The organism is Synechococcus sp. 1G10 (assembly GCF_002252625.1).
Classification (GTDB): Bacteria; Cyanobacteriota; Cyanobacteriia; order PCC-6307; family Cyanobiaceae; genus Regnicoccus_A.
In genome coordinates, this window is record NZ_NQKW01000006.1 from 52,989 (window position 1) to 105,178 (window position 52,190).

Below are 52,190 nucleotides of genomic sequence, written 5' to 3' on the forward strand. Positions count from 1 at the left end.
ATTAGTGGTGGAGTCCCTGAAGAAAAATCACGACCCCGAAAACTTACAGGAAGTTTCAGGAAGCTGGATGAGGGGCTTGGGCGCAGGAATTGATCAGAAATAGTCATTGACGCCGAAATCCCTGTCAGCAACAGAGCACAGAAGCGAATGAAGCATCGATATTGATCAGCGAAGCCAATCAGAGCTATCAGCAGGGCTGATCAATACTTGTGACAATCAGGCAGGCGGCCCAGGCCGGGCTGCTGGCATCGGAGGATCAACGGCGACGAGGATCTGCCCAGCAGGAGCAACGCCATGGATTACCGCACGGCCGGAGTGGATGTGGCCGCCGGCAGGGCCTTTGTTGAGCGGATTCGCTCCAGTGTCGAGAGCACCCGCCGGCCTGAGGTGCTCGGTGGTCTGGGGGGATTCGGTGGGCTGTGCCGTCTGCCCGAGGGGTTGCGGCGCCCCCTGCTCGTTGCCGGCAGCGACGGAGTGGGAACCAAACTGGAGCTGGCCCAGGCCTACGGGCGTCACCACGCCGTGGGCATTGATCTGGTGGCGATGTGCGTCAACGACGTGATCACCAGTGGAGCCGAGCCCCTTTTCTTCCTGGATTACATCGCCACCGGCAAGCTCGCGCCCGAGGCCATGGCCCTTGTGGTGGAGGGGATCGCCGATGGCTGCCGCCAGAGCTGCTGTGCACTGCTGGGGGGCGAGACGGCGGAAATGCCGGGCTTCTATGGCCCGGGCCGCTACGACTTGGCCGGCTTCTGCGTGGCCGTGGTGGAGGAGGACGAGCTGGTCGACGGCAGGCAGGTCCAACCTGGCGACCGGATCCTGGCTGTGGCCAGCAGTGGGGTCCACAGCAATGGCTTCAGCCTGGTGAGGCGGATTCTCGCGGGTAGCGCCACCACAGAGAGCACCCGAATGGGGGGCGAGGACCGGCCAGTGATCGAGGCACTGCTGGAGCCCACACGCCTCTACGGCTCCCTGGTGAAGGCCCTGCGCCAGCATGCGGTTCCCCTCCATGCGATGGCCCATATCACCGGCGGTGGGTTGCCGGAAAACCTGCCCCGCTGCCTGCCAGTCGGAACCCACGGCCGGATCGAGGCCAACAGCTGGGAGCGCCCAGCACTGTTCCGCTGGCTGCAAGACGAAGGCGAGGTGCCGGAAGCCGATCTGTGGAACACGTTCAACCTGGGGGTCGGCTTCTGCCTGGTGGTGCCGGTGCCTGCCGTCTCACGGGCCCTGGAGGTGTGCACGCTGCTGGGACATCAGGCCTGGCCACTTGGTGTGGTGGAGGCCGGAGCCTCAGGCGCGGAGTCCCTGGGGGGTTTGCCGTACTGATCGCCCCATCCCTGCTCCTGGCAGATTGCTGATGGTTTCGCTGACCTTGATCGCTGGCGGCGCATCCGGTAATTCATACGTCCTTAACCATGCACAGCTCCAGCACTCGCATCACCCGGCGGCGCAGCTCCGCGGGTCCTGAGCCGGCGGCACCACCGCGGCGGCTGAGCACTCCTCCCCAGGGACGAAGCGAGAGTCGGCCCACATATCTCACCCTGCGCGACCACGGCAAGGTGTTTGTGGCCGACCTGCCCCGTCTCTCCGAGGGACAGCTCTCGCGTGTGGCCTCGGAAGCTCAGGAGGTGCTGGAGAGCCTGAACCGGCGCCTGGACGAGCTGGATCAGCTGCCCAGTCTCCAGCCAGCTGAGCAGGAGACCCAGATCAGGGCCAGTACAAAAAGGGGCGTCACCGAGCGCTTCCTGCATGCCATCGAGGACGAGCAGAGCGAGCGCCGCAACAACCCGGCCCTGCGCGCTGCGGCAGGGGAGTCGCTGGCGAGAGCCTTCCTGGAAATCTCCCGCCACCGCCTGCCGGGAGCCACGTTCGACTCCCTGCTGCAGGAGGCACTCAGCGCCTGCGACGAGCACAGCTCTGAAGTGGACAGCGGCGACACGACTTCCGGTGCAAGCCCCAGAAACGGCTCCAGTCAAGGAGTTGCCACCAGGACCACCACAGCCCTGAGTGGTGCAACCGCGGAAGTGGTGAGAATCCCCAGGCCTGGCGCCCTTCCCGTGGTGCTCTCTCCCGACCCCACCAGCACGTCTGCAGCGACGTAATCCTGCCGATCCTTCATCAGGTCTGATTATTCAGTTGCTGTTCAATCGCTGAGGAAGGGGTTGGCAGGCATCCGCACCGGCAGGGCCAGGGCCTGCCGGTCAAGGGCGAGGCGCTCCTGCTCGTCCAGCTGCCAGGCCAGTGCCGCCGCAGCTCCTTCAGCCTGCTCGGGGGTCCGCAGGCCGGGGATCGGCATGGCCCCGTGGGCCCTGCACCAGTTCAGGGCCACCTCGGACGTCTTGGCGCCGTGGTCAGCCGCGATGGCCCGCATCAGGGCCAACAGCGGCTCGATCCTCGGCCGAAGCCGCCGGAACAGCAGTCCCCTTGGGCCCTTGGGTGCTCCCGTGCCGTCGCCGGGCCGGTCACACAGCAGACCCAGGGCCAGGGGGCTGTAGGCGATCAGATCCACCCCCAGCTCCCGGCAACAGGCCACCAGCTCCCCGCCCGTCACCGCTTCAGGGGCCAGGAGTGACGCCTGAATCTGAAGGCTGACCAGGCGCACCCCCCGCTCGCCCAGCTTCCGCTGCACCTCCCTCAGACGCCGGGGACCCATGTTCGAGACCCCCAGGCTCTCCACCTCACCCGCGATCACGCGATCCGCCAGCCCCTCCAGCAGGGGCCATTCCTGCCAGGGGGCATAGCGGGCGGTGCTCCAGTGCAGCTGCACCCGATCGAGTCGGCCGCCCAGCCGCTGGCGGGAGGCCTGGAGGGCGCGATCGTAGCCACGCCGGCCCAGGCGCCAGGGGAAGGGGGCCAGCTTGGTGGCCACACACAGATCGTTGCGCAGCTGGGGGGGCAGGGCCTGAAGGAACCCACCCAGCAACTGCTCACTGCGACCGGTGAAGCGGCCGGTGCCATAGGAGTCGGCCGTGTCGAAGAAGTGAAGCCCCAGGGCCACCGCCCGTTTGAACGTGGCCTCCAGGGCGACGTCATGGAGATCGGGCCGATAGCCCCAGAGGAACTGGTTACCCCAGGCCCAGGTGCCCACGCCGATCGAAACGGACTGCGCCATGAGGTCTCCGGGCTGCGAGCGACCTCGCCATGATCAGAGCATGACGTTTCCACTGACCCAGAGCCCGACTGCACCGCCAGTGCCACGGTCAGCAGCGGTGGCGCAGCAGACCCAACAGCTGCAGCCCAGCGAACCGGTGCTGTGCAACCACTGCGGCCGCACTGCCACGAATGGCATCAGCTGCCAGGGCTACTGCGTGGCTGATTCGGAGTACTGAGGTTCACTCCCTCCGCCCGTGCGCTCATGGAGCCAGGCGGTTCCACAATGGAGGCCCTGTGCGTGGGTTCCCCTTGGCCATCGGCACCACTCCCAACCCATCCCGAAGCCCTTTCTTTGTGGGGCCAGGCATTCGCCACGCAGGCCTGCTGCTGGCCGGGGCTCTGGTCAGCCTGCTGATCCCCGTACCAGGCCTGCGGGCGGGTGAACAACAGTCCACCGACTTCGGGCGGGTGCAACGTGCCACCCGCAGCTGCGAGCGCAACCTCGCCGCGGCCAGCCCTGGCCCGTGCTCGGAGTTGCGCTTCGAGCAGAACCAGCAGGGACTGCTGAACATCCGCTTCGTTGGCAGCGGCAGCGGCGAGATCGCCACCAACCTCGTCACCTTCGTGGGGGTGGTCAAGCAGGGCGGCGCGGGGCTGAGCTGCCGCGAAGGACGCTGCCGCCTGGAGGGCCCCCTCAGCACCGAGATCACCAGCGTGAGTGAACTGGGCTTCGACCAGCGGGGGCTGCCCACCAGCCTGCCCAGCGCCTGGCCCGCCGATGGCACCTGCACGGTTGAGAAGCACGACGTGCGCTGCGAAGCCAGAGCCCTCTCAGGCGAGCGTTGGACGGCCACAGCCAAACTGTGAACGAGCCCTCCGGCAGCCCACCGGCAGTAGGGAAATCAGAGGCGGCACCCAGATTCGAACTGGGGGTAAAGGATTTGCAATCCTCTGCCTTACCACTTGGCCATGCCGCCATTTCGGGGGCGAACCCCCTTGCTGCGGATCGTATCAGCCGTCAACGGCAGCCCTGGCTGCTGCTGCTCAGCAATGGCCATGGGGAAGATCTGATCGGTCTGCGCATCCTGCGGGCACTGCACCAACGGCGCCCGGAGTTGCAGCTGCGTGTCCTGCCGCTGGTGGGAGAGGGGGAGACCTACCGGGAGGCGGAGCAGGACGGCTGGCTGCAGCGGGTAGGGCCCCGCCAGCGGCTGCCCAGCGGAGGCTTCAGTAACCAGAGCCTCTCTGCGCTTTGGCGCGATCTGGGCGCTGGTCTACCAGGCCTCAGCTGGCGGCAGTGGCAGCTGGTGCGCCGCTGGGGTGCCAGCGGCGCGCCGATCCTGGCGGTGGGGGATCTGCTGCCCCTGCTGCTGGCCTGGGCCAGCGGCGCGCCCTACGGCTTCCTGGGCACTCCCAAAAGCGATTACACCTGGAGGAGCGGACCCGGCCGCAACCCCTTTGCCGACCGTTACCACCGCTGCAAAGGCAGCGAATGGGATCCGTGGGAGTGGGCCCTGATGGCGGATCACCGCGCCCGGCTGGTGGCGGTGCGCGATGGCCTGACCGCCCGGGGGCTGAGGCGCCGGGGGGTGGCGGCGCTGGCGCCAGGTAACCCGATGATGGATCAGCTCGATCGGTTGCCCCTTCCCGAGCCACTCAGGCAGCGGAGACGAATCGTGCTGCTCTGCGGTAGCCGTCTGCCGGAGGCCCTTGCCAACGCCCGGCTGCTGCTGGCAAGCCTGGCCTGCCTTCCTGCACGAGAGCCGCAGGTGGTGCTCTGCCCCACCGGCTCCCGGCCCAGCCGCCAGGATCTGGAGCCGATCCTGGCCGCCCATGGCTACCGCGAGGTTGCCCTGCCGCAGGGTTGCGGCGGCGCGGCGGCCTGGCAACTCCAGCAGCGGCTGCTGCTGCTGGGGCCGAGCTGCTTCGAGCGCTGGGCCGGCTGGGGGGAGGTGGGCCTGGCCACCGCCGGCACCGCCACCGAACAACTGGTGGGGCTTGGGGTGCCAGTGCTCTCGCTACCAGGGCCGGGACCTCAGTTCAAGCTCGGTTTCGCGCGGCGGCAGAGCCGGCTGCTGGGGGGAGCGGTGCGGCCCTGCGCATCTGCGCAGGAGCTGGCCGTCGAACTGGAGCGACTGCTTGGTGATGCCCAGCTGCGCCAGCACCTCGGCGCCATCGGCCGGCGGCGAATGGGGGACACGGGAGGCAGCGAGCGGCTGGCAGCCCTGGTGGACCGGCAGCTGCTGGCCCAGCCACAGGGATGATGGGGTCTCACCTCACTAAGACGCGCACCCGATGCCAGCACCGATCGACCGGGCCTACGCCACCGTCACCGGTCAGCTGGCCACCCTGCTGGGTGTGAGCATCGCCGCGGCCAGGCGCCGGGTCGACCAGCAGGCTGCCCGGGAAGGAACACGCTCGCCAGACGAGCGCATCACGATCGCCGAGCGGATGATCCAGGAGGCCCAGGGAGGTGCCAGGGCCCAGGGTCAGCTGCTGGATGCGCTTCTGGTCGCCGAAGACGACGAAAGCGGCTTCATGGTCGAGGACTGATCTCCGGATCCCTCAGCGGGACTGGGTGGAATGCTCGAACACCGAGCCGAAGCGGCTGCGGTCGAGCTCAGCGAAAACCGGCAGGCAGGCGAAGCAACGGCGGGCCAGATCGAAGCGCTCCTCCCGCTCAAGGATGGCGGCCAAGGCGTGGCGGGCGGCCAGCAGGTAACGCACGTCATTGGCGGCATACACCAGCTGGGCTTCGCCCAGGTCCTCGACCCGGCCCCAGTCGCTGCTCTGCGACTGCTTGTCGAGTTCGATCCCCACCAACTCCTGCACCACCTCCTTGAGCCCGTGGCGGGAGCTGTAGGTGCGGGCCAGGCGGCTGGCCACCTTGGTGCAGAACACCGGCGCCACGGAGATGCCGAGGCCTTCCCCCAGGGCTGCAAGATCGAAGCGGGCGAAGTGGAACACCTTCTCGATCGCCTGACTCTCCATCAGCTCGCGCAGACGCGGCGCCTCCTGCTGGCCCCGGGCGATGCGGATGCAGCAGACGTTGTCGAGGTGGTCGGCGATCTGCACCAGGCAGAGGCGGTCGCGGCCATGGACCAGCCCCATCGCCTCGGTATCGACCGCAAGGGCCGGAGCCTGGGTCAGCAGGCTGAGCCATTCGGCGTCGAGATCCCCCTCGAAGACCGCGAAGCGATGGGGGTTTGAGACAAGGGCCGAGGGCATGAGCGCGGGAGCAACCAACGCCATCGTGCCGAAAGGGGGAGAATGAATCGCTTCCGCCCTGAATCGCCCGCGTGCCGTTGACTCTGTCCCCCGCCCTGGGCTCCACCCTCCTGCTCACACTGCTGCTGGCCATCGGCCTGGTGTTCTTCCTGCGCGCCGCCAGCAAGGACCGCACCACGGTGGTGGATGTGCAGTCGCCGCGGCCGGCCCTGGAAGTGCTGGATGGCCTCAGCCAGTGGCTGAGGCAGCGGGGCTGGCAGGCGGAAGCAGGGGATCCCGAACGACGGGTGCTGCGCTTCCGCGGCCAGGTGGGAGCCAGCGGCACCCTGGCTCTGCTGCTCTCCCTGCTGGGAACCGTCGGGGCGGCCTGCCTGGGCCTGGTGCTGCGCCAGTTGCTACCGGTGCTGGGGTGGTGGCCGCTGCTGCTCGCCCTGCTCGGCCCACTTGCGGGGCTGATCTACCGGCGGAGAGCCGCCCGCCAGGAACTGGTGGAACTGCGCCTGATCAGCGACGATGACGCTCCCCTAAGCCAGCTGCGACTGCGGGCACACCGCGACGAGCTGATCGCCCTGGAACTTGAGTTGGGGCCCCTGCTGCAACTGGCCAGTGACGGCACCCTGCTGAGTTCCCCCATCTGAACAACCCCAGAAAGATGCGTCAGCTTCACCCGACCCCTACCTCACGCCGCCGCTGGGCACGACCAAGCCCCCCCAGATGGGCCCTGTTCGCCCTGGCCCTGGTGCTGGTGCTGGGCAGCGCCGCCAAAGCCCCGGCCATGTTCTCCATCGATCCGCTCACAGGCCCGCGCACACCACTCAACAAAGACTGGATCGGCCGTAGGTCGCTGGCGGCCGGAACCCCGATTCTGGTGATGGCCGGTCACGCCGATTCCCAGGGCATGGCCGGCGCCGGCACCAGCGGTGAAGCGGTGGATCGCTTCGGAGCCCAGCCGATGGTGGCCGGCATCCGGGATGAGCTCTACTGGAATTGGCTCACCGCCGAGAGGGTGGTGTCGCTGGGACGCAAGCGCGGCCTGCCGATCAGGCTCTACATACCTCCGGAGCGCAGCATCGCCGATGGAGAAGATCCCCGCACCAACTGGAGCGTGGGCAAGGAGCACGTGCGCCGGGGGGGCTACGCCATGGAGATTCACTACGACGCCTACGGACCCGACGGCTTTGGCTCAGGACTGATCCCACCGCTGCACCAGGTCCCCAGCCTGCTCGACGAAAGCCTGGCTGCCGCCTTCGGGGCCTTCCCCTTTCAGTTCCGGGGGGGGCTGGGCGCGCCGCGCCGGGGTATCGCCATCCTTGAGATCGGCAAGCTGGAGAGTCCGCTGGAGACGGCGCTGAGGGATCCCAGCAGCCGGGATGCAGCGCTCAACGCCATCGCCGAGCGGGTGGTGCTGGCCCTGGAGCAAGGTCTCAGCCTCCGCTCCAGAAACCTGCCGACCACTTCCTTGGCCAATCCGGCAAGCCGCCCCTGATCAACGAAGGCCCCAGAGTGAGGGGGCAGGGTTCAGTCGTAAGCACCCCGGGCCCGGCAGAGCTCTTCTAGCGCAGCATCACCGAACCAGTTCTGGGGCTTGGTAAACACCTCGGTGACCAGGGCTTCACGACTGCCAGGCTCGGGGCCGTAGCCGTATTCCCAGCGCACCAGCGGTGGCAGCGACATCAGGATCGATTCCGTGCGTCCGTTGGTCTGCAGGCCGAAAATCGTGCCGCGATCGAACACCAGGTTGAACTCCACATAGCGGCCACGGCGGTAGAGCTGAAATTGCCGCTCCCGCTCCCCGTAGGCGGTGCCATGGCGCTTCTCCACGATCGGCACGTAGCTGGGCAGGAAGGCGTTACCGCAGGCGCTCGCCAGCTGGAACAGCTGCTCCCAGCTGCGGGGCACCGCTCCTGTGGCAGCCGCCACGGCCGCGGCCGGACCGCTGGGATCCTGACCCTTGTACAGCTCTCCGGAGGGATCCTGGTAGTCGTAGAAGATGCCGCCCACCCCCCGGGTTTCGCCGCGATGCTTCAGAAAGAAGTATTCATCGCACCAGGGCTTGAACACCGGATACAGCGTCGGATCGACGCCGTCACAGGCTGCCTTGAGGGTGCGGTGGAAGTGACGGGCATCCGCCAGGAAGGGGTAGTAGGGGGTGAGGTCGGCGCCACCGCCGAACCACCAGACCGGACCCGCCTCGAAGTAGCGGTAGTTGAGGTGCACCGTGGGCACATAGGGATTGCGGGGGTGGAGCACCATCGATGTGCCGGTGGCGAACCAGCGCTGGCCGGCGGCCTCTGGCCGCTGACTGAGAATTGAAGGGGGCAGCTGATCGCCCTCGACCTCGGAAAAATTCACCCCGCCCTGCTCGAAGATCCGGCCGGCCTTCATCACCCGCGAGCGGCCGCCGCCGCCCTCCGGCCGCTCCCAGCTCTCCTCCTGGAACACCCCTTCGCCATCGAGGGCCTGCAGACCGGCACAGATGCTGTCCTGGAGGCCCATCAGCAGGGCGCGAGCGCGGGCACGGGAGTCGGCAGGCGGACGCTCAAGGGGCTGAGGCCCTCCCTGGCCCTTCTCCCCATCGGCCACGCCCGTCTGTCCCTGCTCCACCACTGACGATCACGCCCCGCCGGACGTCCGAAACCCCTCTACCATTCCAGCCCGTCGAGCCGCTGCACAACCCTTCGAGAGCCTCTGTCATGGGGGCGGCCCCTAGGATCGACCCCAATGACGGCTCCTCTGGATGGCCACCGCTGAACAGGCTCTCGCCGCCCTTGAGCCCCTCTGCGACGCGGGCACCGGCCGCAGTCTGCTCGAAATGGGCTGGATTCAGCAGGTGCGTCCTCAGGGCAGCCGCGTGGTCTTCAGCCTGGCCTTGCCGGGTTACGCCACCAGCCAGCGGGAGCGAATCGCCGCCGAAGCCCGCGCGGCGCTGATGGCCCTTGAAAGCATCGATGATGTACAGATCGAGCTGGCTCAGCCCAGCGGTGGAGGGCGGCCCGAGGGATCACCGATCGGCGGAGCGGGTCACGGCCCCGGTGGTGGCGGCAACCTGCCCGAGCGCCAGGGCATCCCAGGCGTGGGCAGGATCATCGCCGTCAGCAGCGGCAAGGGCGGCGTGGGCAAGAGCACCGTGGCGGTGAACCTGGCCTGTGCCCTGGCCCAGAGCGGCCTGCGGGTCGGCCTGCTGGATGCCGACATCTACGGCCCGAACGCCCCGACCATGCTGGGTGTGGCCGACCGCACCCCGGAGGTGCGCGGCAACGGCAACGAGCAGGTACTGGTGCCGATCGAGACCTGCGGCATCGGCATGGTTTCGATGGGGCTGCTCATCCAGGAGAACCAACCGGTGGTGTGGCGGGGACCGATGCTCAATGGCATCATCCGCCAGTTCCTGTACCAGGCCGACTGGGGTGAACGCGACGTGCTGGTGGTGGACCTGCCGCCCGGCACCGGCGATGCCCAGCTCACCCTGGCCCAGGCGGTGCCGATGGCCGGCGTGGTGATCGTGACCACACCCCAGCGGGTCTCGCTGCAGGACGCCCGCCGCGGCCTGGCGATGTTCCTGCAGATGGGGGTCCCCGTGCTCGGCGTTGTCGAAAACATGAGCGTCTTCATCCCCCCCGACCGGCCCGAAGCCAGTTACGCCATCTTCGGCAGTGGCGGCGGGGCCACCCTGGCCGCCGAAGCTGACGTGCCCCTGCTGGCCGAGCTGCCTCTGGAGATGGCGGTGGTGGATGGGGGAGACAGGGGTCAGCCGGTGGTGATCGCCAGACCCGAGTCGGCCACAGCCCGCGCTTTCCAGGCCCTGGCACAGCGGATCGCAAGCCTCAGTCTTGCCGCCGCCTGATCAAGATGGCCTTGCTGGGCACCCGGCGCAGCATGTTCTCGGCGGCGCGGCCAGCCCGTCGGCGGCCCCTTGAGGGGGTGGATCTGGTGCTGTGGGGCATTCCCCTGGCCATGGTGGCTGTGGCCGGCATCCTGATCGCCAGCACCCAGCGCCAGGCCCCCTATGCCGTCTGGTATCAGCACTGGATCACCGCCGCTGTGGGGATGGGCCTCGCCCTGGTGCTGGCACGGATCCCGCTGGAGCGGTACCAGCCGTTCCGTTGGCTGATCTACGGGGTCATGGTGGCCAGCCTGGTGGCGGTAAGGGTGGTGGGGGTCAGCGCACTCGGCGCCCAGAGCTGGATCAACATCGCCGGCTTCAACGTGCAACCCTCCGAGTTCGCCAAGGTGGCAGCCATCCTGCTGCTGGCGGGTGTGCTCGCCCGCCATCCTGTGGAGCGGCCGGTGGACCTGATCCGGCCCGTGGCGATGATCAGCGTGCCCTGGCTGCTGGTGTTCGTGCAGCCCGATCTGGGCACCTCCCTCGTGTTCGGGGCCGTCCTGCTGGTGATGATGTTCTGGTCGGGCATGCCTGGAGCCTGGCTGCTGCTGCTGCTCTCGCCACTGTTCACCGCCATCCTGGCGGGCACCATCCCCTGGGCCCTGGTGGCCTGGGTTCCCGCCATGGGACTGGTCGCCTGGCGCTCCCTGCCCTGGAAGGCCCTGGCCACATCCTTGACCCTGGCCATTCAGGGCATCTTCGCCCTGGGCACTCCCTGGCTCTGGTCCCACGGCCTCAAGGACCACCAGCGGGCCCGCCTAACCATGTTTCTCGACCCCTCCCAGGATCCTCTCGGCGGGGGGTACCACCTGCTGCAGAGCACGGTGGGGATCGGCTCGGGGGGGCTCTGGGGCACCGGCCTGATGCAGGGTCACCTCACCCTGCTGCGCTTCATTCCCGAGCAGCACACGGATTTCATCTTCAGCGCCCTGGGAGAGGAAACCGGCTTCCTCGGCACCACCCTGGTGGTGGTCGGCTTCGTGGTGCTGATGTGGCGCCTGCTCCAGATCGCCGGACGGGCACGCACGGATTACGAGTCGCTCGTGGTGGTGGGCATCGGCGCGATGCTGATGTTTCAGGTGGTGGTGAACATCAACATGACCATCGGGCTGGGCCCGATCACCGGCATTCCCCTGCCCTGGCTGAGCTACGGCCGCTCGGCGATGCTCGTGAATTTCATCGCCCTGGGGCTGTGTGCCTCGGTGTCGCGCCACGGCCGGCCGCCCCAGCGGCGATGGTGAGCCTGGCCGATCTGCGAGCAAGGCTGGCCCAGGGGGTCCCAGCGGGCCGCAGCGACGAAGACTCCGTGAGACGGCAGTGGTGGGGGGCGCTGGCCACCCTTCAGGACGATTTCCTGCCGCCACTGCAACCGCTGCGGGGAATCTGGCTGGCCTCGCCGCTGCCGGCGCTCTACGAGCCGGAGCTTCTGAAACCATTGCAGGGCTGGGTCTGGTCTCCGCCGCAGATCACCGGCGACTTCAGCCCCTCAGCTCCCCTGCTGCCCGGAGTGGGCTCAGCCGGGACCAGCGATGCCCCTGGAGGCGCCAGCCCCTACGAACGCCTGGCCCTGGAGTCCGAAGACGGCACCGACCCGCTGCTGATCCTGATCACGCCCAAGCTGCAGCTGGCCATGGCCCTGGAGGGCAGTCCGCAGCAGCGGCAGCTGGTGCTGCGCTTCGATCCCACCACCCTCTCGGAAACCCTGGCTCTGGTGGACGAGCGACTGCGGACCACGGCCCCCCAGGCCGCCCTGCGCTTGCGCAAGGCATTGCATGCGCTCGGTCCGCTGCGCAGCGAGGAGAACCTGGCCTTGCGATTCTGGCCGAAGCTTGCGGAACGGCTTGCGGCGATGGCGCCGAGCCTGACCCTGCAGCCCCTGGTCCACGGCCGTGAGAACGACCGGGAGAAGAGCAGCGGCGAACTGGCTCTGCTCGAGGCCCTCACCCACGAGGTGCGCACTCCCCTGGCCACGATCCGCACCCTGATCCGCTCGTTACTGCGACGCGTTGACCTCCCAGCGGTGGTGCGTCAGCGGCTGGAGCAGATTGATGGGGAGTGCAGCGAACAGATCGACCGTTTCGGTCTGATCTTCCATGCGGCCGAACTGCAGCGGCAGCCGCGGCCCCGCCAGACCCTGGCCCGCACCGACCTGGCCAAGCTGCTGCAGGGCTTTGAGGAGCTCTGGCAACGGCAGCTGGAACGCCGTGGTCTGAAGCTGAAGCTGGAGATCAGCTCTCAACTGCCGCCGGTGCTGAGCGACCCGAACAGGCTGGAGACGATGCTGGGTGGCCTGGTGGATCGCTTCATCCGCAGCCTGCCATCGGGCAGCACGGTGCTGATCCGGCTGCTGCCGGCAGGTTCACGCCTGAAGCTGCAACTGCGCTGCGCCGAGCCGCCCGGAGGGGAAGCAGCGCCTCCCAGCACCCCTGATGAAGACGCTGCCGCAGATGTGGGCCCCGTGCTGCGCTGGAATCCGCTCACGGGCAGCCTGCAGTTGAGCCGTCAGGCCACCCAGCGCCTGTTCCACAGCCTGGGGGGACGTTTCACGGAACGGGCCGGCCAGGGACTGACCGTCTTCTTTCCCGTGGCAGGTCATGCAACCGACGCTGACGGCGACGTTTGTTGACGGGTGTGAAGAGAGCTTCTCCCCTGGGAAGACGCCCCAGATTGCAGTGCTAGCTTCCAGCCGACATGGTCCGCCGACTCACTGATGGGTCCGCCGACTCACCATCCCCAACAGCCATGACAGCAACGGCGCTGAGCGGTCAACTTCCCAAGTCCATCGGCAGCACGGGCGGTCTGCTCAACTCCGCCGAAACCGAGGAGAAGTACGCCATCACCTGGACCAGTGCCAAGGATCAGGTGTTCGAGCTTCCCACCGGTGGAGCTGCAGAGATGAATGAGGGTGAGAACATCATGTACTTCTCCCGCAAGGAGCAGTGCCTGGCCCTCGGCACCCAGCTGCGCACCAAGTTCAAGCCTCGTATCGAGGATTACAAGATTTACCGCATCTTCCCCGGTGGCGACACTGAATACCTCCACCCGAAAGATGGTGTTTTCCCCGAGAAAGTGAACGAAGGCCGCCCGATGGTGGGCCACAACCCCCGCAGCATCGGCCAGAACCCCGATCCTTCAACCCTCAAGTTCTCCGGACGCAACACCTTCGATTCCTGAGTTCAGCTCCTGGGTTCCACCCGGATCAAGCCTGGAGTCTTTCGCGGGAATCGGCTCCAGGGCGTGATTCCTCCAACCTTTAGAAAGGCGGGGCAGGGTGCCCCGTTTTTTTTGCCTGCCGGTTGCCGTGATGCCCTTCCCCGATCGCGACGCATTCCTCGCCCAGGTGGAGGAGGGCAGCACCTTCATTCCGCTCTGGAAGCGCTGGCCCGCTGATCTGGAGACCCCGCTCACCACCTGGCTGAAGGTGGGCGCCGCCAGCAGCCATGGCGTCTTGCTGGAGTCGGTGGAGGGGGGCGAGCGGCTGGGGCGCTGGAGCTTCGTGGTGGCCGATCCTGCCTGGACCCTCACGGTGCGCGGCGAGGACGGCGTGCAGTGCTGGCGTGATGGCCGTCGGGCCCAGTTGCAGGGCAACCCCTTCGAGCTCCTGGCCAGATGCCTGGCCTCACTGCAGCCCAGCACCATTCCAGACCTGCCACCTCTGGGGCAACTCTTCGGCTTCTGGGGCTACGAACTGATCCGCTGGATCGAGCCGAGCGTGCCCATCCACCCCAGCGACCCCGGGGGTCCGCCCGACGGTTGCTGGATGTTGGCTGACAGCCTGCTGGTTTTCGATCAGGTGAAGCGGCAGATCACGGCTGTGGCCTATGCCGACCTCAGCGGCGGGGGAGATCCCCTCAGCGCCTACGCCGAGGCCGAGGCCCGGATCCAGTCGTTGGAGCAGCGCATGCACGGCCCGCTGCCGGTTGGGGTCACCCCCCTGCGCTGGGACCCTGAACCCAGCGTGGAGCTGGAGACCCGCAGCAACCGCAGCCAGGCTGATTTCGAAGCGGCGGTCGTGGCGGCCCGGGAGCACATCGCCGCCGGCGACGTCTTTCAGCTGGTGCTCAGCCAGCGGCTGGAGACCCGCATCCAACGGGATCCCTTTGAGCTGTACCGCAGCCTGCGGATGGTGAATCCATCGCCTTACATGGCCTTCTTCAACTTCGGCGGCTGGTATCTGATCGGCTCCAGTCCCGAGGTGATGGTGAAGGCCGAGCCCGTAGCCGGTGGCATCCGGGCCTCCCTGCGACCGATCGCCGGCACCCGCCCACGTGGGGCTGATGAAGCCCACGACCTGGCCCTGGAGCAGGAGCTGCTGGCCGATCCCAAGGAACGCGCCGAACACGTGATGCTGGTGGATCTGGGCCGCAACGACCTGGGCCGGGTCTGCCAGCCGGGCACGGTCGAGGTGACCGAGCTGATGGTGGTCGAGCGCTACTCCCACGTGATGCACATCGTCAGTCAGGTGGAGGGCATGCTTGATGACTCCCACGACGTCTGGGATCTGCTCAAGGCCTCCTTCCCGGCCGGCACGGTCAGCGGCGCCCCCAAGATCCGGGCGATGCAGCTGATCCACGAATACGAGCCCGATGCCCGTGGCCCCTATTCTGGCGTTTATGGGGCTGTGGATCTGGCCGGCGCCCTGAACACCGCCATCACGATCCGCACCATGGTGGTGCTCCCCGATGGCGAGGGGGGCTGGCGGGTACAGGTGCAGGCCGGTGCGGGCCTGGTGGCCGACTCCCAGCCAGCCGCCGAATACCAGGAAACTCTCAACAAAGCCCGCGGTCTGCTCAAGGCCCTGGCCTGCCTGCAGGGGAACGAGCCATGACCGATCGCCTCCTGCTCAAGGGTTTCGAGGTGGAGCTGTTCACCGGCCGGGCCGATGGCACCGTGGTGGGGGTGGCGGAGCAGGCCGCGGCCCAGCTCCAGGATTTCGTCACCGAACCAGACCATCGCAACCTGGAGTACATCACTCCTCCTGATGCCGACTACTCCCACCAGCTGGAGATGCTGCTGGAGCCGAGACGGCGCCTTCGCCGCTGGCTGGGTGAGCGGAGCCTGACCCTGCTCCCAGGCAGCACCCTGAGTCTTGGAGACAGTCGCCGCTTCGAGCGCTCCGACCCCTCGAATCCATACCACGGCTACATCGAGGCCACTTACGGCACAAAGGTGGTGACCGCCAGCGTGCACATCAACCTCGGGGTCACTGATATGGAGGCCCTGTTCGCCGGCTGCCGGCTGTTGCGCTGCGAGGGCGCCCTGCTGCTGGCCCTGAGCGCCAGTTCTCCCTTCCTCGATGGGGTCGCCACGGGCGCCCACTCCCAGCGCTGGCTGCAGTTCCCGCTCACCCCGTCCAGGGTGCCGTTGTTTCTCGATCATCAGCACTACATCCAGTGGATGGAGGCCCAGCTGGCGGCCGGAGCCATGCGCAACGTGCGCCATCTCTGGACCTCCGTGCGGCCCAACGGGGAGAACCGGCCCCACGACCTGAACCGGCTTGAAATCCGGATCTGCGACCTGATCAGCAATCCACGCCAGCTTCTGGCCGTCACGGTGTTCGCGGAACTGCGCCTGCTGCAGCTCCTGGAAGACCCGCAGAGTCATGATCCCCTGCGCGCCAGCCGGCTCAGGCCGGATCAGCTCGCCGAGCTGGCCGACCACAACGACCGCTCCGCCGCCCGCCAGAGCCTGCGGGCCATGCTCAGCGACTGGCGTACGGGGGAGGAGATCGAGGCTGGTGCCTGGATTCAGCGCGAGCTGGAGCAGGTGGCGCCTCTAGCCGCCAGGCTCGGCCTGAGCTCCTGGCTGGAGCCGCTCCACGACATCCTGAGCCAGGGCAATGAAGCGATGCGCTGGCTGGAGCGGCACGCCGCCGGAGTGCCGCTGCGCGAGATCCTCGCCGAAGGAGCCACGGCCATGCAGCTGGCTGAAGTGGAACCAGCACCACTCAACACAGCGGCTTCGCACCCTTTGGGATGATCATGGAGCCTTCCTCGCCTGCGCCGGACCCCATGCGGCAGCCCCTGTCCGCCCCATCCGCCGTACTGGCCCAGGCCGCCCAGGCAGTTCCCACGGCTCCAGCTCCCCGTGTCACCCGGCTGCTCGGAGAGCGGCTGGAACTGGTGGAGGATCTCTGGAAAACGGTCCTGCTCAGCGAGTGTCCGCCCGATCAGGCCGAACGGCTGCTGCGACTCAAGCAGCTGAGCGACCCCTCCGAAGCTGCCGACGGCACGGTCGACACCACGGCCTCCATCGTGCAGCTGATCCGGGAAATGGACCTCTCGGAGGCGATCGCTGCGGCCCGCGCCTTTTCGCTCTACTTCCAGCTGGTGAACATCCTCGAGCAGCACATCGAGGAAGACAGCTACCTGGCCAGCCTGCAGGAGGCTTCCACTCCCTCCAGACCCGACCCCTTCGCCCCACCGCTGGCCAGCCAGACCGATCCGGCCACCTTCCGGGAGCTGTTCACCCGCCTGCGCGGACTGAACGTTCCCCCTGCCCAGATCGAGAACCTGCTGCGGGAACTCGACATCCGGCTGGTGTTCACAGCCCACCCCACGGAGATCGTGCGCCACACCGTGCGCCACAAACAGCGGCGGGTGGCGGCCCTGATCCATCGCCTGCAGCAGGACAGTCCCTCAGAACTGCACGACGAACGCAGCCTCAGGCTGCAGCTGGAAGAGGAGATCCGGCTGTGGTGGCGCACCGACGAGCTGCACCAGTTCAAGCCCTCTGTGCTCGATGAGGTCGATTACGCCCTCCACTACTTCCAGCAGGTTCTGTTTGACGCGATGCCACTGCTGCGCCAGCGCATCCTCAATGCACTCGCCGCCAGTTACCCGGATGTGGAGGCCCCACGTGACGCCTTCTGCACCTTCGGTTCCTGGGTGGGCTCCGACCGCGATGGCAACCCTTCCGTCACTCCCGACATCACCTGGCGCACCGCCTGCTATCAGCGCCAGCTGATGATCGAGCGCTACATCACGGCGGTGCAGGGCCTGCGAGACCAGCTCAGCATCTCGATGCAGTGGTCCCAGGTGAGCGCTCCCCTGCTCGAGTCCCTGGAGATGGACCGGCTGCGCTTCCCGGAGATCTACGAGGAGCGGGCAGCCCGGTACCGGCTCGAGCCCTACCGGCTCAAGCTCAGCTACATCGTCGAAAGGTTGCGCCTCACCCACCAGCGCAACAAGCAGCTGGCCGAAGCCGGCTGGGAATCCCCCTGCGACAGCGCCGGGCCGGCGGTGCTGAGCACGGGCACCGGGCCGATGGCAGCTGCCCCGCCCGAACTGCACTACGGCTCGGTGAACGAGCTTCGCCAAGACCTGGAGCTGCTGCGCGACAGCCTCGAATCCACAGGCCTCAGCTGTGAACCGCTGCAGACCCTGCTCAGCCAGGTCCACATCTTCGCCTTCAGTCTGGCCAGCCTCGACATCCGCCAGGAGAGCACCCGACACAGCGATGCCCTCGACGAACTGACCCGCTACCTGCAACTGCCCATTCCCTATGGGGAGATGGAGGAGGAACAGCGGGTTGAGTGGCTGCTGCAGGAATTGCAGACCCGCCGCCCCCTGCTCCCGCCCGCGACCCGATGGAGCCCGGCCACCGACGAAACCTTCGCGGTGTTCCGCATGCTGCAGCGGCTGCAGCAGGAATTCGGCCCTCGCATCTGCCGCACCTACGTCATCTCGATGGCCCACACGGTCTCCGACCTGCTGGAGGTGATGCTGCTTGCCAAGGAGGCCGGTCTGGTGGACCCCAAGGCGGTGCAGACCCAGTTACTGGTGGTGCCCCTGTTCGAAACGGTGGAGGATCTGCAGCGGGCTCCGGCGGTGATGCAGCGCGTCTTCTCGGAGCCCTTCTACAGGGCCCTTCTGGCCAGCAGCGCCGAATCCGACAAGCCCCTGCAGGAGGTGATGCTCGGCTATTCCGACAGCAACAAGGATTCGGGCTTCCTCTCCAGCAACTGGGAAATTCACAAGGCCCAGATCGCTCTGCAGCGACTCGCCTCAGAGCACGAGGTGGCCCTGTGCATCTTCCACGGCCGGGGCGGCTCGGTGGGAAGGGGCGGAGGCCCGGCTTACCAGGCGATCCTGGCCCAGCCCAGTGGCACCCTCAACGGCCGCATCAAGATCACCGAGCAGGGTGAGGTCCTGGCCTCGAAGTACTCCTTGCCGGAGCTGGCGCTCTACAACCTCGAAACGGTGACCACCGCAGTGCTGCAGAACAGCCTGGTGAGCACCAACGTCGATGACACCCCCACCACGAACGAACTGATGGGCCGCCTAGCAGCCCGCTCCCGGGTGCACTACCGGCGCCTGGTGCATGAAAACCCCGATCTGGTGGCCTTCTTCCAGCAGGTCACACCGATCGAGGAGATCAGCAAACTGCAGATCTCCAGCCGCCCAGCCCGCCGCAAGAGTGGAGCCAAGGATCTCTCCAGCCTGCGGGCGATCCCCTGGGTGTTCGGCTGGACCCAGAGCCGCTTCCTTCTGCCCAGCTGGTTCGGTGTGGGGGCAGCCCTGCAGGAGGAACTCGACGATGATCCAGGCCAGCTGGAGTTGCTGCGTCTGCTCTACCAGCGCTGGCCCTTCTTCCGCATGCTGATCTCCAAGGTGGAGATGACCCTCTCGAAGGTGGATCTCGAGCTGGCTCATCACTATGTGCAGGCCCTGGGTCGCCCCAGCCACCGCGAAGCCTTCGAGGAGATCTTCCAGGTGATCGCGGCCGAGTTCGAACTCACCCGGGATCTGGTGCTGATGATCTCCGGTCACGGCCGCCTGCTGGATGGCGATCCAGCCCTGCAGCTCTCGGTCGACCTGCGCAACCAGACGATCGTGCCCCTCGGCTATCTGCAGGTGGCCCTGTTGCGGCGACTGCGCGACCAGAACCGGCAGCCGCCGATGAGCGAAGCCAGCAGCGGCGATGGCAATGACGGCCGCACCTACAGCCGCAGCGAACTGCTGCGCGGCGCCCTGCTCACCATCAACGGCATCGCCGCGGGCATGCGCAACACCGGTTGAACCGCGCTTGATTCCCTTCCGCAGCCAACCGCCCGCCCCACGACTGCCCGAGGGCTACCGAACGGAGGCCGAGCCCCCCCAGCCCGGGGAGTTGAACATCTTGCTGATGGCCTGCGGCGAATCGCAGCGTGATGAGCAGCGCCTGGTCCTGGTGCTGGAGCGCAGCGCCTGGCAACTCTGTGTGCGGGATCCGCAGGGGCGGTTGGTGGGCTTCGTGCGGGCCACCAGCGATCAGGCCCTCAATGCCAACCTCTGGGATCTCTCGGCCTGGCCGGCGGATCCCCATCGGTCCACCGTGCTGGCGGTGCTGGTGCACGGCGCCCTCAGCCGCCTGCGCCGCGAACTGAGTGGTTGCAGCATTTCAGTGGCAGCTCCACCGGAGGCTCTTTCAGCCCTTCAACAGCACGGCTTCATGGTCGACCCAGGTGGCATCCGCGCCATGGGTCTGGTGCTCACCACAGCTGAGAGAGAAACCCAGGGAGCCGAATGAAACGAGCATGGAGGGACTCGAACCCCCGACATTCAGAACCGGAATCTGACGCTCTATCCAACTGAGCTACATGCCCGAGCGGGGAGGTCATCCCTGGCCCGTGGTCGTAGCTTACCCGCACGCCGCTCCTGACCCATTCGGCTGCATCGCCTGGAGCTGCTCGATTTTCGTAACTACGCCCAGCTCTCCCTCGAGCTCCGCCAGCCACGTCTGCTGGTCATCGGCGCCAACGGAGAGGGCAAGTCGAACCTGCTTGAGGCGGTGGAGCTGCTCGGCAGCCTGCGCTCCCACCGCAGCGGCCACGACCGCGACCTGATCCGCCATGGCCAGAGCCGGGCGCTGGTGCGCGGCTGGTGCGGCGATGGCGACACCCCTGGAGCACCAGTGCCAGCTCCTGGGCTGAATCAGCTTGAGCTCGAACTGGAGGTAAGGCGCCAGGGCGGGCGCCAGGCCCGCCGCAATGGCAAGGTCCTGGAGCGCCAGCTCGATCTGGTGGGCCCCCTGCGCTGCGTGGGCTTCAGTGCCCTCGACCTGGAGCTGGTGCGGGGGGAGCCCGCCCAGCGGCGCCAGTGGCTCGATCGGGTGGTGCTGCAACTGGAGCCGGTCTACGGGGAGCTGCTGGCTCGCTATGGCCGATTGCTGCGCCAGCGCAGCCAGTTGCTGCGCCGCGGCCTGAGCCAGGGGGAGCAGCAGCTGCACTCTCTCCTCGACGCCTTCGATCAGCAGATGGCCTTGATCGGCACACGCCTGCACCGCCGCCGTCGCCGCGCCCTGGCTCGCCTGCAACCACTGGCCGCTGCCTGGCAGGCCCAGCTCAGTGGCGGTCGCGAACGTCTTGAGTTGCTTTATCAGGCTGGCAGCCAGCTGGAGGGGGAGGAAGCGGAGGGCCCCTGGCGGGAGGCCCTGCTGGAGCAACTGCGGCGGCAGCGTCCGGAGGAACGCCGACTGGGAGCCTGCCAGGTGGGTCCCCACCGCGATGAGGTGGCGATGCTGCTGGGGGAAGAGCCTGCCCGGCGGTTCGGATCCGCCGGGCAGCAGCGCACCCTGGTGCTGGCACTGAAACTGGCGGAACTGGAGCTGGTACAGCAGCTCTGGAGTGAACCGCCCCTGCTGCTGCTCGACGACGTGCTGGCAGAACTCGACCCAAGACGCCAGGAGTTGCTTCTGGAGGTGGTGGGCACAGGACACCAGTGCCTGGTGAGCGCCACCCACCTGACGTCGTTCAGCGCCAGCTGGCAGGGGGGCGACTCCCAGGTGGTGCAGATCTGCCGTGGGGAAATTGTCGAATCGGCCTGGCAACCGTAAGAAACCTGAAGGGATGCGTAGGATGGTCTCTTGTTTGCGCGCATTCGATGACCCAGAGCCTGCCCTGCCTCCACCCCAACCCGGGATGGAGTGGAGCCCAAAGCACCCAGAGCTTTCAGAGCCAACCCCCCACGACCAGCGACATGGTGGGGAAACATTGCATCCTTGAGCTTTACAACTGCGATTCAAAAAAGCTCAACGACGAAGCTTTTCTCAGAGACGCCATCACGACTGCAGCGAAACGTGCTGGCGCCACTTTGCTCAATCTGATAACCCACCGTTTCGAACCGCAGGGGGTTACGGGTCTTGCCCTGCTGGCTGAATCTCACATCTCGATCCACACCTGGCCTGAGTCGGGCTACGCAGCAGTGGATGTGTTCACCTGCGGCGATCACACCATGCCCGAGCGGGCCTGCCAGGTGCTTGGCGATGAGCTTGAGGCGGCCAGCCGCAACCTCAAGAGCTTCCGCCGGGAAACTCCCGACTCGATCAGCGAGCAGATCAGGGAACCACTGGATCTGGCTGCCTGAGGCCGGTTGAAGCCAGTGGCCCCGTGGCTGCTGGCTTCAGGCTCGCCTCACGGTTGAGCTTGCCGCTGATCAAACCCTCAAGATCCAGGCTGACAGCGGCGAAACCAAGCTCTCTGAACGCCTCCACCAGCTCCTGGCGCGGCAACCAGCTGAGCAGACCGTCAAGCTGGTCGGCGGGTACCTCCACACGGGCAGTCGCTCCCTGGCAGCGCACCCGCAGCTGCTGAACTCCGCGCTGGCGCAGCCAGTCTTCGGCAGCGGCAACTCGCTCAAGGCGCGAGGCCGTGACCGGCTCGCCGTAGGGAAAACGCGAAGCCAGGCAGGGCTGGGCCGGCTTGTCCCACCAGGGGAAGCCCAGGGCTCTGGAAATCTGACGCACGGCCGCCTTGTCGAGGCCGTGCTCGGCCAGGGGCGAGCACACACCCCGCTCGCGGGCAGCCCGGATGCCTGGCCGGTGATCGCCGAGATCGTCTCGGTTCACCCCATCCAGCACCTGGACGGCACCGCCAGAGAGAGCGGCAAGCAGGCCATGCAGCTCGCGCTTGCAGGCGTAGCAGCGGTCGGTGGGATTGCTGCTGTAGGCGGGATCCTCCAGTTCAGCGGTGGCCACTTCCCGGTGCCGGATTCCCATCCAGGCCGCCTGGGAGCGGGCTTCCCGCAACAGATGGGGAGCCAGGGCCGGCGAGACCCCCGTAGCCGCCTCGGCGGCAGCGCCCAGTTGCTCGGCGGCGATCGCCGCCACCAGGGCACTGTCGACACCACCGGAGTAGGCCACCAACACGGCGCCCAGCTCCCTGATGCTCTGACGCAGCTGGCCGAGGGCGTTCTCCAGCGGCAGTGGCAGAAATTCCACCAGCGGATGGAGGGCCGGGGAGGTCATGGCCTCGGTCGGGGGTCGTTAAGATCCAAACGTAGAAGGCCAGGCCATGGCACCGACCTCCAGCGCGGCCTCCGGTGCGTCGTCCCGCGCAATTGGAATCCGCACGGCCTCAGGCAGCCACGAGCGCAGCCACGGCCAGTTGCACGTCTACGACGGCGACGGCAAGGGCAAGAGCCAGGCGGCCCTTGGGGTGGTCTTGCGGACCATCGGACTTGGGATCTGCGAGCGCAAGCGCACCAGGGTCCTGCTGCTGCGCTTCCTCAAGGGGCCCGGTCGCGCCTACGACGAGGACGCGGCGATCGAGGCCCTGCAGCAGGGCTTCCCCCACCTGATCGATCAGGTGCGCACCGGTCGTGGCGACTATTTCAGCGCCCAGGAGGCCACCCGCTTCGATCACCAGGAGGCCCAGCGCGGCTGGGATATCGCCCGGGGTGCCATCGCCAGCGCCCTCTATTCGGTGGTGGTGCTGGATGAGCTCAGCCCGGTGCTCGACCTCGGACTCCTGGATGTGGACGAGGTGGTGCGCACCCTCGCGGCCAAGCCGGCGGGCATGGAGGTGATCGTCACCGGCCGGGGCGCGCCGCGGTCACTGGTTCAGCTCGCCGACTTGCATTCCGAGATGCGGGCTCACCGGCGCGAGGCCAACGACAGTGCCGGCATCGCCGGCATCGAGATCTATACCGGCGAAGGCAAGGGGAAATCCACCAGTGCCCTGGGCAAGGCCCTGCAGGCGATCGGGCGGGGCATCAGCCAGGACAAGAGCCATCGTGTGCTGATCCTGCAGTGGCTCAAGGGCGGCAGCGGTTACACAGAAGACGCGGCAATTGCGGCCCTCCGCGAAAGCTACCCCCACCTGGTGGATCATCTCCGCTCCGGCCGCGATGCCATCGTCTGGAGAGGCCAACAGCAGCCCATTGATTATGTGGAGGCGGAGCGGGCCTGGGAAATCGCCAGGGCGGCCATCTCCAGCGGGCTCTACAAGACAGTGATTCTCGATGAGCTCAATCCCACCGTTGATCTGGAGCTGCTGCCTGTTGAACCGATCATGCAGACCCTGCTGCGCAAACCAGCGGAAACGGAGGTGATCATCACGGGACGCTGCAAAAATCCCCCCGCCTATTTCGATCTGGCCAGCATCCACTCCGAGATGGTCTGCCACAAGCACTACGCCGAGCGAGGCGTCGACCTCAAGCGCGGGGTGGACTACTGAGCGGGCTGAGGATTCAGCCCGCAGGTTGGGATGGTTTCCCAGACACTCAGTAGATCGGGAGACATTCAGTAAATAGGCACGGCAGGGTCCACCTGCTCACTCCACGCCTGAATGCCACCACTCACGTTCACCCCTTCGATGCCATGGCGACCCAGGGCGAGCAGGGCCTTGGCACTGCGGCCACCCAGCTTGCAGTGCACGTAGAGACGCTTGCCCTGGGCCAGCCGGCGCACATCCTCGATCGCCTCACCGCTCTCGATCCGATCAAGGGGTATCAGCACCGATCCAGGGATCACGGCGATGTCGGCTTCAGGGGCGTTGCGCACATCCAGCAGCAGGATGTCCTCCAGCTGGCCGTCGATCACGGTCTTGAGTTCGGCCACGGTGATGCTGGGCACACTGCCGGCCTCCTCCTGGCCCGGTGCCGTGCCGCCCACGCCGCAGAACTCCTGATAGTCGATGAGCTTGTCGATCACCGGCCGCTCGGGGTTGGGCCGCAGCTTCAGTTCCCTGAACTTCATGGCCAGCGCATCGAAGAGCAGCAGGCGGCCACTGAGGGTGGTGCCGATGCCGGTGATGATCTTCACGGCCTCGGTGGCCTGGATCACGCCGATGATGCCGGGCAGCACGCCCACCACACCGCCCTCGGCGCAGGAGGGCACCATGCCCGGTGGCGGCGGCTCAGGGAAGAGATCGCGGTAGTTGGGACTTTCGGCATCCAGGTTGAACACCGTGGCCTGGCCCTCGAAGCGGAAGATCGAGCCGTACACATTGGGCTTGCCCAGCAACACGCAGGCGTCGTTGACGAGGTAGCGCGTAGGGAAGTTGTCGGTGCCGTCGCAGACCAGGTCGTAGGGCTCGATGATCTCGAGCGCGTTCTCGCTGGTGAGCGCCGTCTCGTAGAGATCCACCTGGCAGTGGGGGTTGATCTCGAGGATGCGCGCCTTCGCCGATTCGATCTTGGGCTTGCCCACCCAGCTGGTGCCGTGGATCACCTGGCGCTGCAGGTTGGAGTGATCCACCACGTCGAAGTCGACGATGCCCAGGCGGCCCACGCCGGCGGCAGCCAGATACAGAAGAAGTGGGGAGCCAAGCCCACCGGTGCCCACGCAGAGCACGGAGGCGGCCTTGAGGCGCTTCTGCCCCGCCATGCCCACTTCCGGCAGGATCAGATGGCGGGAGAAACGCGCCACCTCGTCGGGACTGAGCTGGACGCCGCTGATGTCGGGGGGAAGCATGGGCAAGAAGGCCGTGGGCCGCAGAAGGGACCGCGTGCGGCGGCCCTCTCCCTACTCTCCCAAATCCTCGCCCCCCGCTGATGGCCTGAGCGCCGGCGGGACCAGCGCCACTTCCCGCGCAGCCGGCAGGGCTGAGGAATCACCGGGCAACTCCGCGATCCACCAGGCGCGCAGTTCCCCTGATGCGCCGAGGATCAGCATCAAGACCGGAGTGAAGGCCCAGGCGCAATCAGTGGGGGAGGGAATCGCCGGCGAGCTGGGATGGCTATGGGCCGTGCCCAGCACTTGCCAGCCGCGCTGACGTCCCCACTTCTGGGCCATCAACTGCTCGCGGGGGTCGATGGCGAAACGCTCACAGCGCTGCTCGCTCTGAGGCCAGACGTTCAGGCAAGGCCAGATGAGCTGAAGACGGGCAGCCGCCTGGTCTCCCGCTCCCGCGCCAGCGGGGTGACCCAGCAGCAAGGCGCAGCCCTCCTGGGGGGCCACGGCAGCCAGCACGGCACGCAGAACGGTCAGCTGATGCGAATCAACCACGAGCCGCTCTGGCCAGTCGCTGCCCATGCCGATACCTTGAGCCCTTGACTCTCACACCATCGCCACTCCATTGATGAGCGACGCAACCACCGAACAGGAGCCGACGACCAGCGAGGCCGGCACCACATGGGCGGAGAGCGAAGCTGGCGCCAACTTCAGCGAGCGCTACGGCGAGATCCTCTCCAAGGTCAACCAGACCCTGGATCAGGTGGACTGGTCGCAGATCAGCCGGATCGGCAAGGGTGTCGGCGTCCTGCTGGCGGTGATCGTGGCCCAGGTGCTGATCAAAGGAGTGCTCGACACCATCAACCTGCTGCCGGTGGTGCCAGGCCTGCTGGAGCTCCTCGGCCTGGTGGTGGTCGGACAGTGGAGCTGGAAGAACCTCAGCACCAGCGAGAAGCGCTCTGGCGTGGTGTCCCGCTTCCAGACCCTGCGCCAGGAATACCTGGGCTGAAGCGGCTACCGCCAGATCCACACGGTCAGAACCCGACTGCCAGGAACCCCCCGATCAGTCCACAAGCCCGGCGATCAGGGATTGGGCCTGTCCCCAGTAGCCACCACCGAACAGGTTGGCGTGGTTCAGCACGTGATAGAGGTTGTAAATACGGCACCTCAGGGAATGGCCAGCTGGCCTGGGCCATTCCCCCTCGTAGCCGCTGAAGAAGAGCGGCGGGAATCCTCCGAAAAGTTGGGCCATGGCCACATCCACTTCCCGGTCCCCCCGGTAAACGGCGGGATCAAACAGGGCCACCTCGGCAGAGCCCTGGGTGATTGAGCTGGGGGCCATCCGGGCGGCATTTCCTCCCCAGAGATCGCCATGCACCAGGCAGGGAACGGCCCCATGGCCATTCAGCCACTCAGGAGTGAGCTCCAGCAGCCTCCGGCTCCCCCTCAGCAACCGGCCCGAGCGCTCGGCGAGCTTCAACTGCGGGCCCAGGCGCTGCTCGCTGAAAAAGTTTCCCCAGTCCTGGCTCCAGCGATTGCGCTGAGTGGCGCTGCCGATGAAGTTGTCACGCTGCCAACCGAAGCCGGGCGAGCCGGAGGCGGAACTGCGGCGATGCAACCGTGCAAGTGCAGCCCCGGCGGATTCCCAGGCCAGGTCGGCCTCGGCAGCAGCGGCTGGGGGAACTCCCAAGCCAGGTCCACCAGAGGTCATGTCCAACCAGTCCATCACCAGCAGGGCCTGGGAGCCCGCCAGGGCACAGTGCATGGGCATGGGCACCACCAGCTCAGCTCCGGCTGCCGAGGCCAGAGCCAGCAGACCCTCCATCTCCGCCTCCAGTGCGGGCAGCTGATTGGCCAGGTTCGTTTTGGCAAACAGCCGGCCGCCACCGGCGAGCTCCAGGGCCCAGGCACGGTGAATGCAGCCGCCAGCCACGGGCCGGCAGCGCTCCACCTCCTGGCCGAGGGTCTCCTCCAGCCAACTCACCCAGGGTTCGCGCATCGCAGGCCATGCCACGCCTGCCAGCATGCCCGCCGTCCCTGCCGCCCAGCACTTGGCCGTCAGTCCCTCCCCCGCGGCTTCCCCAGCCAGGGATTCCTCCGCCACGGATGCACCGCTGCTGGATGTGACGGTCATCGGCGGCGGCATCGCCGGGCTGACCGCTGCCGCGCTGCTGGCCCGGGAAGGACTCTCGGTGCAGCTGCTGGAGGCCCACAGCCAGACGGGGGGCTGTGCAGGCACCTTTCGCCGCGGTGGATATGTCTTTGATGTGGGGGCCACCCAGGTGGCGGGGCTGGAACCTGGCGGCATCCACGAGCGCTTGTTCCACCATCTGGGGGTCGAGGCGCCTGCGGCCAGTCCGCTCGACCCAGGCTGTGTGGTGGATCTCTGTGACGGCCAGCCGCCCATCCAGCTGTGGCGGGATCCCGAGCGCTGGCGCCAGGAGCGCCAGCGGCAGTTCCACGGCAGTGAACGCTTCTGGAGCCTGTGCGCAGTCCTGCACGAGGCCAACTGGTCATTCGCCCGGCGCGATCCGGTGCTGCCACCCCGCACCCTCTGGGACCTGGGGCAGTTGCTGGGGGCGCTGAGACCCGCCAATCTCGCCTGTGGGACCCTGACCCTCGCCAGCGTGGCCGACCTGCTGTGCCTGAGCGGTTGCGGCAGCGATCAGCGCCTGAGGCGCTTCCTGGATCTGCAGCTGCGCCTTTACTCGCAGGAACCGGCCGAGGGCACCGCCGCCCTCTACGGCGCCAGCGTGCTGTCCATGGCCCAGGCACCGTTGGGCCTGTGGCACCTCCAGGGCTCGATGCAGGCCCTGAGTGAAAGGCTCGAAACCGCCCTGGCGCTCCAGGGCGGCCAATTACTGCTCAGCCATCGGGTGACGAGCCTGAAAGCGGCGGGACCCAAAGTCTGGTGCGTGCGTGGGACTGAGGCAGGCGGGCGCCCCTTCTCGAGCTGCAGCCGTGATGTGGTGGTGGCACTGCCCCCCCAGGCCCTGGCTGATCTACTGGGGGAGGCGATGCCTGCGGCCTACCGCCAGCGCATCAGCAGCTTCCCCGACCCCAGCGGAGCACTGGTGTTCTATGGCGCCGTCGAGCGGGCCCTGCTGCCAGCGGACTGTCCAGCCCATCTGCAGATCGACTGCAGCGATCCCGGTTCGTTGTTCGTTTCGGTGAGCCGTGAGGGGGATGGGCGGGCGCCGGCGGGGCAGGCCACGGTGATTGCCAGCGTGTTCACCCTGGCACGCCACTGGATGGATATGGAGAGAGAGGCCTATGCGGAGGCCAAGCGTCAGGCCATGACCCAGATCCAGGCCGGCCTGGAGCGGAACCTGGGGCTGGACGCCACGGCCTGGCGCCACGGGGAACTGGCAACGCCGCGGGGATTTGCCCGCTGGACCGGGCGGCCCTTCGGCTTCGTGGGCGGGCTGGGACAGCACCCATCCCGGTTCGGACCCTTCGGTCTGGCCAGTCGCACCCCCCTGCCGGGGCTCTGGCTGTGCGGCGACAGCATCCACCCGGGAGAGGGCACCGCAGGAGTGACCCTCTCGGCGTTGATGGCCAGCAGACAACTGCTGCAGGCTCGCGGCAGAAACCTGGCACTGCCCTGAACTCCAGCAGCCATGGCCCCAGGCCAGGGGGTCAGAGAAACTCAGGCCGCAGGTCCCGGCAGGCCTCCAGTTCCCGCCCCAGTCCGTCCCAGTCGTGCTGCTCGAGCAGACCTTCAAGGCCGTCGAGGGCCTGGCGGTAGTACCCAAGCGCCTCGGCCAAGGCGGCGCGGTTGCTCTGCGCCATCAAGGTGCCCAGCTCCGGATTGCCGCCGCCCACCCGGGTCGTGTCGGCGAAGCCGCTGGAGGCCAGGGCACGCACCAGTTGGGGCAAAGCCGCCTGGGACGACGCCTCTGCCCCATGCTCCGCCGCCCGCAGCAGGGCGGCGCTCACCAGCACCGGCAGGTGGGAGATCAGGGCCACGGCCCGGTCGTGGTCCTGGGCGTCGCATTCCAGCCACTGGGCCCCGAGGGCAACTGCCATGGCGCGAACGTGCTCCAGCGCTGCGGGGTCGGTCTGAAGCGTTGGGGTAGCCACCCAGGGCCGGCCGCGAAACAGGTTCGGCAGACCCGCCTCCACCCCGGCCGCGCTCGTGCCAGCCATCGGGTGGGTAGCCACGAAGTGGGGAACGAGTGACTCCCAGGCCGCCAGGACCGGCGCCTTCACCGAGGCCAGATCGGCGATCACCGCCCCCTCCGGCAGGGCTGCCAGCAGTTCAGGCGAAGGCTCCAGCAACTGATCGAGCGGCAGAGCCAGCAGCACCATCGCGCAGCCCGTGAGCACCGCCGGATCCGTACTCACCTGGCTGGCCAGGCCGCGCTGCCGTGCTCGCTCCGCCGTGGCGGGGCGATGGACCAGCCCGCGAACCTCAACGCCAAGGGCCATCAGGTCAAGGCCGATCGAGCCGCCGATCAGGCCCAGGCCCACCACTCCCACCGGTCTTTCATGCCAGAGGGTTGTCATCGCTGGTACGGCCCACTGGCTCCACCTTCCTACGATTCCGCGATGTTGGAAGCCCGCGCCCACCAGCAGCTCAAGCAGCTCCTGCGCCAGGAGGGCGGCATCCGCTGGCCGCACCACCTGACCATGAGCCGGCTGGTGGCGCGCAGCCTGCGGCGCGCTGATCACACACTGGTGCGCCTGACCCCGGGCAGCGACCCCGACTGGCTGGTGGGCCTGCTGGTACCCCTGGCCCTGGGGGAAGCTTCGATCGCCATGGTGGTCAGCGATCCCCTGCGCCGACGCCTGCAGCAGGTGGAGATTCCAAGGCTGAAAACTGTTGGCCTGCAACTGCCCTGCTGGGAAGGATCCCCCGGCGCCCCCGGGGTGGCTTCCCTCTGGCTGCTGAACCACGCCGAGCTGGAGCTGGCCTGGCGCCAGGGCCAGCTAGCGGAGCGGCAACTGGTCGTACCGGAGGCCGAGCGGCTGCACCAGCAACTGCGTCTTGCCCTGGATCGTCCGATCGACAACGGCGACTGGGAGCGACTGCGTCGGGTTCTGCCCAGCGCCGAACCCAGCCTGCTGGCGCTGCATGAGCGCATGAGCCGTCGAATCTTCGCCCATCCCCCCACACCCTCGGGACAGGTCCCGATCAGCCCCGAGGAGGAAGCTCCTCTGCGGCACCTGCTGGCGCTGCTGGGGCCCCTGCCGGAGGCCTGGCAGCTCTGGCAGTCCGCTGTTGGGCCCGGCTGGGCCAGCTGGGCCAGCGTCGACCGGCAGCTGCTGCAGTGGCGTCTGCACCGCCAGCCACTCGAACCACTGGAGGCCATGGAGGGCCTGCTCCACAGTCGCGGCGTCGTGCTGGTGGGCCAGCTCGGGCGGAACGCCGCTCTGGCCGGCATCAATCCACAGGTGAATGTGAACCTCTCGGATCCGCCCCTCTCCGATCCGCTGCCCCTCTATGCCCCCCTGGGCCAACCCTTCCCCAACAGCCCGCATTTCGGCACCCATCTGCTTGATCACTGCCGGCGACTGGTGTTGGGCCAGAGCGGCCTGACGATCGTGCTGGTGGATGAGCACTCCCAGCGGCTCAGCCTCGCCAGCGCCCTGGCGGCGGAGTTCGGCCGCCGGGTGGGACATGAAACCACCGCACCCGAGAGCAACGGAGTGATCTGCTGCGGCTGGCAGTGGTGGCTGGACCATCAGGGGCGGCTGCCGCTGCCGCGCCAGGTGATCGTCGGGCCACTACCGATCGCCAGCCTCGAAGACCCCCTCACGGCGGCACGGGTCAACCGACTGCGCCAGGCTGGCCACGATTGGTTCCGGGAACTGCTGCTGCCGGAAGCCATGATCCGTCTCCAGTTGTCGCTGGCGGGGCTGCGCCGGGGCGGCGGGCGGCTGGCGGTGCTGGACGGACGCCTGCGCAGCCGCAGCTGGGGTCACCAGGTGCTCAGCGCCCTGGAGCCCTGGGTGGCCCTGAACAGATTGTTGCCGCTCTGAGCAAGGCCGGATCAGGCGACCACAGCGAAGCCCGTAGCCTGTTGCCAGCCAGGTTGTCGCCGGGAAGCATGGGAGAGGCCAAACGCCGCACGGAACAGGGATTACCGCCTCGCGGGCCGCAGAAGAACTCCAGCTCTGCCAAGGACACCTCACCGCGGCTGGCCCCCTGGCTGCCATTGACCCGCCGCCAGGCCGACCGCTTCATTCAGGTCTCCACCCAGGGGGCCTGGATTGGCATTGCTGCCCTGGTGCTGTTCTGGATCACAGTGCGCTTCATCGGACCCTCCGTCGGCTGGTGGAACCTCTCCGATTGATCGGGTGCGCCTTTGCCCACACCAGAGCTCAGCCGTGGCAGAAAATGGAAGAAAACATTAGAATCCCCCCAATTCCTGAGCTGGCCGATGTTTCCCCGCCTCGCTGAGCAATACCGCTCCGTAGTGCTCGACCTGGTGATGAGCCTGCAGGCCTTGGCAAGCAGCCTGCAGCGCAAAGGCCTGGTAGCCACCTGCTATGTGTGCGGTGATGGCCGGGATGGCCATGGCGCATCGTTCGTGGCCGACCTCGGAGACGCCCATATGGTGAGCTTCCTGGTCTCCGATTTCGGGATCAGCTGGGTGGAATCTCGCAACGGCTGCGAACTGGTGAAGCTCGAAGGCGCTGAGGCCATCCAGGAACTGCAGCGGGTTGCCACCTTCCTGCAGGACGCTCAACCGTGCGCCCCAACTCCTGCGGCCACCGGGCAAGATCCCGAGGCCAGCAGGCTTGAGGCTCCCCTGATCTGATCTGAGCTCTGCTGCGCCCCCTGATCTCAGCTGACAGCCGGCTCCAGAGCATCAGCACCGTGCTCCATCGCTGATTCGGTGGATTCCGAGGCAGACGAAGCGTTCGAGCTGGTGGCGGCCAGCTTGGCGGCCGCCGCTGCCAGTGGCTTGAGCGAATTGGCGGTCACATCAGCACCCTCGGTGAGCTTGCGCCTGACCTCGGCCTCGATCTGCTCCTTCTGCTCCGGGTTCTGCTCCAACCAGGTGATGGTGTTGTCGCGGCCCTGACCGATGTTGTCACCGCCGTAGCTGTACCAGGCACCCTTGCGGATCACCACACCGGTTTCCTCGGCCAGGTCAATCACACAGCCCAGGGTGCTGATACCACGCCCGAAGAGAATATCGAATTCGGCGATTCGGAACGGGGGCGCCACCTTGTTCTTGGCCACCTTCACCTTGGCACGGATGCCGTATTCCTCCGTACCGCGCTTGAGGGTCTGGATGCGACGGATATCGAGCCGCACCGAGGCATAGAACTTGAGGGCATTGCCGCCGGTGGTGGTTTCAGGGTTGCCGTAGGTGACGCCGATCTTCTGGCGCAGCTGGTTGAGAAAGATCACCGTGCAACCCGACTTGCCGATGTTGCCGGTGATCTTGCGCATCGCCTGGCTCATCAGGCGGGCCTGGCTGCCGACGGCCAGATCACCCATTTCCCCCTCAATCTCAGCCCGCGGAGTGAGAGCCGCCACAGAGTCGATAACAACGATATCGACGGCGGCGGAGCGCACCAGCTGATCGACGATCTCCAGGGCCATTTCACCCGTATCGGGCTGGGACACCAGCAGATTTTCAACATCAACGCCCAAGGCAGCTGCGTAGACCGGGTCGAGTGCATGCTCCGCATCCACGAAAGCGGCCACCCCGCCTCGCCGCTGCGCTTCGGCGATGGCGTGGAGGGTGAGGGTGGTCTTGCCGGAACTCTCAGGCCCGTAGACCTCCACCACCCGGCCCTTGGGATATCCGCCGCCCAGAGCCAGATCGAGGGTGAGGGCACCGGTGGACATCGTTTCCACCCGCATCCGGGAGGCATCCCCGAGGCGCATGATCGAGCCCTTGCCGAAGTTGCGCTCGATCTGGCCGAGCACAAGGTTGAGGGCCTTGTCGCGTTCCGCTGCGCCGGCCGCTGACGCGCTCGAGGAGCGGGGCTGGGCCGACCTGAGGTCGGTGCTCTTGGGGTCGACAGGCATGGTCAGAAGAAAACGAAGGAACGGGCCGGAAAGGGACGGACCCCAGGGGATGTCGCCGTGCGGCCTCACAGCTACAGGTGCCACCAAAGCCGATGGATGTATCAGGGCGGTGGCAAAACAGCGGCAGCAGGCCCCTGCCGCCGGGTAGCTCAGAATTAGTACAGGCGTACGCTAGCGGATCAGGGCCACGTAGCCAAGGGGGCCGCGAAGGCCGCCGGCTCCAGCACCGCCAGCCCCTCGGGCAGAGCGATCAGATCGTGGGGCCCCAGGTAGCCCCAGCTCACCAGGAAACAGCGCACCGCCTCCAGTCCAGCGGTGGCGCGCACCGCCTCGAGCGTGGGCCGGCGGTCCTCGATGAACCAGAGCGGCCGCTGCAGCGCGCGCAGGCGCAGCAGCACCTCGGGCTTGCTGCCGTCCTCGTGGCCGAAGGTGTACAGAGGATCGAGGTCCTGGGCCGCGAGCAGCTCCCGGGCGAAGGCGCCGCCCTTGGTGGTGAGCACGGCCCAGTCGGCAGGCTCCGCTGCCAGGGCCCGCAGCCGCTGCGGCACTCCGGGGTAGGGCCGGTGCAGCGCCAGCCAATGCCTGCGATCGGCCGCAATGGCCTGCCGGCGCACTTCTTCGAGGGTGGCCTGCAAGGTCTCGGGGCTCCAGCCCCAGTGGGCCAGCGCTGGAGCCAGGGCCTCGTCGTAGTCCGCCCCCGGGGCGGTGAGGTCGCTGGAGCTGCGGGACAGCTCCGCGGCCACCAGCACCATCTCCCAGCCCTTGTGGATCAGCGGGCGCAGCCGGGCGAAGGCAACGGGAGCCTGCTCGGGAAGGGTGAGGTCCGGCCGCAGCTTCAGGACCGCCTGGCGAGCTGCCCACCAGTACTCCGCCATGCCGTCGACGAGGACGCCATCGAAGTCGAACACCAGCAGTGGGCTGGGGGTCACGCAGGGATCTCTCAGAACTGGGCCGCTAGGATTCGAACCTAGGAATGGCGGGACCAAAACCCGCTGCCTTACCACTTGGCGACGGCCCAAAGCTCCAGCGGCGGCCTTCCAATCCAGTCGATCCATGGGGATGGATCCGGGTTGGTCGAGCGCTTGGCCGGTTGCCTTGTTAGTTACCCACAGCGGGCCGTCCTTCGTCAATCTCTGAATGCCGGCAGCGAACCTGCCAACCCGTGCCGGGCCCTTTCATGGAGGAAAGACCCGCAGCCGCCGCAGGTCGCCGCTGCCGAATTCGGCACTGCGCAGGCCGTAGCCATTCACCTGATCGGCCTGGATGCCTCGCACCGACGGACTTCGGGGCAACAGCTCCACCGGCCGTCCCTGGAGAAGCACCACCTGCTCCACCGCCAGACGGCATTCCTCCATGGCGCCATGGGCGTCATCAGGGGCGCTGACAGGGTCAGTGGCAGCTGCCGTCCCTTCTCCGCCGCGACGGCGCAACAGCCGCTCCACTCCGCGTTGGATCTGGGGAAGGGTGTCGGCCTTGATCACCAGGATCGGCACATGCCGCTCGAGGGCCTGGCTGCGTACCTGGGGTTCGCGACCGAGCTGCTGGCGCAGGCTCAGCACCGCATCGGCGTCCTCCACCTGGCTGGCGCGCTGCACGGGCAACTGACGGCTGCGCACCACCTGCTCCAGCAACTGGGGGCTGACCCCGCAGCAGTAGAGGCGCAGGGGAGGGGCCGCAGGGGAAGGGGATGCCGAGCGGCGATGGGGCGGGAGCAGCTCTGGATCGGGCAGGGGCACCGGTGCCAGGGCTGAGCTGGGGGCTGAGGCTGAGCGGTCCCCAGCCAGAAGCGGACCACGCCGCGGCATCCGGGGGGGAGAGCGAAGACCGGGTTCGGGATCATCGAGTCGCAGCAGGCCGTCGCTGCCCAGCTCACGAACCTGGGGACGTACCGGCTGCCCTCGCAGCTGCTGATCAACGGTGCGGGCCACGTCACGGTGCACCAGCCAGCGGCTGCGGCTGTGCATCTCCACCGCCAGGGGGAAGGTGGGGTCAGCGCAGCGCTCGAGCACCGTCTTCTGGGAACCACGCCGGCGGGCCTCCTCATCCCCCAGGGTGACCGACTGAATGCCCCCGATCAGATCGGCCAGGGTGGGGTTCTTGATCAGGTTGGCCAGCTCGTTGCCGTGGGCTGTGGCCACCAGCATCACGCCGCGCTCGGCGATGGTGCGGGCAGCCTGGGCCTCGAGTTCGGTGCCGATCTCATCGATCACGATCACCTCGGGCATGTGGTTTTCCACCGCCTCGATCATCACCTGATGCTGTTGCTCAGGCCTCGCCACCTGCATGCGTCTGGCCCGGCCGATGGCGGGATGGGGAATGTCTCCGTCGCCGGCGATCTCGTTGCTGGTGTCGATCACCACCACCCGCCGCTCCAGGTCGTCGGCCAGCACCCGGGCGATCTCCCGCAGTGCCGTGGTCTTGCCCACACCGGGCCGTCCCATCAGCAGCAGCGACTGGCCGCTGTCGAGCAGGTCGCGCACCATCGCCACCGTGCCGAACACCGCCCGGCCCACCCGGCAGGTGAGCCCGACCACCTCCCCACCGCGGTTGCGGATCGCACTGATGCGATGCAGGGTGCGCTCGATACCGGCCCGGTTGTCGCCGCCGAAGGACCCGAGCCGCTGCACCACCGCCGCCAGATCGGCCCGCTCGATCGGCCGCTGATCCAGCAGCTGGGCGCGGCCCGGATAGCGAGCTTCGGGTGCACGGCCCAGGTCGAGCACCACCTCCAGCAACTGATCACGGCTGAGCGGGCTCGCCAGCGCTTCAGCGACACGCTCGGGCAACACCTCCAGCAGGCGATCGAGATCGTCGGTGATCCGCTGGGGGGTGATTAGCCGGGCGGCCGCGGCAGTGGCGGCAACGCTTGGACTGGGCATGGACACGGCCCATCTGCACCAACGTTCTAGCCATCAGCGGCCAGCCAGGGGGAGACAAGCTCCTGCGCCAGCGCCAGGGCCTGGGGCCAGAGGGCCGGCTCATCGAGCAGACGCCGGCCACGTCGTTCCGCCTCCAGCACCAGGGGGGAGAGCAGCCGGCGAGCCAGACCACCGAAGGCCACCCCGGCGGCGGCAGTACGAGCGGCCTGAGCGCCCCCGCTGCGCTGGTGCAGCAGCGGCAGGCTGCGGCCGTTGGTGCCGCCAGCGAGTTGCAGTGGCCCCGGCGGCGCCAGCCGGCGCACGGCAAGCAGCAGGTTGACGGCGGCATGGGCCGTGCCATCGCCCACATCACCACTCATCGGGCGGCCATCGAGTTGCCAGAGGGGACGGAAGCGATGGCGGCGCAGCAGGACGAACCGCTGCCAGAGCTCGCGGGCCAGGGTCGCCGGGCTGGCGTCAGGGGAGGGGGCAGCGGCGGCCGCGCCGGCCTCAAGGCCACAACTGACGGCCAGGCGCCGCAAGGGCAGGCCCGAGGCCGCCACCTGCTCCAGCCGCCGGGCGAAGGCCTCTCCCCGGCCCAGGCAGGTATGGATCTCCACCGCATCCGGGCGCAGGCGAGCGAGGAGCTCCGGCACTGCCGAGGCTTCGAGTCCATGACTGCGGGCCTCGATCAGTCCGTGGGGGCAGGCGGGCAAGCAGCGGCCACAGCCGTAGCAGCGCTCCCTGGTCACACCGGCCCCGGCCGGGATCGCCTCTGCAGGGCAGACACGGGCGCAGGGCCTGGGGCAGTCGGCCGGGCAACGGCTGGGATCGAACCAGGCCTTGCGGAAGTGGGGATCGTCGCCGTCGCTGAGGCTGAGCATCAGCCAGGGGGTACTCAGCTCAGGCCGCTGCTCACGGGCCCAGCGCAGGCCCCGGCGGGCGGCGGCCACCACCGCTTCATCAGCGGCCACATCAATGCAATGAACCCCAGCAAGGGCATAGAGCCCGCAGAGGTCTTCGATGGCAGCGAGATCCTGATTGCTGGCCCCGCAGATCAACTTGACCCAGTGACCACAGGCGAGAGCCTGGTCAGGCGGCAACCATCTCCTCCAAAGGCTTCCAGCGCAGACTGCGGGACCCGCCCAGCTCCGCCACGATCTTCAGCCGGGGCTCGCGCCGGGTGAGCGAACAGAGCGACTGCAGCTCCGCCGAGGAGAGCACCTGAGCCTCCAGCAGCCACAACACCATGGGCTTGATGCCCTCCAGCAAGGCCCCCAACTGGGGCATCACCCGCTGCACCTCGCCCACGGCGGCCCCACGGCCCACGCTGTGATGGCCAAGGTGGGGCGGACGGACCCCATGACTCTGGAACAGGAAGACCTCGGGGTCACCCAGGCCCCGGGCCGAAGTGATCTGAGCGCCGTACCCAGCTGCGCGCAGGCGGCGCAGCAGTCGGGTCTCAGCACCTCCTTCCAGAGGGGCGTAAAGGGCGAGGGCGCCGGCCTTCTCCAAGTCCTGACGGAAGCGGCGACCTGAGAGCAGCAGAGGCATGGGGCGGCTTCAGAACTGTTGGCGAAAGTCTGACAGGGGAGAGAAGAATGTGGCCGGAGTCGATAGGGTATGGTGTTCTCTTGTGCATCTGATCTGCGCCCGACCGCTAGCCGGGCCTCCAGATCAATGTGCGGGATCGTCGCTGGCGACGGTCTCTTCTGGTCAGTGCGGCCAGGCTTGCCGGTTTGCTCCGCGCAATGCCCAACCGCCGGGATACTGCCGCCTTGCCCAGCAGGCGCGGACAAGTCCCAGCCAACTGTTTCGCCAACCGCTAGCCCACCCGAAACCGCCCCGGAGCTTCCGCTCCCCAGCGGCTCGGGAGCCAGTTTTTCTGGCCAAGCGCGTCTGCACGAATCAGTATCGAGTGGCTCGCACCCGTGCGCGTCACTGTCCTGCTGGCGTTTCTCCCTCCTATGTCCTTCGGCATCCTTGGGAAAAAACTGGGCATGTCTCAGTTTTTCGACCCCAACGGCAAATCCATCCCGGTCACCGTGATCGAGGCTGGTCCTTGCCGCATCACCCAACTCAAAACTCCTGCCACCGACGGCTACAGCGCCGCTCAGATCGGTTTCGGTGAGATCCGCGAGAAGCTCGTCAACAAGCCTGCGGCCGGTCACCTGGCCAAGTCAGGCGATGGGCTGCTGCGTCATCTGCAGGAATACCGGCTGGAGTCCCTTGACGGCCTCGAGCTCGGCGCCTCCATCACTGTCGAGGCCTTCGAAGCCGGACAGAAAGTGGACGTCAGCGGCGACACGGTCGGCCGGGGCTTCTCCGGCTACCAGAAGCGCCATGGCTTCAGTCGTGGCCCGATGAGCCACGGCTCCAAGAACCATCGCGAACCCGGATCCACCGGTGCCGGCACCACGCCCGGTCGGGTCTATCCGGGTAAACGCATGGCTGGCCGCTACGGCGGCAAGCAGATCACCACCCGCGGCCTCACCATCCTCAAGGTGGACAACGAGCGCAACCTTTTGGTGGTGAAGGGTTCGGTGCCCGGCAAGCCCGGCGCCCTGCTCAGCATCCGTCCCGCCCTGCGGGTCGGCGCCAAGGCCGCGAACTGAGGAGAAATCAGATGGTGAATTGTGTTGTGCGCGATTGGCAGGGAAAGGAAGCCGGCGAGGCCAGCCTTGACCTGAAAGTCGCCAAGAAATCATCCGCCGCCGACCTGGTGCACAGGGCGGTGGTCAGGCAGCTGGCCAATGCCCGACAGGGCACTGCCAGCACCCTCACCCGGGCAGAGGTCCGTGGTGGTGGCCGCAAGCCCTACAAGCAGAAGGGAACGGGCCGGGCCAGGCAGGGCTCGATTCGCACCCCCCTGCGCCCTGGTGGTGGTGTGATCTTCGGGCCCAAGCCCCGTAGTTACACCCTGGCGATGAACCGCAAGGAACGTCGTCTGGCCCTGCGCACGGCCCTGATCAGCCGCGCCGCAGACATCCTCGTTGTCAAAGGCTTCGCCGCCGGTCTTGAGGTTCCCAAAACCAAGGAGATCGTGGCGGCTCTGGAGCGCTGGCAGGTGCCGGCTGGCAGCAAGGTGCTGCTCGTGATCGATGCCCCCAGCGACGTGGTTCGCCGTTCGGTGCGCAACCTTGAGAAAGTGAAGCTGATCGCCGCTGATCAGCTCAACGTGTTCGACCTGCTCCACGCCAATGTGCTGGTGTTGAGCGAAGAGGCACTGGCGAAGATTCAGGAGATTTACGGCGATGACTGAGCGTTTCAATGGCCGGCTCGCGGATGTGATCCGCAAGCCGCTGATCACCGAAAAAGCCACCCGTGCCCTGGAACTCAACCAGTACACGTTCGAGGTGGATCCCCGGGCCGCCAAGCCCGACATCAAGGCTGCCGTCGAACATCTCTTCGATGTGCATGTGGTCGGGGTCAGCACCATGAATCCCCCCCGCCGCAGCCGGCGGGTCGGGCGCTTCGCCGGCAAGCGTGCCCAGGTGAAGAAAGCCGTGGTGCGCCTCGCCCCTGGCGATGCCATCCAGTTGTTTCCAGAGGCCTGAGGGGTCTGAATCGTTATGGCAATCCGCAACTACCGCCCCTACACCCCCGGCACCCGCGGCCGCTCCTCCAGCGACTTCAGCGAAGTCACTGAGCGCCGTCCCGAGCGTTCGCTGGTGGTGGCCAAACACCGCCAGAAAGGTCGCAACAACCGCGGTGTGATCACCTGTCGCCACCGAGGTGGCGGCCACAAGCGCCTCTACCGCCTCGTCGACTTCCGTCGTGACAAGACCGGCGTGGTCGCCCGCGTGGCCGCCATCCACTACGACCCCCACCGCAATGCGCGGCTGGCGCTGCTCTTCTACACCGACGGCGAAAAGCGCTACATCCTGGCTCCCGCTGGCATCACAGTGGGCCAGACGGTCGTATCGGGTCCCGAGGCCCCGATTGAAGTGGGGAACGCCCTGCCGCTCTCGGCCATTCCTCTCGGATCCAGCGTCCACAACGTCGAGCTTTATGCCGGACGTGGCGGACAGATGGTGCGTACCGCCGGTGCCAGCGCCCAGGTGATGGCAAAGGAAGGCGACTACGTCGCCCTCAAGCTGCCCTCCACCGAAGTTCGGCTGGTGCGTCGTGAGTGCTTCGCCACCCTTGGCGAAGTGGGCAACGCTGAAGTGCGCAACACCAGCCTCGGCAAGGCCGGCCGCACCCGCTGGCTCGGCCGCCGTCCCCAGGTGCGCGGCAGTGTGATGAACCCGTGCGATCACCCCCACGGTGGTGGTGAAGGCCGGGCTCCGATCGGCCGCTCCGGTCCTGTCACACCCTGGGGCAAACCCGCCCTGGGCCTGAAAACCCGCAAACGCAACAAGCCCAGCAATCGGTTTGTGCTGCGGAAGCGTCGCCGCACCTCCAAGCGGAGCCGTGGCGGACGGGATTCCTGATGCTCAACACCGCACTGCTGTCTGCCTGATTCGCTATGGGACGTTCACTCAAAAAAGGGCCTTTCGTCGCCGACCACCTGCTGCGCAAGGTCGAAGCGCAGAACAGCGCTGGCGACAAGACCGTCATCAAGACCTGGTCACGGGCCTCCACAATCCTGCCGATGATGATCGGCCACACCATTGCCGTCCACAACGGCAAAAGCCATGTGCCGGTCTACGTGACCGAGCAGATGGTGGGCCACAAGCTGGGGGAATTCGCCCCCACCCGCACCTTCCGGGGCCACATCAAAGACAAAAAAGGTGCCCGTTAAGGAGCGAATCACCATGGCCAACACCACCCCCAGCCAAGAAGCCCGCGCCCACGGCCGCTACATCCGCGGTTCCGTGTCCAAGGTGCGTCGGGTGCTCGATCAGATCCGCGGCCGCACCTATCGCGAAGCGCTGATCCTGCTCGAGTTCATGCCCTACCGCTCCACCGGACCAATCACCAAGGTGCTCCGCTCCGCTGTGGCCAACGCCGAGCACAACATGGGCCTCGATCCGGCCTCGCTCGTGATCAGCACCGCAATCGCCGATATGGGTCCCTCCCTGAAGCGCTTCCGGCCACGGGCCCAGGGCCGTGCTTACGCCATCAAAAAGCAAACCTGCCACATCAGCATTGCTGTGGCTCCTTCCGCCTGACCCCCGAGGACACCGCCCGATGGGACACAAGATCCATCCAACCGGCCTGCGCCTGGGGATCACCCAGGACCACCGCTCCCGTTGGTACGCCCCCAGCAAGACCTACCCGATCCTCCTCCAGGAGGATGACCGGATTCGCTGCTTCATTCACAAGAAGTACGCCTCAGCCGGCATCAGCGATGTGCTGATCGCCCGCAAGGCCGATCAGCTGGAGGTCGAGCTCAAGACAGCCCGGCCTGGTGTGCTGGTGGGACGCCAGGGCAGCGGCATCGAAGAACTGCGCGCAGGCATCCAGAAAACCGTCGGTGATCGCAACCGCCAGGTGCGCATCAACGTGGTGGAAGTGGAGCGGGTTGACGCCGATGCGTTCCTGCTGGCCGAATACATCGCCCAGCAACTGGAGAAGCGGGTGGCGTTCCGCCGAGTCATGCGCATGACCGTGCAGCGTGCCCAACGGGCAGGCGTGCTCGGCCTCAAGATCCAGGTGAGCGGACGCCTCAACGGCGCCGAAATCGCCAGGACCGAATGGACCCGGGAAGGCCGGGTTCCGCTGCATACACTCCGCGCCGACATCGACTACGCAACCAAGGTGGCCACCACCACCTATGGGGTGCTGGGAATCAAGGTGTGGGTGTTCAAAGGAGAAGTGCTTCCTGGTCAACAGGAAAAACTCCCCGTCGGGGCAGCACCACGGCGCCGCGCCAATCGCCGGCCCCAACAGTTCGAAGACCGCTCCAACGAGGAGTGAGCAGGAAGCCTGAACCATGCTGAGTCCACGTCGCGTCAAATTCCGCAAACAACAGCGAGGCCGCATGTGCGGTGTCGCCAGCCGGGGCAACACCATTGCCTTCGGTCAGTTTGCGCTGCAGGCCCAGGAATGCGGGTGGATCACCTCCCGACAGATTGAGGCCAGCCGCCGGGCCATGACCCGCTACGTCAAGCGGGGAGGAAAGATCTGGATCCGGATCTTCCCTGACAAGCCCGTCACCATGCGCCCTGCCGAAACCCGTATGGGTTCTGGTAAGGGCAACCCCGAGTTCTGGGTGGCTGTCATCAAGCCCGGTCGCATTCTCTTTGAAATGGGCGGTCCCGAAATCACCGAAGCCATTGCCAAGGAGGCCATGCGCCTGGCCCAGTACAAGCTCCCCATCAAGACCAAGTTCCTGGCCCTTGACGAGCAGGCGACCGCGGTCGAACCGGAGACCACCGTTCCTGTGGAGTCCTGAACCCATGGCCCGTCCTGACATCGCCGAGGTGCGCAAGCTCACCGACGCCGAAATCAGCGAACAGATCAACGGCTGCCGCCGCGATCTCTTCGATCTGCGCTTCCAGCAGGCCACCCGCCGGCTGGAACAACCCCACCGCTTCAAGGAAAGCCGCATCAAGCTGGCCCACCTCCTGACGGTGCAGAAGGAGCGTCAGAGCTCCGCCCCCTCCGCCTCCTGATCCCCCCCACACCACCCATGGCACTCAAGGAAAGGGTCGGCGTCGTCGTCAGCGACAAGATGGACAAAACAGTGGTGGTGGCGGTTGAAAACCGCTTCCCCCATCCCATCTACCAGAAGACCGTCAGCCGCACCACCCGTTACAAAGCCCACGACGAGGACAATCGTTGTCGCGTGGGTGATCGGGTCCGCATCACCGAAACCCGTCCCCTCAGCCGTACCAAGCGCTGGGCCGTGGCCGAAGTTTTCACCACATCCGGCGCGAGCTGAGAACACCCCACCATGATTCAGCAGGAAACTTATCTCAACGTCGCTGACAACAGCGGCGCGAAGCGTATCCAATGCATTCGGGTGCTGGGTACCAATCGTCGCTATGCCCATGTGGGCGATGTCATCGTGGCCGCCGTCAAGGACGCCATGCCCAACATGGGCGTCAAGAAGTCGGATGTGGTCAAGGCCGTGGTGGTTCGCACCAGGGCCACCCTGCGTCGGGACACCGGCAATGCGATTCGCTTCGACGACAATGCCGCCGTGATCCTGGGCACCGACAACAACCCCAAAGGCACACGGGTTTTCGGACCCGTTGCCCGGGAACTGCGGGAGCGCAACTTCACCAAAATCGTGTCTCTCGCCCCGGAGGTGATCTGAGATGGCCACAGCCACCCCAAAACCCAGGCCCGTTCACAGGGTCAAGATGCGCATCCGCAAGGGTGACACCGTCAAGGTGATTGCCGGCAAGGACAAGGGCAAGACCGGTGAGGTCCTGCGCACCCTTCCCGATGAAAACCGTGTGGTCGTGCAGGGCATCAACCTGCGCACCCGCCACATGAAGCCCACTCAAGAAGGCGAATCAGGCCGCATCCTCACCGAAGAGGCCTCCATCCACGCGTCCAACGTGATGGTGTTTTCAACCACCAGCAACGTCCCCAGCCGGGTGGAGCTCGTCGTCGAAGCCGACGGCACCAAGAAGCGCCGCCTCAAGAAGACGGGTGAAGTCCTTGCCTGAGGGCACTGACAACCGCTCCCACCGCTGAACGCAACCCCGTCCGCTTTCTGACAACGCCCAGAAGCGCATTCCCCTACCCCCGCCATGTCACTCAAACAGCGCTATCGGGAGACGATCCAGCCCAAGTTGCTCAAGGATCTGACCCTCTCGAACATCCATGAAGTCCCCAAGGTGGTGAAGGTCACCGTCAACAGGGGGCTTGGCGAAGCCGCCCAGAACGCCAAGGCTCTTGAAGCCTCGATCAGCGAGCTGGCCACGATCACCGGACAGAAGGTGGTTGTGACGCGCGCCAAGAAAGCCATCGCCGGCTTCAAGCTTCGCCAAGGGATGCCGATCGGGGTTGTTGTCACCCTGCGGGGGGACCGGATGTACGCCTTCCTGGAGCGCCTGATCAACCTGGCCCTGCCGCGCATCCGCGACTTTCGCGGGGTCAGCCCCAAGAGCTTCGACGGTAGGGGCAATTACACCCTGGGGGTGCGGGAGCAGATCATCTTCCCCGAAATTTCCTACGACAAGATCGACGCCATTCGTGGCATGGACATCACCATCGTGACCAGCGCCCGCAACGACGAAGAGGGCCGGGCCCTCCTCCGCGAGATGGGAATGCCGTTCCGCAGCAACTGAGCCCTCCTCGGATCCCAACCATGGCCAATCACGACCCGATTTCCGACATGCTCACCCGCATCCGCAATGCGAGTGAAAAGAAGCATCAGACCACCAAGGTGCCCGCTTCACGCCTTTCCCACAGCATCGCCAAGGTGCTGCAGCACGAAGGCTTCATCGCCCAGATCAGTGAGGAAGGAGAAGGCGTCGAACGCTTCCTCGTTCTCGAGCTGAAGTACAGCGGCAAGCATCGTCAGCCCACCATCCGCTCGGTGCAGCGGGTCAGCAAGCCTGGCCTGCGCATCTACAAGAACACCCGTCAGCTTCCCAAGGTCCTCGGCGGCCTCGGCGTGGCGATCATCTCCACGTCAAAAGGGGTGATGAGCGACCGTGATGCCCGCAAGCAGGGCGTTGGCGGTGAAGTGCTTTGCTACATCTATTGATCTGGGAGTTGATCCATGTCACGTATTGGTAAAGCGCCGATCCCCATTCCCGACAAGGTGAACGTCACCCTGTCAGGTCTGGCGGTCACGGTCAAAGGTCCCAAGGGCGAGCTCCGCCGCACCCTTCCCGATGGTGTGGCTGTCAGCCAGCAGGAGAACACCCTGGTGGTCACCCCTTCCAACGGAAGCCGCCGTTCCCGTGAGCGTCACGGCCTCTGCCGCACCCTCGTCGCCAACATGGTCGAGGGCGTCAGTCAGGGCTTCACCCGCAAGCTCGAGATCATCGGCGTGGGCTACCGCGCCCAGGTCCAGGGTCGCAAGCTCGTGGTCAGCGCCGGCTACAGCCACCCTGTGGAGGTGAATCCCCCCGAAGGCGTGAGCTTCACGGTCGAAGGCACCACCCAGGTGATGGTGTCCGGCGCCGACAAGGAGCTGGTTGGCAATGAAGCCGCCAAGATCCGCGCCATCCGGCCGCCTGAGCCCTACAAAGGCAAGGGCATCAAGTACGCGGGCGAGCGCATCCTGCGCAAGGCCGGCAAGACCGGTAAGAAATGAGGCCTGCCTGAGCGTTCCCACCCTGTACTGCCATGTCCACCCTTTCCAGAAAACAGCAGACCCAGAAGCGTCACCGCCGTCTGCGTCGCCATCTCAACGGAACCTCCGACCGTCCGCGGTTGGCCGTGTTCCGCTCCAACAACCACATCTACGCCCAGGTCATCGACGACGCGGCCCAGACAACCCTCTGTGCGGCATCGACCCTCGACAAGGATCTGCGCAGCAGCCTCGAGTCCAGTGCCTCCTGTGACGCCTCCGTCGCCGTGGGTCAGCTGCTGGCCACCCGTGCCATCGCCAAGGGCATCCAGCAGGTGGTCTTCGACCGCGGTGGCAATCTGTACCACGGCCGGGTCAAGGCCCTAGCCGATGCCGCCCGGGAAGCGGGCCTTCAGTTCTGAACCGCCTCCAACCATGACCGAAACCAACGAACAGACCAGATCCAGCGACGTGCCCTCCGCGGCCGTCGGCGTTCCTGCCGGCACTGAAGGCCAGCAGGAGCGTCGCGGCGGCGGCAACCGCGGTGGCGGCGGTGGTGATCGCCGTGGCGGCAGTGGCGGCGGACGCCGGGGCGACAACCGCCGCGGCCAGGAGCGCGACTCCGAATGGCAGGAGCGGGTGGTGCAGATCCGCCGGGTCTCCAAGACCGTCAAAGGCGGCAAGAAGATGAGCTTCCGCGCCATCGTCGTGGTCGGCAACGAGCGCGGCCAGGTCGGTGTGGGCGTTGGCAAGGCCGGTGATGTGATCGGTGCCGTGCGCAAGGGCGTGGCCGATGGGAAGAAGCACCTGGTGAAGGTGCCCCTGACCCGCACCAGCTCGATCCCCACCGACGGCCGTGGTGTCGACGGCGCCGCCAGCATCCTGATGCGCCCCGCCGCCCCAGGTACCGGTGTGATCGCGGGGGGCTCGATCCGCACCGTGCTCGAGCTGGCCGGGATCAAGAACGTCCTGGCCAAGCGCCTCGGCAGCAAAACTCCCCTCAACAACGCCCGCGCCACCATCCAGGCGCTGCAGTCTCTGCGCACCCACAAAGAGACGGCCAAGGAACGGGGCATCTCCCTCGAGCAGATCTACTCCTGAGCCCCATGACCCTCTCTCTCAGCACCCTCACTCCCCAGACCGGTGCCCGTCGCCGCAAACTGCGCAAAGGCCGAGGCATTGCCGCCGGCCAGGGCGCCAGCTGCGGTTTCGGCATGCGCGGCCAGAAGTCCCGCTCGGGCCGTCCGACCCGCCCAGGCTTCGAGGGCGGTCAGATGCCCCTCTACCGGCGCCTGCCCAAGCTCAAGCATTTCCCGCTTGTGAACCCCAAGTACTTCACAGTGCTGAACGTGGGCAAACTGGCCGATCTTGAGGCTGGCAGCACCGTTAACCTCGATTCCCTCGTGGACGCTGGCCTTGTCACAAGCCCCAAGCACCCTCTGAAGATCCTCGGCAGCGGTGAACTGAGCGTCAAGCTCAAGGTCGAGGCCACCGCCTTCACCGCCTCGGCCCGCGCCAAGATCGAGGCAGCCGGTGGAACCTGCGAGCTGATCCCCTGATCGGCCAAGACCTGACCCCTGATCCTCACGGGTCCGCCAGGCAACCAGCCGTCTGCCGCCGTTGATCGGATGGGCAGGCGGCTTTGCCATCGTTGCCCCTTTTCCGCCAGTCCGTCCCTCGTCCCTTCTCGCCATGCTCGTCAGCCGGGGCCGCAACCCCAGTGCCGCGGAAATCATCACCCAGGTGATCCAGTCCAAGGGACTGAGGGATCGGGTTCTCACCACCCTGGGCCTGCTGTTGCTTGTGCGTCTGGGGATCTACATCCCAGTGCCGGGCATCGATCGCGTGGCCTTCCAGCAGTTCATCCAGCAGGGTGGCCAGCTGCTCGGCTTCCTGGACATCTTCACCGGCGGTGGCATCTCCACCCTGGGGGTGTTCGCCCTGGGAATCCTGCCATTCATCAACGCCTCGATCATCCTGCAGCTGCTGACAGCGGCCCTGCCCCAGCTGGAGGACCTCCAGAAGAACGAAGGTGAGGCCGGCCGGCGCAAGATCGCCCAGATCACCCGCTATGTGGCCCTGGGTTGGGGCCTGCTGCAAAGCATCGTATTCGCGCTGATCCTGCGTCAGTACGCACTCCCTGGCATTCCCGTGCCGGTATTCGTGATCCAGACCACCCTGGCGCTGGTCACCGGCTCGATGGTGGTGATGTGGATCAGCGAGGTGATCACCGAACGGGGGATCGGCCAGGGTGCCTCACTGGTGATCTTCGTGAATATCGTGGCCACCCTTCCAAGGGCGCTCGGCTCAACGGTGAAACTGGCCGAAAGCGGCGACCGGGCCACCATCGGGGGAATCGTGATCCTGGTGCTGATCTTCCTGGTCACGATCGTGGGCATCATCTTCGTGCAGGAGGGCAGCCGTCGCATCCCGATCGTGAGCGCCAAGCGCCAGGTGGGTCAGGCCAGTCTCGCCAGCCGCCAGAGCTACCTGCCGCTGAAGCTCAACCCCGGCGGGGTGATGCCGATCATCTTCGCTTCGGCGGTGGTCTTCCTGCCCCTGACGATTGCCAACATCACCAAGGCCCCCTGGCTGATTCAGCTGGCCGGCTATCTCAATCCCAACAGCAGCACCCCCTGGCTCTACGCCCTGATCTTCTTCGCTCTGATCTGTGGCTTTTCTCTCTTCTACGCCTCGCTCACCATCAATCCGATCGATATCGCCACCAACCTCAAGCGGGGGGGGGTGGCCATTCCCGGGGTGCGGCCCGGCTCGGCCACAGCCCAGTATCTGAGTGGCGTGCAGAACCGGCTGACCCTGCTCGGGGGGCTTTTCCTCGGAGCGGTGGCGATCATTCCCTCCGCGGTGGAAGGGGCCACCCAGGTGCGCACCTTCCAGGGTCTGGGGGCCACCTCCCTGCTGATTTTGGTTGGTGTCGCCATCGACACCGCCAAGCAGGTGCAGACCTATGTGATCTCCCAGCGCTACGAAGGACTGGTGCGGGAGTGATCCACCCCAGCCCAAAGCCACCGTTCCATTCCAGTCACCTCTCCCGCCATGTCCAAGCGCCTTCTTTTCCTCGGCCCACCAGGAGCCGGCAAAGGCACCCAGGCCCAACTGCTGGCCGCTGAACGCGATCTTCTCCACCTCTCCACCGGCGAGCTGTTGCGAGCCGAAGTTCAGGCAGGCACGGCGCTGGGTGCGGAAGCCCAGGCCGTCATGGCTCGGGGCGAACTGGTGAGCGACGCCCTGGTGCTGGCGATCGTGCGGGACCGCCTGATCAGCCATGACGGAGGCTGGCTGCTGGATGGCTTCCCCCGCAACCTGGCCCAGGCCGAAGCCCTCAGTGAACTGCTTGAGGAGCTGAACCAGCCGATCGAGTGTGTCGTGCTTCTCCAGCTCGACGACGGCATCCTGCTGCAGAGGCTGCTCAGCCGCGGGCGTGACGACGACAACGAAGCGGTGATCCGCAACCGCCTCGAGGTCTACCGCGAGCAGACAGCACCCCTGATCGCCTTCTACCGCCAGCTGGGCCTGATCCGGGAAGTGGAAGCCGAGGGAGCTGTGGAAACGGTGGCTCAACGGGTCGTGGATGGACTTGGTTGACTGGTGTGATACGTTAGCTGTTTGCAAAATGGAGAGCCACCGCCCATGAAGGTGCGTGCCTCAGTCAAGAAGATGTGCGAGAAGTGCCGCGTGATTCGTCGTCACGGCCGGGTGATGGTGATCTGCACCAATCCCAAGCACAAGCAACGCCAGGGCTGACCCTGCCGCGTTCTTCCTTCCCAAGTGCCCTTCGGGGCACACCGCCCTGCCTTTGCCGGCCGGGCTCCCTCTGCCCAACTGAATCGTTTTTTTCGTGGCTCGGATTTCCGGTGTCGATATCCCTCGCGACAAGAGGGTCGAGATTTCTCTCACGTACGTCTACGGGATCGGGCTCAACCGCGCCCAGAAGATTCTTGCCAAGGCCGGCGTCAACCCCGACATCCGCGTCAAGGACCTCGATGACGGCGATATCCAGAAATTGCGGGCAGCTGCCGAAACCTTCACCCTCGAGGGTGATCTGCGCCGTCAGGAGGGCATGGCCCTCAAGCGCCTGCAGGACATCGGCTGCCTCAGAGGCCGTCGCCATCGCATGGGTCTTCCCGTGCGCGGTCAACGCACCCGCACCAATGCACGCACCCGCCGCGGCGCCCGCAAGACCGTGGCCGGCAAGAAGAAGTAATCCGTCCGTCTGAACCCGGCTCCGCCGCTCAGTTTCACCACCCCATCACCCCACCAGGCCCCCGTCCATGGCGAAGCCAGCCAAGAAATCCGGCGCGAAAAAAACCAAGCGCAATGTGCCCAACGGTGTTGCGCACATTCAGAGCACCTTCAACAACACGATCGTGTCAATCACCGACACGGCCGGCGAGGTGATTTCTTGGTCGTCGGCCGGCGCGAGCGGCTTCAAGGGAGCTCGCAAGGGCACTCCTTTCGCCGCCCAGACTGCCGCTGAGGCTGCTGGCCGCCGCGCCCTGGAGCAGGGTATGCGTCAGATCGAGGTGCTGGTGCGCGGCCCCGGCTCAGGGCGTGAAACCGCCATCCGAGCACTGCAGGTGGCTGGCCTCGAGATCACCCTGATCCGGGACGTCACGCCCTTGCCCCACAACGGCTGCCGCCGCTCCAAGCGCCGCCGGGTCTGAATACTCGCTCCAAGCCGCTCTTCGGCGTTCCTCTTCACCACCATCAGGCCGTGCATCACTATCAGATCGATCGGGTCGAGCATCACATTGCCGACGACCGCTCCCAGACCGGTGTGTTCGTGATCGGGCCCCTGGACCGCGGTCAGGCCATCACCCTCGGCAACGCCCTGCGTCGGGTGCTGATGGGCGGCATGGAGGGCAGTGCCATCACCGCCGTGCGCATCGCCGGCGTCAACCATGAATACGCAACGATCCCTGGAGTGCGCGAAGACGTGCTCGACATCCTGCTGAACTGCAAGGAAGTCGTCGTCAACAGCCGCAATCGCGATCAGGAAATCGGACGGCTGATCGTGAACGGCCCCGCCAGCGTCACAGCCGCTGACCTGCAGTTCTCCTCCCAGGTTCAGGTGATCGATTTCGATCGCCCGATCGCCACCGTGGCTGAAGGTCACTCCCTGGAGCTTGAAGTCCACGTCGAGCGTGGCGTCGGCTACCGGCCGGTGGATCGTCATCACGAAGACACCAGCGCGATCGACCTGCTCCAGATCGATGCGGTGTTCATGCCGGTGCGACGGGTGAACTACACGGTCGATGAAACGGCCGTCGGCGAAGGCGGTTCGGCCCGTGAGCGTCTTCGCCTGGAGATCGTCACCAGTGGCTCGATCACACCCGACGATGCGATGGCCCAGGCCGCCAATCAGCTGATCCAGCTGTTCCAGCCCCTAGCCACTCTGACCATGGTCGAGGAGCCTGGCCTGGAACCCGAGCCCTCGGCCGAGAGCCAGATCCCCCTGGAGGAGCTGAACCTGTCGGTTCGCGCCTACAACTGCCTGAAGCGGGCCCAGGTCAATTCGGTCTCCGACCTGATGGGCTTCAGCTACGAGGATCTCCTCGAGATCAAGAACTTCGGCTCGAAGTCAGCTGATGAGGTGATCGAAGCTCTCGAGAGGATCGGCATCTCTCTGCCCCAGAGTCGCACCACAGCCTGAGCGGCACCCTTTCCCACCTTCCCCTCTTATCATTCCCCGGAACCATGCGACACCAGTGCCGCGTCCCCCTGCTCGGACGACCCGCCGACCAACGCAAAGCCCTCTTGCGTGGTCTCACCACTCAGCTGATCCGTGAAGGCCGCGTCACCACCACCAAGACCCGTGCCAAGGCCCTGCGTGATGAAGCCGAGCGGATGATCACCCTTGCCAAGGACGGCAGCCTGGCCGCCCGCCGTCGCGCCATCGCCTACATCTTCGACAAGCAGCTGGTTCACTCCCTGTTCGACAAGGCTCAGGAGCGATACGGCGAGCGCAGCGGGGGATATACCAGGATTATCCGCACCGTTCCACGCCGGGGTGACAACGCCGAGATGGCGATCATCGAGCTGGTCTGACACTCAACCAACGTCGGCGCGATCTTGCCCTCGCTCCCAGACCAGAGACCTCTCCACCGGATTGCTCTCTGCCTGCAGTACGAAGGCTCCTCATTCTGCGGCTGGCAACGCCAGCCGCAGCAGCCCAGTGTTCAGGAGACGCTGGAGCAGGCCATTGCCACGCTCGATCCTCATCGCCCCTTGCGGATCACAGCCGCCGGGAGGACCGACAGCGGTGTTCACGCAGCGGGTCAGGTGGTGCATTTCGAGGCCAGCGGACCGATTCCCGCCAAACGCTGGGCTGCTGCTCTCAACGGCCGCCTGCCGACCTCGATCCGGGTCAGGGCAGCTGCCTCCGTACCCTCCAGCTGGCACGCCTGCTTCTCCGCCAGCTACCGCCGCTACCGCTACACGCTCTACAACGGCCGTAAGCCCAACCTGTTTCTCTCCCCCTGGAGCTGGCACCGCTACCGGCAGCGCCTTGATGAGCGCGCCATGGCGGCCGCCCTGCGCGGATTGCTGGGCTTCCATGATTTCAGCGCCTTCCAGCGGGCAGGCAGCAGACGCGCCCATGCCCGCACCAAGGTCCAGGCCGTGAGCCTGGAGCGTCACGGCGACCTGGTCGTGGCCGAGATCCAGGCGAGCGGCTTTCTATACGGGATGGTTCGCCTGATCATGGGTCAGCTGGTGGCTGTGGGGGAAGGCCAGCTGAGCCTGGCTGGCTTCGAGGGGCGCTGGCGGCAGCGGGCCCGCTCGGAGGTCAAGGAGGCAGCCCCTGCCCACGGACTCTCTCTGCTGCGGGTTGGCTACCCAGCCTCTCCTTTCCCACTGTCTGCCTGGTATGATTGCCAACCGCGGCACTGGCTGGAATGCCAGGATCCGCCGGAGCTTCCTTCCCTGAGCCCGCCTCCGCTGTTCACCAGCCTTAAGGCGTGTTCGCCGCTGGATCACGTATCCAGTGGATACCCGGAAACGGGCCAAAGGGCCAAAGGTTAGGCTCAGGACTTGCGCGTCGTGCTGTTGGGGTCACCCTTCGACGCCGCCCTTCCGCCCCATGTCCAGCCCCATCCTCTCGGATGGCGCCTTACTCCGATCCGGCCTGCCGGTGCGATGAACAAGACCTCCGTTCCTTCTCTTGATTCCCTCGACCGCCAGTGGTTTCTGGTGGACGCCGAGAATCAGACTCTCGGCCGTCTGGCCAGCGAGGTGGCCAGTGTGCTGCGCGGCAAGAACAAGCCAACCTTCACCCCCCACCTGGACACCGGTGACTTCGTGGTCATCATCAAC

64 protein-coding genes and 3 tRNA genes (1 of these 67 only partly in view) are annotated in these 52,190 nt (G+C 66.6%); 51 read left to right on the forward strand and 16 right to left on the reverse strand.

Annotated features, from left to right (window positions below):
- Positions 1–294: 294 nt before the first annotated feature.
- Positions 295–1,329, forward strand: a complete 1,035-nt coding sequence (gene purM, locus CJZ82_RS06890) for a phosphoribosylformylglycinamidine cyclo-ligase (protein ID WP_094555068.1) — start codon at positions 295–297, stop codon at positions 1,327–1,329.
- 89 nt (positions 1,330–1,418) lie between these two features.
- Entirely contained in the window at positions 1,419–2,105 is a 687-nt protein-coding gene (locus CJZ82_RS06895; RefSeq protein ID WP_094555069.1) for a hypothetical protein, read from the forward strand.
- A gap of 41 nt (positions 2,106–2,146) precedes the next feature.
- Here CJZ82_RS06895 and CJZ82_RS06900 read toward each other — a convergent pair whose 3' ends face one another.
- Positions 2,147–3,115 (reverse strand): aldo/keto reductase, encoded by a 969-nt coding sequence (locus tag CJZ82_RS06900; RefSeq protein ID WP_094555070.1) that lies wholly within the window; start codon positions 3,113–3,115, stop codon positions 2,147–2,149.
- A 40-nt stretch (positions 3,116–3,155) separates the two neighbouring features.
- On the opposite strand from CJZ82_RS06900, the gene CJZ82_RS18290 reads away from it, so the two are divergent.
- Together CJZ82_RS18290 and CJZ82_RS06905 are read left to right on the forward strand one after the other, a co-directional pair.
- On the forward strand, positions 3,156–3,332 hold the full coding sequence (locus CJZ82_RS18290) for a hypothetical protein (RefSeq protein ID WP_158218503.1): 177 nt from the start codon (positions 3,156–3,158) through the stop codon (positions 3,330–3,332).
- Positions 3,333–3,405: 73 nt separating this feature from the next.
- Positions 3,406–3,963 carry a hypothetical protein gene (locus tag CJZ82_RS06905; RefSeq protein ID WP_143593561.1) on the forward strand — a complete coding sequence of 186 codons (558 nt, stop codon included), beginning with the start codon at positions 3,406–3,408 and terminating at the stop codon, positions 3,961–3,963.
- A gap of 39 nt (positions 3,964–4,002) precedes the next feature.
- Here the strand turns inward: CJZ82_RS06905 and CJZ82_RS06910 are convergent.
- A tRNA-Cys gene (locus tag CJZ82_RS06910) sits at positions 4,003–4,073 on the reverse strand.
- Here CJZ82_RS06910 and CJZ82_RS06915 point away from each other — a divergent pair.
- Both CJZ82_RS06915 and CJZ82_RS06920 read left to right on the forward strand, forming a co-directional pair.
- Complete coding sequence (locus CJZ82_RS06915) at positions 4,038–5,360, forward strand: lipid-A-disaccharide synthase-related protein (RefSeq protein ID WP_094555072.1); 1,323 nt, start codon at positions 4,038–4,040, stop codon at positions 5,358–5,360. The two genes, CJZ82_RS06910 and CJZ82_RS06915, sit on opposite strands and share 36 nt — an antisense overlap.
- Before the next feature lie 31 nt (positions 5,361–5,391).
- Positions 5,392–5,649 (forward strand): hypothetical protein, encoded by a 258-nt coding sequence (locus tag CJZ82_RS06920; RefSeq protein ID WP_094555073.1) that lies wholly within the window; start codon positions 5,392–5,394, stop codon positions 5,647–5,649.
- A gap of 12 nt (positions 5,650–5,661) precedes the next feature.
- On the opposite strand, the gene CJZ82_RS06925 is transcribed toward CJZ82_RS06920, so the two are convergent.
- Positions 5,662–6,324 (reverse strand): ribonuclease D, encoded by a 663-nt coding sequence (locus tag CJZ82_RS06925; RefSeq protein WP_233130095.1) that lies wholly within the window; start codon positions 6,322–6,324, stop codon positions 5,662–5,664.
- Between the two features lie 83 nt (positions 6,325–6,407).
- Here CJZ82_RS06925 and CJZ82_RS06930 point away from each other — a divergent pair, with 83 nt between their 5' ends.
- Both CJZ82_RS06930 and CJZ82_RS06935 read left to right on the forward strand, forming a co-directional pair.
- Entirely contained in the window at positions 6,408–6,962 is a 555-nt protein-coding gene (locus CJZ82_RS06930; RefSeq protein ID WP_094555188.1) for a cofactor assembly of complex C subunit B, read from the forward strand.
- A 14-nt stretch (positions 6,963–6,976) separates the two neighbouring features.
- On the forward strand, positions 6,977–7,810 hold the full coding sequence (locus tag CJZ82_RS06935; RefSeq protein ID WP_198949683.1) for a dehydrogenase: 834 nt from the start codon (positions 6,977–6,979) through the stop codon (positions 7,808–7,810).
- A gap of 32 nt (positions 7,811–7,842) precedes the next feature.
- Here the strand turns inward: CJZ82_RS06935 and hemF are convergent, their stop codons facing one another.
- Entirely contained in the window at positions 7,843–8,928 is a 1,086-nt protein-coding gene (gene hemF, locus CJZ82_RS06940; protein ID WP_094555189.1) for an oxygen-dependent coproporphyrinogen oxidase, read from the reverse strand.
- 133 nt (positions 8,929–9,061) lie between these two features.
- Here hemF and CJZ82_RS06945 point away from each other — a divergent pair, with 133 nt between their 5' ends.
- The 8 genes from CJZ82_RS06945 to CJZ82_RS06980 all read left to right on the forward strand — a co-directional run bounded on the left by CJZ82_RS06945 (position 9,062) and on the right by CJZ82_RS06980 (position 19,717).
- On the forward strand, positions 9,062–10,168 hold the full coding sequence (locus CJZ82_RS06945) for an Mrp/NBP35 family ATP-binding protein (protein WP_094555075.1): 1,107 nt from the start codon (positions 9,062–9,064) through the stop codon (positions 10,166–10,168).
- A gap of 5 nt (positions 10,169–10,173) precedes the next feature.
- On the forward strand, positions 10,174–11,448 hold the full coding sequence (gene rodA, locus CJZ82_RS06950; protein ID WP_198949684.1) for a rod shape-determining protein RodA: 1,275 nt from the start codon (positions 10,174–10,176) through the stop codon (positions 11,446–11,448).
- Complete coding sequence (locus tag CJZ82_RS06955) at positions 11,442–12,833, forward strand: HAMP domain-containing sensor histidine kinase (RefSeq protein ID WP_198949685.1); 1,392 nt, start codon at positions 11,442–11,444, stop codon at positions 12,831–12,833. Before rodA ends, CJZ82_RS06955 begins: the two co-directional genes overlap by 7 nt.
- Before the next feature lie 116 nt (positions 12,834–12,949).
- The gene (locus CJZ82_RS06960) at positions 12,950–13,381 is read left to right on the forward strand and encodes a photosystem I reaction center subunit II PsaD (RefSeq protein WP_094555077.1); all 432 of its coding nucleotides are present in this window, start codon (positions 12,950–12,952) and stop codon (positions 13,379–13,381) included.
- 130 nt (positions 13,382–13,511) lie between these two features.
- Positions 13,512–15,035 (forward strand): anthranilate synthase component I family protein, encoded by a 1,524-nt coding sequence (locus CJZ82_RS06965; RefSeq protein ID WP_094555191.1) that lies wholly within the window; start codon positions 13,512–13,514, stop codon positions 15,033–15,035.
- Positions 15,032–16,186 carry a glutamate--cysteine ligase gene (gene gshA / locus CJZ82_RS06970; RefSeq protein ID WP_094555078.1) on the forward strand — a complete coding sequence of 385 codons (1,155 nt, stop codon included), beginning with the start codon at positions 15,032–15,034 and terminating at the stop codon, positions 16,184–16,186. The genes CJZ82_RS06965 and gshA overlap by 4 nt, the downstream gene beginning before the upstream one ends.
- 32 nt (positions 16,187–16,218) lie before the next feature.
- The gene (gene ppc / locus CJZ82_RS06975; RefSeq protein WP_094555079.1) at positions 16,219–19,227 is read left to right on the forward strand and encodes a phosphoenolpyruvate carboxylase; all 3,009 of its coding nucleotides are present in this window, start codon (positions 16,219–16,221) and stop codon (positions 19,225–19,227) included.
- A 7-nt stretch (positions 19,228–19,234) separates the two neighbouring features.
- On the forward strand, positions 19,235–19,717 hold the full coding sequence (locus tag CJZ82_RS06980) for a GNAT family acetyltransferase (protein ID WP_094555080.1): 483 nt from the start codon (positions 19,235–19,237) through the stop codon (positions 19,715–19,717).
- Between the two features lie 2 nt (positions 19,718–19,719).
- Here CJZ82_RS06980 and CJZ82_RS06985 read toward each other — a convergent pair.
- Positions 19,720–19,793: transfer RNA gene (locus CJZ82_RS06985), tRNA-Arg, on the reverse strand.
- Positions 19,794–19,873: 80 nt separating this feature from the next.
- On the opposite strand from CJZ82_RS06985, the gene recF reads away from it, so the two are divergent.
- On the forward strand, positions 19,874–21,022 hold the full coding sequence (recF, locus tag CJZ82_RS06990; RefSeq protein ID WP_233130103.1) for a DNA replication/repair protein RecF: 1,149 nt from the start codon (positions 19,874–19,876) through the stop codon (positions 21,020–21,022).
- A gap of 47 nt (positions 21,023–21,069) precedes the next feature.
- Complete coding sequence (speD, locus tag CJZ82_RS06995; RefSeq protein ID WP_094555082.1) at positions 21,070–21,552, forward strand: adenosylmethionine decarboxylase; 483 nt, start codon at positions 21,070–21,072, stop codon at positions 21,550–21,552.
- Here speD and larE read toward each other — a convergent pair.
- Positions 21,524–22,432: an ATP-dependent sacrificial sulfur transferase LarE gene (gene larE, locus CJZ82_RS07000; protein ID WP_094555083.1), complete on the reverse strand. Its 909-nt coding sequence runs from the start codon at positions 22,430–22,432 to the stop codon at positions 21,524–21,526. The two genes, speD and larE, sit on opposite strands and share 29 nt — an antisense overlap.
- A 46-nt stretch (positions 22,433–22,478) precedes the next feature.
- On the opposite strand from larE, the gene CJZ82_RS07005 reads away from it, so the two are divergent.
- Complete coding sequence (locus CJZ82_RS07005) at positions 22,479–23,642, forward strand: cob(I)yrinic acid a,c-diamide adenosyltransferase (protein WP_094555084.1); 1,164 nt, start codon at positions 22,479–22,481, stop codon at positions 23,640–23,642.
- Between the two features lie 65 nt (positions 23,643–23,707).
- Here CJZ82_RS07005 and moeB read toward each other — a convergent pair whose 3' ends face one another.
- Both moeB and CJZ82_RS07015 read right to left on the reverse strand, forming a co-directional pair.
- Entirely contained in the window at positions 23,708–24,880 is a 1,173-nt protein-coding gene (moeB, locus tag CJZ82_RS07010) for a molybdopterin-synthase adenylyltransferase MoeB (RefSeq protein ID WP_094555085.1), read from the reverse strand.
- Positions 24,881–24,931: 51 nt separating this feature from the next.
- Positions 24,932–25,441 carry a M67 family metallopeptidase gene (locus tag CJZ82_RS07015; RefSeq protein ID WP_094555086.1) on the reverse strand — a complete coding sequence of 170 codons (510 nt, stop codon included), beginning with the start codon at positions 25,439–25,441 and terminating at the stop codon, positions 24,932–24,934.
- A gap of 46 nt (positions 25,442–25,487) precedes the next feature.
- On the opposite strand from CJZ82_RS07015, the gene CJZ82_RS07020 reads away from it, so the two are divergent.
- Positions 25,488–25,868: a CAAD domain-containing protein gene (locus CJZ82_RS07020; protein ID WP_094555087.1), complete on the forward strand. Its 381-nt coding sequence runs from the start codon at positions 25,488–25,490 to the stop codon at positions 25,866–25,868.
- 54 nt (positions 25,869–25,922) lie between these two features.
- On the opposite strand, the gene CJZ82_RS07025 is transcribed toward CJZ82_RS07020, so the two are convergent.
- The gene (locus CJZ82_RS07025) at positions 25,923–26,858 is read right to left on the reverse strand and encodes a fructosamine kinase family protein (protein WP_094555192.1); all 936 of its coding nucleotides are present in this window, start codon (positions 26,856–26,858) and stop codon (positions 25,923–25,925) included.
- Between the two features lie 25 nt (positions 26,859–26,883).
- Here CJZ82_RS07025 and crtD point away from each other — a divergent pair, with 25 nt between their 5' ends.
- Complete coding sequence (gene crtD / locus CJZ82_RS07030) at positions 26,884–28,467, forward strand: C-3',4' desaturase CrtD (protein ID WP_094555088.1); 1,584 nt, start codon at positions 26,884–26,886, stop codon at positions 28,465–28,467.
- A gap of 31 nt (positions 28,468–28,498) precedes the next feature.
- On the opposite strand, the gene CJZ82_RS07035 is transcribed toward crtD, so the two are convergent.
- On the reverse strand, positions 28,499–29,368 hold the full coding sequence (locus CJZ82_RS07035; RefSeq protein WP_094555089.1) for a prephenate/arogenate dehydrogenase: 870 nt from the start codon (positions 29,366–29,368) through the stop codon (positions 28,499–28,501).
- Between the two features lie 42 nt (positions 29,369–29,410).
- Between CJZ82_RS07035 and CJZ82_RS07040 the strand changes: the two genes are divergently transcribed.
- The 3 genes from CJZ82_RS07040 (at position 29,411) to CJZ82_RS07050 (ending at position 31,626) form a co-directional block, all read left to right on the forward strand.
- Complete coding sequence (locus CJZ82_RS07040) at positions 29,411–30,844, forward strand: helicase (RefSeq protein ID WP_094555090.1); 1,434 nt, start codon at positions 29,411–29,413, stop codon at positions 30,842–30,844.
- 68 nt (positions 30,845–30,912) lie between these two features.
- Positions 30,913–31,158 carry a DUF2839 domain-containing protein gene (locus CJZ82_RS07045; protein WP_094555091.1) on the forward strand — a complete coding sequence of 82 codons (246 nt, stop codon included), beginning with the start codon at positions 30,913–30,915 and terminating at the stop codon, positions 31,156–31,158.
- A gap of 87 nt (positions 31,159–31,245) precedes the next feature.
- Complete coding sequence (locus CJZ82_RS07050; RefSeq protein WP_094555092.1) at positions 31,246–31,626, forward strand: DUF1815 family protein; 381 nt, start codon at positions 31,246–31,248, stop codon at positions 31,624–31,626.
- A gap of 26 nt (positions 31,627–31,652) precedes the next feature.
- Here the strand turns inward: CJZ82_RS07050 and recA are convergent, their stop codons facing one another.
- The 6 genes from recA to CJZ82_RS07080 form a co-directional block, all read right to left on the reverse strand.
- The gene (gene recA / locus CJZ82_RS07055) at positions 31,653–32,852 is read right to left on the reverse strand and encodes a recombinase RecA (protein ID WP_094555093.1); all 1,200 of its coding nucleotides are present in this window, start codon (positions 32,850–32,852) and stop codon (positions 31,653–31,655) included.
- A 179-nt stretch (positions 32,853–33,031) separates the two neighbouring features.
- Positions 33,032–33,781, reverse strand: coding sequence for an HAD family hydrolase (locus CJZ82_RS07060; protein WP_094555094.1), 750 nt, complete (start codon positions 33,779–33,781; stop codon positions 33,032–33,034).
- Between the two features lie 17 nt (positions 33,782–33,798).
- Positions 33,799–33,870 (reverse strand) — tRNA-Gln (locus CJZ82_RS07065).
- A 157-nt stretch (positions 33,871–34,027) separates the two neighbouring features.
- Positions 34,028–35,731 carry an AAA family ATPase gene (locus tag CJZ82_RS07070; RefSeq protein ID WP_233130096.1) on the reverse strand — a complete coding sequence of 568 codons (1,704 nt, stop codon included), beginning with the start codon at positions 35,729–35,731 and terminating at the stop codon, positions 34,028–34,030.
- Between the two features lie 26 nt (positions 35,732–35,757).
- A complete protein-coding gene (locus CJZ82_RS07075; RefSeq protein WP_094555095.1) occupies positions 35,758–36,813 on the reverse strand; it encodes an LdpA C-terminal domain-containing domain in 1,056 nt (351 codons plus the stop codon).
- A complete protein-coding gene (locus CJZ82_RS07080; protein WP_094555096.1) occupies positions 36,803–37,264 on the reverse strand; it encodes an NAD(P)H-quinone oxidoreductase subunit N in 462 nt (153 codons plus the stop codon). The genes CJZ82_RS07075 and CJZ82_RS07080 overlap by 11 nt, the downstream gene beginning before the upstream one ends.
- A gap of 413 nt (positions 37,265–37,677) precedes the next feature.
- Here CJZ82_RS07080 and rplC point away from each other — a divergent pair, with 413 nt between their 5' ends.
- The 27 genes from rplC to rplM form a co-directional block, all read left to right on the forward strand.
- Positions 37,678–38,325: a 50S ribosomal protein L3 gene (gene rplC / locus CJZ82_RS07085; RefSeq protein ID WP_094555097.1), complete on the forward strand. Its 648-nt coding sequence runs from the start codon at positions 37,678–37,680 to the stop codon at positions 38,323–38,325.
- 11 nt (positions 38,326–38,336) lie between these two features.
- Positions 38,337–38,972: a 50S ribosomal protein L4 gene (gene rplD, locus CJZ82_RS07090; protein WP_094555098.1), complete on the forward strand. Its 636-nt coding sequence runs from the start codon at positions 38,337–38,339 to the stop codon at positions 38,970–38,972.
- The gene (locus tag CJZ82_RS07095; protein ID WP_094555099.1) at positions 38,965–39,267 is read left to right on the forward strand and encodes a 50S ribosomal protein L23; all 303 of its coding nucleotides are present in this window, start codon (positions 38,965–38,967) and stop codon (positions 39,265–39,267) included. The genes rplD and CJZ82_RS07095 overlap by 8 nt, the downstream gene beginning before the upstream one ends.
- A 15-nt stretch (positions 39,268–39,282) precedes the next feature.
- Complete coding sequence (rplB, locus tag CJZ82_RS07100; RefSeq protein ID WP_006173353.1) at positions 39,283–40,146, forward strand: 50S ribosomal protein L2; 864 nt, start codon at positions 39,283–39,285, stop codon at positions 40,144–40,146.
- A 35-nt stretch (positions 40,147–40,181) separates the two neighbouring features.
- Positions 40,182–40,457, forward strand: a complete 276-nt coding sequence (gene rpsS / locus CJZ82_RS07105) for a 30S ribosomal protein S19 (protein ID WP_006173352.1) — start codon at positions 40,182–40,184, stop codon at positions 40,455–40,457.
- A gap of 13 nt (positions 40,458–40,470) precedes the next feature.
- Complete coding sequence (gene rplV / locus CJZ82_RS07110; RefSeq protein WP_094555100.1) at positions 40,471–40,827, forward strand: 50S ribosomal protein L22; 357 nt, start codon at positions 40,471–40,473, stop codon at positions 40,825–40,827.
- A 19-nt stretch (positions 40,828–40,846) separates the two neighbouring features.
- Positions 40,847–41,575 carry a 30S ribosomal protein S3 gene (gene rpsC / locus CJZ82_RS07115; protein WP_094555101.1) on the forward strand — a complete coding sequence of 243 codons (729 nt, stop codon included), beginning with the start codon at positions 40,847–40,849 and terminating at the stop codon, positions 41,573–41,575.
- 16 nt (positions 41,576–41,591) lie between these two features.
- Positions 41,592–42,053 carry a 50S ribosomal protein L16 gene (gene rplP, locus CJZ82_RS07120; protein WP_094555102.1) on the forward strand — a complete coding sequence of 154 codons (462 nt, stop codon included), beginning with the start codon at positions 41,592–41,594 and terminating at the stop codon, positions 42,051–42,053.
- Positions 42,054–42,057: 4 nt separating this feature from the next.
- On the forward strand, positions 42,058–42,273 hold the full coding sequence (gene rpmC, locus CJZ82_RS07125) for a 50S ribosomal protein L29 (protein WP_094555103.1): 216 nt from the start codon (positions 42,058–42,060) through the stop codon (positions 42,271–42,273).
- Between the two features lie 17 nt (positions 42,274–42,290).
- Positions 42,291–42,542 carry a 30S ribosomal protein S17 gene (gene rpsQ / locus CJZ82_RS07130; protein ID WP_006173347.1) on the forward strand — a complete coding sequence of 84 codons (252 nt, stop codon included), beginning with the start codon at positions 42,291–42,293 and terminating at the stop codon, positions 42,540–42,542.
- 12 nt (positions 42,543–42,554) lie between these two features.
- Positions 42,555–42,920 (forward strand): 50S ribosomal protein L14, encoded by a 366-nt coding sequence (gene rplN, locus CJZ82_RS07135; protein WP_094555104.1) that lies wholly within the window; start codon positions 42,555–42,557, stop codon positions 42,918–42,920.
- Position 42,921: 1 nt separating this feature from the next.
- Positions 42,922–43,278 (forward strand): 50S ribosomal protein L24, encoded by a 357-nt coding sequence (gene rplX, locus CJZ82_RS07140; RefSeq protein ID WP_094555105.1) that lies wholly within the window; start codon positions 42,922–42,924, stop codon positions 43,276–43,278.
- Positions 43,279–43,362: 84 nt separating this feature from the next.
- Positions 43,363–43,902: a 50S ribosomal protein L5 gene (gene rplE / locus CJZ82_RS07145; RefSeq protein WP_094555106.1), complete on the forward strand. Its 540-nt coding sequence runs from the start codon at positions 43,363–43,365 to the stop codon at positions 43,900–43,902.
- A 20-nt stretch (positions 43,903–43,922) separates the two neighbouring features.
- Positions 43,923–44,324, forward strand: coding sequence for a 30S ribosomal protein S8 (gene rpsH, locus CJZ82_RS07150; protein ID WP_006173343.1), 402 nt, complete (start codon positions 43,923–43,925; stop codon positions 44,322–44,324).
- Between the two features lie 15 nt (positions 44,325–44,339).
- Positions 44,340–44,879: a 50S ribosomal protein L6 gene (gene rplF / locus CJZ82_RS07155; protein ID WP_094555107.1), complete on the forward strand. Its 540-nt coding sequence runs from the start codon at positions 44,340–44,342 to the stop codon at positions 44,877–44,879.
- 32 nt (positions 44,880–44,911) lie between these two features.
- On the forward strand, positions 44,912–45,277 hold the full coding sequence (gene rplR, locus CJZ82_RS07160) for a 50S ribosomal protein L18 (RefSeq protein ID WP_094555108.1): 366 nt from the start codon (positions 44,912–44,914) through the stop codon (positions 45,275–45,277).
- Positions 45,278–45,290: 13 nt separating this feature from the next.
- Positions 45,291–45,956 (forward strand): 30S ribosomal protein S5, encoded by a 666-nt coding sequence (rpsE, locus tag CJZ82_RS07165; RefSeq protein ID WP_094555109.1) that lies wholly within the window; start codon positions 45,291–45,293, stop codon positions 45,954–45,956.
- A gap of 5 nt (positions 45,957–45,961) precedes the next feature.
- A complete protein-coding gene (rplO, locus tag CJZ82_RS07170; protein ID WP_094555110.1) occupies positions 45,962–46,414 on the forward strand; it encodes a 50S ribosomal protein L15 in 453 nt (150 codons plus the stop codon).
- A gap of 133 nt (positions 46,415–46,547) precedes the next feature.
- On the forward strand, positions 46,548–47,864 hold the full coding sequence (gene secY, locus CJZ82_RS07175; RefSeq protein WP_094555111.1) for a preprotein translocase subunit SecY: 1,317 nt from the start codon (positions 46,548–46,550) through the stop codon (positions 47,862–47,864).
- Positions 47,865–47,912: 48 nt separating this feature from the next.
- Positions 47,913–48,461 carry an adenylate kinase gene (locus tag CJZ82_RS07180; protein ID WP_094555112.1) on the forward strand — a complete coding sequence of 183 codons (549 nt, stop codon included), beginning with the start codon at positions 47,913–47,915 and terminating at the stop codon, positions 48,459–48,461.
- Between the two features lie 45 nt (positions 48,462–48,506).
- Entirely contained in the window at positions 48,507–48,620 is a 114-nt protein-coding gene (gene rpmJ, locus CJZ82_RS07185) for a 50S ribosomal protein L36 (RefSeq protein WP_007100636.1), read from the forward strand.
- Positions 48,621–48,714: 94 nt separating this feature from the next.
- A complete protein-coding gene (gene rpsM / locus CJZ82_RS07190; RefSeq protein WP_094555113.1) occupies positions 48,715–49,080 on the forward strand; it encodes a 30S ribosomal protein S13 in 366 nt (121 codons plus the stop codon).
- A gap of 67 nt (positions 49,081–49,147) precedes the next feature.
- Entirely contained in the window at positions 49,148–49,540 is a 393-nt protein-coding gene (rpsK, locus tag CJZ82_RS07195) for a 30S ribosomal protein S11 (protein WP_094555114.1), read from the forward strand.
- 50 nt (positions 49,541–49,590) lie between these two features.
- Positions 49,591–50,529 (forward strand): DNA-directed RNA polymerase subunit alpha, encoded by a 939-nt coding sequence (locus CJZ82_RS07200; RefSeq protein WP_094555115.1) that lies wholly within the window; start codon positions 49,591–49,593, stop codon positions 50,527–50,529.
- Positions 50,530–50,573: 44 nt separating this feature from the next.
- The gene (rplQ, locus tag CJZ82_RS07205) at positions 50,574–50,924 is read left to right on the forward strand and encodes a 50S ribosomal protein L17 (protein ID WP_094555116.1); all 351 of its coding nucleotides are present in this window, start codon (positions 50,574–50,576) and stop codon (positions 50,922–50,924) included.
- A 24-nt stretch (positions 50,925–50,948) separates the two neighbouring features.
- Positions 50,949–51,899 (forward strand): tRNA pseudouridine(38-40) synthase TruA, encoded by a 951-nt coding sequence (truA, locus tag CJZ82_RS07210; RefSeq protein WP_094555117.1) that lies wholly within the window; start codon positions 50,949–50,951, stop codon positions 51,897–51,899.
- Positions 51,900–52,013: 114 nt separating this feature from the next.
- A protein-coding gene (gene rplM / locus CJZ82_RS07215) for a 50S ribosomal protein L13 (protein WP_094555118.1) crosses the window boundary here: on the forward strand, positions 52,014–52,190 show its start. The gene runs 276 nt beyond the window's last position; only the first 177 of its 453 coding nucleotides appear in the window; its start codon is at positions 52,014–52,016; its stop codon lies beyond the right edge, outside the window.

Coding starts and splice junctions, on each gene's coding strand:
- CJZ82_RS07025 (WP_094555192.1), bottom strand. CDS start 26,858: ATGCGCGAACCCTGGGTGAGTTGGCTGGAGGAGACCCTCGGCCAGGAG.
- CJZ82_RS07005 (WP_094555084.1), top strand. CDS start 22,479: ATGGCACCGACCTCCAGCGCGGCCTCCGGTGCGTCGTCCCGCGCAATT.
- rplP (WP_094555102.1), top strand. CDS start 41,592: ATGCTGAGTCCACGTCGCGTCAAATTCCGCAAACAACAGCGAGGCCGC.
- CJZ82_RS06920 (WP_094555073.1), top strand. CDS start 5,392: ATGCCAGCACCGATCGACCGGGCCTACGCCACCGTCACCGGTCAGCTG.
- CJZ82_RS07095 (WP_094555099.1), top strand. CDS start 38,965: ATGACTGAGCGTTTCAATGGCCGGCTCGCGGATGTGATCCGCAAGCCG.
- rpsH (WP_006173343.1), top strand. CDS start 43,923: ATGGCCAATCACGACCCGATTTCCGACATGCTCACCCGCATCCGCAAT.
- rpmJ (WP_007100636.1), top strand. CDS start 48,507: ATGAAGGTGCGTGCCTCAGTCAAGAAGATGTGCGAGAAGTGCCGCGTG.
- CJZ82_RS07015 (WP_094555086.1), bottom strand. CDS start 25,441: ATGGGCAGCGACTGGCCAGAGCGGCTCGTGGTTGATTCGCATCAGCTG.
- CJZ82_RS06925 (WP_233130095.1), bottom strand. CDS start 6,324: ATGCCCTCGGCCCTTGTCTCAAACCCCCATCGCTTCGCGGTCTTCGAG.
- CJZ82_RS06965 (WP_094555191.1), top strand. CDS start 13,512: ATGCCCTTCCCCGATCGCGACGCATTCCTCGCCCAGGTGGAGGAGGGC.
- CJZ82_RS06895 (WP_094555069.1), top strand. CDS start 1,419: ATGCACAGCTCCAGCACTCGCATCACCCGGCGGCGCAGCTCCGCGGGT.
- CJZ82_RS06955 (WP_198949685.1), top strand. CDS start 11,442: ATGGTGAGCCTGGCCGATCTGCGAGCAAGGCTGGCCCAGGGGGTCCCA.
- rplN (WP_094555104.1), top strand. CDS start 42,555: ATGATTCAGCAGGAAACTTATCTCAACGTCGCTGACAACAGCGGCGCG.
- CJZ82_RS07045 (WP_094555091.1), top strand. CDS start 30,913: ATGGGAGAGGCCAAACGCCGCACGGAACAGGGATTACCGCCTCGCGGG.
- rplV (WP_094555100.1), top strand. CDS start 40,471: ATGGCCAACACCACCCCCAGCCAAGAAGCCCGCGCCCACGGCCGCTAC.
- CJZ82_RS06900 (WP_094555070.1), bottom strand. CDS start 3,115: ATGGCGCAGTCCGTTTCGATCGGCGTGGGCACCTGGGCCTGGGGTAAC.
- CJZ82_RS06960 (WP_094555077.1), top strand. CDS start 12,950: ATGACAGCAACGGCGCTGAGCGGTCAACTTCCCAAGTCCATCGGCAGC.
- secY (WP_094555111.1), top strand. CDS start 46,548: ATGCTCGTCAGCCGGGGCCGCAACCCCAGTGCCGCGGAAATCATCACC.
- rpmC (WP_094555103.1), top strand. CDS start 42,058: ATGGCCCGTCCTGACATCGCCGAGGTGCGCAAGCTCACCGACGCCGAA.
- speD (WP_094555082.1), top strand. CDS start 21,070: ATGACCCAGAGCCTGCCCTGCCTCCACCCCAACCCGGGATGGAGTGGA.
- crtD (WP_094555088.1), top strand. CDS start 26,884: ATGCCCGCCGTCCCTGCCGCCCAGCACTTGGCCGTCAGTCCCTCCCCC.
- CJZ82_RS07040 (WP_094555090.1), top strand. CDS start 29,411: ATGTTGGAAGCCCGCGCCCACCAGCAGCTCAAGCAGCTCCTGCGCCAG.
- rplF (WP_094555107.1), top strand. CDS start 44,340: ATGTCACGTATTGGTAAAGCGCCGATCCCCATTCCCGACAAGGTGAAC.
- ppc (WP_094555079.1), top strand. CDS start 16,219: ATGCGGCAGCCCCTGTCCGCCCCATCCGCCGTACTGGCCCAGGCCGCC.
- rplC (WP_094555097.1), top strand. CDS start 37,678: ATGTCCTTCGGCATCCTTGGGAAAAAACTGGGCATGTCTCAGTTTTTC.
- rodA (WP_198949684.1), top strand. CDS start 10,174: ATGGCCTTGCTGGGCACCCGGCGCAGCATGTTCTCGGCGGCGCGGCCA.
- rplX (WP_094555105.1), top strand. CDS start 42,922: ATGGCCACAGCCACCCCAAAACCCAGGCCCGTTCACAGGGTCAAGATG.
- rplD (WP_094555098.1), top strand. CDS start 38,337: ATGGTGAATTGTGTTGTGCGCGATTGGCAGGGAAAGGAAGCCGGCGAG.
- recA (WP_094555093.1), bottom strand. CDS start 32,852: ATGCCTGTCGACCCCAAGAGCACCGACCTCAGGTCGGCCCAGCCCCGC.
- rplO (WP_094555110.1), top strand. CDS start 45,962: ATGACCCTCTCTCTCAGCACCCTCACTCCCCAGACCGGTGCCCGTCGC.
- purM (WP_094555068.1), top strand. CDS start 295: ATGGATTACCGCACGGCCGGAGTGGATGTGGCCGCCGGCAGGGCCTTT.
- rpsK (WP_094555114.1), top strand. CDS start 49,148: ATGGCGAAGCCAGCCAAGAAATCCGGCGCGAAAAAAACCAAGCGCAAT.
- CJZ82_RS07050 (WP_094555092.1), top strand. CDS start 31,246: ATGTTTCCCCGCCTCGCTGAGCAATACCGCTCCGTAGTGCTCGACCTG.
- rpsC (WP_094555101.1), top strand. CDS start 40,847: ATGGGACACAAGATCCATCCAACCGGCCTGCGCCTGGGGATCACCCAG.
- gshA (WP_094555078.1), top strand. CDS start 15,032: ATGACCGATCGCCTCCTGCTCAAGGGTTTCGAGGTGGAGCTGTTCACC.
- CJZ82_RS07035 (WP_094555089.1), bottom strand. CDS start 29,368: ATGACAACCCTCTGGCATGAAAGACCGGTGGGAGTGGTGGGCCTGGGC.
- larE (WP_094555083.1), bottom strand. CDS start 22,432: ATGACCTCCCCGGCCCTCCATCCGCTGGTGGAATTTCTGCCACTGCCG.
- CJZ82_RS07070 (WP_233130096.1), bottom strand. CDS start 35,731: ATGCCCAGTCCAAGCGTTGCCGCCACTGCCGCGGCCGCCCGGCTAATC.
- CJZ82_RS07080 (WP_094555096.1), bottom strand. CDS start 37,264: ATGCCTCTGCTGCTCTCAGGTCGCCGCTTCCGTCAGGACTTGGAGAAG.
- rpsE (WP_094555109.1), top strand. CDS start 45,291: ATGACCGAAACCAACGAACAGACCAGATCCAGCGACGTGCCCTCCGCG.
- rpsS (WP_006173352.1), top strand. CDS start 40,182: ATGGGACGTTCACTCAAAAAAGGGCCTTTCGTCGCCGACCACCTGCTG.
- CJZ82_RS06945 (WP_094555075.1), top strand. CDS start 9,062: ATGGCCACCGCTGAACAGGCTCTCGCCGCCCTTGAGCCCCTCTGCGAC.
- rplR (WP_094555108.1), top strand. CDS start 44,912: ATGTCCACCCTTTCCAGAAAACAGCAGACCCAGAAGCGTCACCGCCGT.
- CJZ82_RS07020 (WP_094555087.1), top strand. CDS start 25,488: ATGAGCGACGCAACCACCGAACAGGAGCCGACGACCAGCGAGGCCGGC.
- rpsQ (WP_006173347.1), top strand. CDS start 42,291: ATGGCACTCAAGGAAAGGGTCGGCGTCGTCGTCAGCGACAAGATGGAC.
- rplE (WP_094555106.1), top strand. CDS start 43,363: ATGTCACTCAAACAGCGCTATCGGGAGACGATCCAGCCCAAGTTGCTC.
- CJZ82_RS18290 (WP_158218503.1), top strand. CDS start 3,156: ATGACGTTTCCACTGACCCAGAGCCCGACTGCACCGCCAGTGCCACGG.
- rplB (WP_006173353.1), top strand. CDS start 39,283: ATGGCAATCCGCAACTACCGCCCCTACACCCCCGGCACCCGCGGCCGC.
- CJZ82_RS06935 (WP_198949683.1), top strand. CDS start 6,977: ATGCGTCAGCTTCACCCGACCCCTACCTCACGCCGCCGCTGGGCACGA.
- moeB (WP_094555085.1), bottom strand. CDS start 24,880: ATGCTTCCCCCCGACATCAGCGGCGTCCAGCTCAGTCCCGACGAGGTG.
- CJZ82_RS07180 (WP_094555112.1), top strand. CDS start 47,913: ATGTCCAAGCGCCTTCTTTTCCTCGGCCCACCAGGAGCCGGCAAAGGC.
- rplQ (WP_094555116.1), top strand. CDS start 50,574: ATGCGACACCAGTGCCGCGTCCCCCTGCTCGGACGACCCGCCGACCAA.